At 43.6% G+C, this 57,671-nt stretch carries 32 protein-coding genes (2 of these 32 cut by a window edge); 26 read left to right on the top strand and 6 right to left on the bottom strand.

The annotated features are described in order from the left end of the window. The 4 genes from B4Q04_RS19625 to B4Q04_RS19610 all read right to left on the bottom strand — a co-directional run. On the bottom strand, positions 1 to 1,490 hold the 5' portion of the coding sequence (locus B4Q04_RS19625) for a RagB/SusD family nutrient uptake outer membrane protein (protein ID WP_088697813.1). 379 nt of this gene lie to the left of the window's left edge; the window shows 1,490 of its 1,869 coding nt (coding positions 1-1,490); it begins with the start codon at positions 1,488 to 1,490; the stop codon falls past the left edge of the window. A 9-nt stretch (positions 1,491 to 1,499) separates the two neighbouring features. After that, a complete protein-coding gene (locus B4Q04_RS19620; protein WP_161496092.1) occupies positions 1,500 to 4,991 on the bottom strand; it encodes a SusC/RagA family TonB-linked outer membrane protein in 3,492 nt (1,163 codons plus the stop codon). Positions 4,992 to 5,154: 163 nt separating this feature from the next. After that, positions 5,155 to 6,087 (bottom strand): FecR family protein, encoded by a 933-nt coding sequence (locus B4Q04_RS19615; protein WP_161496091.1) that lies wholly within the window; start codon positions 6,085 to 6,087, stop codon positions 5,155 to 5,157. Positions 6,088 to 6,359: 272 nt separating this feature from the next. Next, positions 6,360 to 6,926 carry an RNA polymerase sigma-70 factor gene (locus tag B4Q04_RS19610; protein ID WP_088697794.1) on the bottom strand — a complete coding sequence of 189 codons (567 nt, stop codon included), beginning with the start codon at positions 6,924 to 6,926 and terminating at the stop codon, positions 6,360 to 6,362. Positions 6,927 to 7,351: 425 nt separating this feature from the next. On the opposite strand from B4Q04_RS19610, the gene B4Q04_RS19605 reads away from it, so the two are divergent. Then, a complete protein-coding gene (locus B4Q04_RS19605) occupies positions 7,352 to 11,524 on the top strand; it encodes a two-component regulator propeller domain-containing protein (RefSeq protein WP_088697793.1) in 4,173 nt (1,390 codons plus the stop codon). Between the two features lie 115 nt (positions 11,525 to 11,639). On the opposite strand, the gene B4Q04_RS19600 is transcribed toward B4Q04_RS19605, so the two are convergent. Both B4Q04_RS19600 and B4Q04_RS19595 read right to left on the bottom strand, forming a co-directional pair. Beyond that, complete coding sequence (locus B4Q04_RS19600) at positions 11,640 to 13,541, bottom strand: RagB/SusD family nutrient uptake outer membrane protein (protein WP_013994768.1); 1,902 nt, start codon at positions 13,539 to 13,541, stop codon at positions 11,640 to 11,642. A gap of 21 nt (positions 13,542 to 13,562) precedes the next feature. Beyond that, entirely contained in the window at positions 13,563 to 16,877 is a 3,315-nt protein-coding gene (locus B4Q04_RS19595; protein WP_088697792.1) for a SusC/RagA family TonB-linked outer membrane protein, read from the bottom strand. 756 nt (positions 16,878 to 17,633) lie between these two features. On the opposite strand from B4Q04_RS19595, the gene B4Q04_RS19585 reads away from it, so the two are divergent. The 25 genes from B4Q04_RS19585 to B4Q04_RS19465 all read left to right on the top strand — a co-directional run. Then, positions 17,634 to 18,833: a glycoside hydrolase family 88 protein gene (locus tag B4Q04_RS19585; RefSeq protein ID WP_088697790.1), complete on the top strand. Its 1,200-nt coding sequence runs from the start codon at positions 17,634 to 17,636 to the stop codon at positions 18,831 to 18,833. 110 nt (positions 18,834 to 18,943) lie between these two features. Then, a complete protein-coding gene (locus B4Q04_RS19580; RefSeq protein ID WP_088697789.1) occupies positions 18,944 to 19,807 on the top strand; it encodes an alpha/beta hydrolase in 864 nt (287 codons plus the stop codon). Between the two features lie 4 nt (positions 19,808 to 19,811). Further along, positions 19,812 to 21,290 (top strand): sulfatase-like hydrolase/transferase, encoded by a 1,479-nt coding sequence (locus B4Q04_RS19575; RefSeq protein WP_088697788.1) that lies wholly within the window; start codon positions 19,812 to 19,814, stop codon positions 21,288 to 21,290. Between the two features lie 89 nt (positions 21,291 to 21,379). After that, positions 21,380 to 22,897: a sulfatase gene (locus B4Q04_RS19570; protein WP_236631055.1), complete on the top strand. Its 1,518-nt coding sequence runs from the start codon at positions 21,380 to 21,382 to the stop codon at positions 22,895 to 22,897. A 47-nt stretch (positions 22,898 to 22,944) separates the two neighbouring features. Further along, the gene (locus B4Q04_RS19565; protein WP_201723423.1) at positions 22,945 to 25,764 is read left to right on the top strand and encodes a heparinase II/III family protein; all 2,820 of its coding nucleotides are present in this window, start codon (positions 22,945 to 22,947) and stop codon (positions 25,762 to 25,764) included. 15 nt (positions 25,765 to 25,779) lie between these two features. After that, positions 25,780 to 28,152 (top strand): PDZ domain-containing protein, encoded by a 2,373-nt coding sequence (locus B4Q04_RS19560; RefSeq protein WP_088697787.1) that lies wholly within the window; start codon positions 25,780 to 25,782, stop codon positions 28,150 to 28,152. Positions 28,153 to 28,168: 16 nt separating this feature from the next. Then, positions 28,169 to 30,148, top strand: a complete 1,980-nt coding sequence (locus B4Q04_RS19555; protein WP_088697786.1) for an alpha-L-fucosidase — start codon at positions 28,169 to 28,171, stop codon at positions 30,146 to 30,148. A 291-nt stretch (positions 30,149 to 30,439) separates the two neighbouring features. After that, positions 30,440 to 32,746 (top strand): heparinase II/III family protein, encoded by a 2,307-nt coding sequence (locus B4Q04_RS19550; RefSeq protein ID WP_013994780.1) that lies wholly within the window; start codon positions 30,440 to 30,442, stop codon positions 32,744 to 32,746. A 1-nt stretch (position 32,747) separates the two neighbouring features. Next, entirely contained in the window at positions 32,748 to 34,418 is a 1,671-nt protein-coding gene (locus B4Q04_RS19545) for an FAD-dependent oxidoreductase (RefSeq protein ID WP_088697785.1), read from the top strand. 1 nt (position 34,419) lies between these two features. Continuing rightward, positions 34,420 to 35,145, top strand: a complete 726-nt coding sequence (locus B4Q04_RS19540) for an SGNH/GDSL hydrolase family protein (RefSeq protein ID WP_161496090.1) — start codon at positions 34,420 to 34,422, stop codon at positions 35,143 to 35,145. A gap of 6 nt (positions 35,146 to 35,151) precedes the next feature. Beyond that, positions 35,152 to 36,984 (top strand): arylsulfatase, encoded by a 1,833-nt coding sequence (locus tag B4Q04_RS19535; RefSeq protein ID WP_088697783.1) that lies wholly within the window; start codon positions 35,152 to 35,154, stop codon positions 36,982 to 36,984. A gap of 115 nt (positions 36,985 to 37,099) precedes the next feature. Further along, positions 37,100 to 37,858, top strand: a complete 759-nt coding sequence (locus tag B4Q04_RS19530) for a DUF6250 domain-containing protein (RefSeq protein WP_158499742.1) — start codon at positions 37,100 to 37,102, stop codon at positions 37,856 to 37,858. Then, a complete protein-coding gene (locus B4Q04_RS19525) occupies positions 37,855 to 39,063 on the top strand; it encodes a DUF4861 domain-containing protein (RefSeq protein ID WP_236631054.1) in 1,209 nt (402 codons plus the stop codon). The genes B4Q04_RS19530 and B4Q04_RS19525 overlap by 4 nt, the downstream gene beginning before the upstream one ends. Before the next feature lie 5 nt (positions 39,064 to 39,068). Further along, positions 39,069 to 40,382 carry a sugar porter family MFS transporter gene (locus tag B4Q04_RS19520; protein WP_013994786.1) on the top strand — a complete coding sequence of 438 codons (1,314 nt, stop codon included), beginning with the start codon at positions 39,069 to 39,071 and terminating at the stop codon, positions 40,380 to 40,382. 19 nt (positions 40,383 to 40,401) lie between these two features. Next, positions 40,402 to 41,232, top strand: a complete 831-nt coding sequence (gene kduI / locus B4Q04_RS19515; RefSeq protein ID WP_088697782.1) for a 5-dehydro-4-deoxy-D-glucuronate isomerase — start codon at positions 40,402 to 40,404, stop codon at positions 41,230 to 41,232. A 32-nt stretch (positions 41,233 to 41,264) separates the two neighbouring features. Further along, positions 41,265 to 42,029, top strand: coding sequence for an SDR family NAD(P)-dependent oxidoreductase (locus tag B4Q04_RS19510; RefSeq protein WP_173427292.1), 765 nt, complete (start codon positions 41,265 to 41,267; stop codon positions 42,027 to 42,029). A 33-nt stretch (positions 42,030 to 42,062) separates the two neighbouring features. Further along, positions 42,063 to 43,544 carry a sulfatase-like hydrolase/transferase gene (locus tag B4Q04_RS19505; protein WP_013994789.1) on the top strand — a complete coding sequence of 494 codons (1,482 nt, stop codon included), beginning with the start codon at positions 42,063 to 42,065 and terminating at the stop codon, positions 43,542 to 43,544. Positions 43,545 to 43,583: 39 nt separating this feature from the next. Further along, positions 43,584 to 45,227, top strand: a complete 1,644-nt coding sequence (locus tag B4Q04_RS19500) for a glycoside hydrolase family 172 protein (RefSeq protein WP_201723422.1) — start codon at positions 43,584 to 43,586, stop codon at positions 45,225 to 45,227. A 161-nt stretch (positions 45,228 to 45,388) separates the two neighbouring features. Beyond that, entirely contained in the window at positions 45,389 to 46,258 is an 870-nt protein-coding gene (locus B4Q04_RS19495; RefSeq protein WP_088697781.1) for an AraC family transcriptional regulator, read from the top strand. Between the two features lie 520 nt (positions 46,259 to 46,778). Continuing rightward, positions 46,779 to 48,587, top strand: coding sequence for an alpha-L-fucosidase (locus tag B4Q04_RS19490; protein ID WP_201723421.1), 1,809 nt, complete (start codon positions 46,779 to 46,781; stop codon positions 48,585 to 48,587). Between the two features lie 88 nt (positions 48,588 to 48,675). Next, complete coding sequence (locus tag B4Q04_RS19485; RefSeq protein WP_161496089.1) at positions 48,676 to 50,271, top strand: sulfatase family protein; 1,596 nt, start codon at positions 48,676 to 48,678, stop codon at positions 50,269 to 50,271. 38 nt (positions 50,272 to 50,309) lie between these two features. Then, a complete protein-coding gene (locus B4Q04_RS19480; RefSeq protein ID WP_088697779.1) occupies positions 50,310 to 51,719 on the top strand; it encodes a sulfatase-like hydrolase/transferase in 1,410 nt (469 codons plus the stop codon). Positions 51,720 to 52,087: 368 nt separating this feature from the next. After that, positions 52,088 to 55,231: a SusC/RagA family TonB-linked outer membrane protein gene (locus B4Q04_RS19475; RefSeq protein WP_201723420.1), complete on the top strand. Its 3,144-nt coding sequence runs from the start codon at positions 52,088 to 52,090 to the stop codon at positions 55,229 to 55,231. 16 nt (positions 55,232 to 55,247) lie between these two features. Continuing rightward, complete coding sequence (locus tag B4Q04_RS19470) at positions 55,248 to 56,753, top strand: RagB/SusD family nutrient uptake outer membrane protein (protein WP_013994796.1); 1,506 nt, start codon at positions 55,248 to 55,250, stop codon at positions 56,751 to 56,753. Positions 56,754 to 56,830: 77 nt separating this feature from the next. After that, on the top strand, positions 56,831 to 57,671 hold the beginning of the coding sequence (locus tag B4Q04_RS19465; protein ID WP_201723419.1) for an arylsulfatase. It continues 1,001 nt past the right edge of the window; the window shows 841 of its 1,842 coding nt (coding positions 1-841); the start codon lies at positions 56,831 to 56,833; its stop codon lies off the right edge, out of view.

Raw genomic sequence — 57,671 nt, 5'->3', positions numbered from 1 at the left:
CAGGCTAGGGCTTCGCCTTCTTCCCCTGTTTCTATACAGGCCTCTACATAGTTCAATACAACTTCGGTATAGCGTATAAATGGCCAAGGTATTTCTTGGGCGTTTGAAAGGTTGTCCGCTAGGGCAGGGTTGGGGTCGATGAATTTTCTAAGGTTATATCCGGTAAAGCTACCGTTCCAGTTTTCAATCGTCGATGAGCGGGTATCCAAGCCGTTAATGGTACCGTCGGCACCTTCATAATAACCGGTTTGTATTTGATTTACGGGATCTAAAGGAGCAACGTCCGATGGACGTGGTTTCCAATCGGCGCCATCATAAAGAATCGTCGCATAAAACCTTGGGTCCCTGTCCGCATAGGGATCTTTGGCGTGCTCGGGGTTGTCCCAGTCAAACTTAGATCCGTCCATCATTTCGTAATCGTCGACCAGCAATTGAAGGGGGGTGTTTGTCGACCAGTTATGGTATCCGTTAGGCCCATTGTTCAGGCCAAAATTGATTCCGCCCAAAGGCCAAACATCTTCTTGTTTATAATCGGCCGAGTGTACGCGTTGAAACAAAAGCTCTACGGCCGCCGAGGCATCCCCTACGGTACTTTTGCCGCCGAGGTAAACAGAGACGTAATTTTGTTTCCCTTCTTCAGGGGACACGGGGGCCGCTAGATCTAATTTATATCCACTTGCGGCATCCATTACGGCTTTTGCGGCAACTTTCGCAGCCGTCCATCTGGCATTTTGGTCTCCAGACGTATATGCGATAAGGTCTAGGTTCGAATAACCGCCCAAAACGGCAGAGGCGGCAGAAGCTTTGTTGCCATCGTGCAAATCACTTGCGGCATAAAGTAGTACCCTGGCCTTTAGGGCCATGGCCGCTATTTTGGAAGCCCTACCTGGTCCGGTCTCTTTTTGGTCCAACAATTCCGCGGCCTTATCGAGGTCGGCAATGATAAAGTCTGCCGTTTCGGAAAAAGTGTTTCTTGGAACCTTATAGTCCTCATTAAGTTCGTAGGCGACTTCGATTAAAGGGACACCACCGTAAAATCTCCATAATTGTTGGTAGTAATAGGCCCTTAAGAAATAGGCTTCACCTAATAATTTGTCCCTGACCTCGGCTTCAAAATCGGTTTCGGGCAGGTTGGCGATGGCCATATTGGTTTTGCGGATGGCCGCATACATATCGTCCCATTTATAAGTGGCACTGGTAAAACCTAAGCTCCCAGGGGTTTCGGTTCCTTGAGTGAAAACCTCGTTAAATCTACCGGCATGGGTAAATAGGGATTGGTCGGTTATATTGGCAAGTCCATTGTCTTCGAAGCCACCGTAGCCTAAAGATGAGTAAGCCCCGAAAATAGCGGCCTCCGCTAAGGCCGGGTCACTCCATGCAGCATCGGCGGACACTTTGTCTAACGGCTGTGTTTCCAAAAAATCTTCAGAACATGAAGCCAGTATCATCATACCTATTAAAAGGTAACTTTTATATATAATATTTTTCATGATCATTTTTTAAAAAGTTAAACTGAACCCAGTGTTGATTACTCTCGCTTGTGGGTAAATCCTACCATCGCCGGAATTTGATTCTGGATCGTAAATATCACTTTTTGCAAAAGTGAACAGGTTAAGTGCATTGACATAAACCTGAAATTTAGATAGCCCCAAAGGCTGGATAAATTTTGATGGGAAATTATAGGCTAGCTTTATATTCTTTAAGCGGATATAATCCTTGTCGAACAGAAAGTAGGTGTTATTGCCAAAATTGCCACCGGTGTAATAGGTATCCCCACGATTGGCAAGGCGAGGGTGAACGCTGCTAGGGTTATCTATCGACCACCTGTTCTCGTAACTGTATTCCAAAAAGTTTCCGATTTCCCCAGATTCTGTTTGAATTGGAACGGAGGCACCTGTAGCACCTTGGAAAAGTAATGAAAAGTCGAAGTTTTTATACTCGGCGTTGAACGTTATCCCAAAATTGAATGTAGGATTAATGCTTTCATCCAATCGTTTTTGATCGTCCGCGTCGATTTTTCCGTCGTTGTTAATATCCTTGAACTTCATGTCACCTGGTTTCAATGTCCCGGTAAGTTGACTGTAATCAAGGGTGTTGGCATCGATTTCCGCTTGGTCTTTAAAAGCCCCATCAGAAATATAGACCAAATGTCCAAAAATTGCCTTTCCTTGTTTTAATTGATATTGAGGATCTCCGGGGTTGTCGTCCCAGTTTACCACTTCACTTTGTGCATAACCACCATTGACACCAAAGTCGTAGTTGAATCCATCTTGCTTACCTCCATAGTAGGTTAGACTAAATTCATAACCGCTGTTTTTTACTTCACCTAGGTTGACAGGAGGTAATAAGCTGTTGATACCCGATGATGCAGGGGTAGAACCGGTTTCTTGAATCAAGATCTTGTTTCTTTTGTTCAAGAAATATTCAAGTGTAAAGCTCAAACTGCTGTTTAAGATGATACCATCAAGACCTACGTTTAAGTTATTTGCGCGCTCCCATGTAAAGTTGGGATTGGCCAACAAGGATTCTTCGAGGGTAGTTGCGACACCGGTACCTATGGGATATTCCCCAAGGTTGTAGGTAGATAGGTAGGCATACTCCTGTAGTTCGTCGGCATCGATTTGTCCGTCGTTGTTTGAATCAAAAGCTACTTGGTCGTTACCCATCTGACCATAGGAACCTCTTAGTTTTAAAAGGTCGATTCCCTTTACATTGAACCATTCTTCGTTGGTGATGTTCCAACCCGCTAGAAAACCAGGGAAGAAGCCGAACCTATTGTCTTTTGAGAATATATAGGAACCGTCATAACGACCGATAAACTCTGCCAAGTACTTTTCTTTATAGTTGTACTGTAAACGACCATAATACCCTAGTCGAGTCCTATTGTATCCTCTTCCATCGGTAATTTGGCCTTCCTTTCCACCGGCGAACAGCTGATCTACGGTAGGGGAAATGAAATTTTGACGATAGGCCAAAAAATTCTCGCCTTTAAAGGTTTCGTTGGTAACCCCTACCAGTGCACCAATGGTATGGTCGCCAAAAGTTGTATCGTAAGAAAGTAAACCGGTAAGGTTTATATTGAGGATATTGGTTGAAGATTGCGTTAATCGCGCATCGGTAAACGGGGATTTGACGTTCTCCGTAAGTACCGGATTTCCAGTGGCGATGTAATCGGCTCTGTTCAAACTGTATAAAGACCAAGGGGTTTCCCATAACTTTCTTCTTGCATTGCTTTGGTCGACACCTGTTAAAAGCGTGGCTTTTAAACCTTTTACCCATGGAATTTCTATGTCTACCGATGCCGTTATCTGTAGGTAGTCGGTAGGTTGGCTGTCGTACCCCGTGGCGTTGGTTGCGATTACGATTGGGTTTTGTCCGTTCTCAATATCGGGGCCTGGTTCCCCGGTAGGCCATATGGCAGGCTCGGTAGGCCGACCTCTCATCAACATCCTAAATATGGCATTTGATGATTGGGTAGGGAACTTTCGGTCTTCCTTTCTATAGGCAAAACCTAGTTTTGTGCTGATATAGTCGTTAATCCTTGCCGTTGTATTGATCCTAAAATTGTATTGTTGGTAACGGTTAGCGGAATTTTTATAGTAGGCGTCTTGGTCTTGGTAACCGATGGAAGAAAAGAATTGAACATTCTCGCCACCCCCGCTTATAGATAAATTATGTCTGCTTTGTAAGGCCCAATCCTTGAACGCATCGCCAAACCAATCGGTGTTGGGGTATAGGTAATCGTCTTGTCCCGCTTTGTATCCCGCTACATCCTCCGGACTATAAACGGCACTGGCTTCCGCTTCGCTATTTGGTGATTCGTAAATGCCGGTGTTTCGAATGGCCGTTGATGCGGCTCCCCATTCCGCACTGGGAATGTTGTTATAAATACGCAATTCATTTACAATGTCGGCGTATTGGACCGAACTTGCCATTTGCGGTATTACGGTGGGTTGGTTATAACCAAAATCGGCATCATAAGTGACCGAAACCTTTCCTTTTTTACCTTGTTTTGTGGTAACGATGATGGCTCCGTTAGCGGCACGGGCTCCATATATAGCGGCCGAGGCATCTTTTAAAACAGATATGTTCTCGATATCCAAGGCGTTCAATCGGGAAATTCCCCCATCACGATCAGGGATACCGTCAATAACCACTAAGGGTGAATTGTTGCCTATTGTGTTGGTGCCACGTATCGTAATATTTGATTCATCATTTCCCGGTTCACCACTTGTCTGTACGATCACAACACCAGGCAAGCGACCTGCCAAGGCATTTGAAACACTGACTGCCGGGGATGATTCCAAGACTGCACCTTTTACCGCTGTAACGGCACCGGTGACGGTTGCTTTTTTTTGCGTACCATAACCTACCACAACCACTTCTTCCAGTTGGGCCGCGTCTTCCTCGATACGGATGGTCAATTCTTTTCTGCCGTTCACCGGAACTTCTAGGGTCTTATAGCCTAGATAGCTAACAATAAGAATGGCATTGTCATTTGCTTCTAGGGAAAAATTTCCATCAAAGTCCGTTGCCGTTCCTGTCGAAGTATTTTTTATAATTACACTAGCCCCCGGAACGGGAATGTTATCTTTATCCACAACAACACCTGTTATGGTTTGTTGTAAACTGGAGATTAGTAGGTCGTTAATTTTAGCGGAGGTCAGTGCTACCGGATTCTTATTTTTTTGTAATAGGTTTTCAATTTTTTCCTTGAGTTCAATATTGTCTTTAGGAAATAAAATGATTTGATCTCGTACAAAGGAGAATCCGATTCCTGTATTTGCCAATAACAGGTTTAACGCATCGTTTAGGGAGGCATCCTTTACTTTAACCGATGCTCTTCGGTCAACATTGACAATACTGCTGTTGTAGAAAAAACTGTAATCACTTTTACTCTCTATTTCTGCTAAAATCCTTTTTAATTTAGCATTAGAAATATCAAGGGAAATACTTTGGGCATTTAAATCTGATGCAAAAACTTTGAACAAAGTGATACAAGTTAATACCATGTAAATTTTCATAATCCGTAATAGAGGGATTTTTGAAAAAAAAAGTGTCTTTTTTTTCATAATTTTGGTTTAGTTTATTTATTTACTTACTGAGTTAAGCTAAATAATAGCCCAAGGGGAAGTGTTACAGCACTTTCCCTTTTTATTTTTGTATGTCTAGTACTACTTTTTTTTCTTTTAAATGACAGTTTATGGGAGATGATAATTCAAGTAGGTATATGGCCTCTTCTATAGATAAATTGTCAAATGTACCCGTATACCTATAGTCGAAGATTTCTTTTGATTTAATCTTGAATTTTACGTCGTACATTCTTTCCAAGCCTTTAATTACTTCTGTAAACGGCGTCTCATCATAAATAAGTTTACCATCTTTCCATGAGACATGTTCTTCGGTATTTACTTTATCTATAATCAGTTGGTCGTCATTTTTAACATAGGTGGCCCTTTGCGACGGATATAAAAAAACGGTTTTGTTGTCTTCCCTTTCAACAACTTCGACCTTGCCCGTGACCAATGTTGTTTCTATATTGGAATCTTCTGGATATGATTTTACATTGAATGTTGTACCTAGAACTTTTATATCCATTCCTTCATTGGTCTTTACTATAAATGGAGCTTCTTTATTCTCGGTTACGTCAAAAAATGCCTCCCCTCTTAAAACTACTTCTCTCGTCGACCCAATAAAATGGGTAGGGTATGAGAGAACACTGTTGGAATTGACCGTAACAACCGTGCCGTCAGAAAGAACAACTTTCTTCTTTTCGCCAATAGATGTAGTAACTAAGGTTATTGCATTTTCAACATTTGAGATTTCATTGTTCAGATGGGAACTGGAGTAAAACCAAGTTGCAGCTAAAATCGAAACTACCGCGGCATATTTAAATACCCTGATATATAGTTTTTTTCTGTTGGACACTTTATTGTCTCCTCTAATTGCTGCAGCTACATGGGTGGCTTTTAATCTTTGAAATTCCTTTAGTGCTTTAGGGTTTTTTAATAAAAAATCTATAACCTCCTTTTTCTTAGAATCGTCAAGATGTCCTTCAATCAATCTTAAAATATCCTTTTTGTTCATATTAGTGGGGCATCTTTTATACATAGACGATAAAATCAAGACCATCCCCTATACGAATGAGTGTTTTTTTAAAAATAATATGTAAAAATCTGATATTCAATATTATAAATAAAGAATAGGGCAATGTGGTATGTAGTGTTTCGCCAATGGGCTTATATGCGACAGTAGGCTTGTTTATAATGAAAGGTGTATTCTTGTTTGCTTAAAAATGGTGGGTAGAAGGTTAAGGGATTATAGAAGATAGGTAATATCGATGGTTTAAAAACCAGACTCTAGAAAAAATCCTTGAAGCAAACCTTTAATTTTTTTAAGGCCTTTGAAATATGGTTTTCTATAGTTTTTGTGGAGATTTTCATGTCGTGGGCGATTTCCTTATGCTGTAAGCCCTCTAGTCTACTTTTGATAAATACCATCCTGCATTTTTCAGGTAGTTTGTTGATTTCCCTTATTATTTGAGATTCTAATTCCTTTTCTATTATAGCACTAGAAGGATCATCGGATAGGGCATGAAGATTGAGGAGGTTTTGTTGCTGGAGCATATTGGATTCTATTGCTAGAATATTCTTTTTTGCCCGTAAAAAATCCAAGCAACCGTTCCGGGTCATTTTATAGATATAACCCGTGAGATTTGAGATGGAAGAAAGATCATCTTGTTTTTTCCAAAGTTTTAAGAAAACATCATGGACTATTTCTTCGGCATCTTCTTTTGAGGAAGTATAAGAAAAGGCGAAGAGGTATAGCTTTTGGTAATACAAATTGTAGAGAATCTCAAAAAAATCTTGATTTTCAGATTGCTCAATCGCTATGGAATGGTTTTTTAAAGAGGGTTTTGAGACCATTAGCTGTGGATGATGATTTGTCAATATTATGAATAAATATTGATTAATTTATGATTAATTTATGAATATTTTGTGTACATCATAAAATTGTTGTTTGTTTCACCCTAAAAAAACAATTGCAAAAAACTATTGTTTAGTATCGATCGACCATCAGGAAAACGATGGTGTTTTATGGGAAGATAGAGTCACCGCTACCAAAATTTTCTAAGAGGGTAGCTCGTTGGAAATATGAAGAATCATAGTATGAAAAGCCTTTAAATGAGAAAAAAATATAGGCGTACTTCCATCTCAACTTATAACAACGGAATTCTCGCCAAATATTGAAAATTAATGGCGATTTTAGTGTGGTTCTAACGCATCTTTTCGTAGATTTTGTCGGTTAACTAAAGGGGCCGTTTACGGACCTGTCAAAGTAAAATTCATACATGCCTATCACCAAACATATTTGTCTTTTCCTTTTCCTTATCTCCTTTACATTGGAGGCTCAGTTCAATACCCTAAAATTCGAAAATTTTGAGACCCCTGAAGGCCTATCCAGTAGTACCTGTTCCGAAATATTTCAAGACAGGGAGGGCTTCCTTTGGTTTGGTACGATTGACGGACTCAATAGATACAATGGCTACGAATTTGAAATCTTTAGGTCGGTGCTAAACGATACTACCTCCATCAGCAACAATAGAATAAATACCATCACCGAAGATAAGTACGGAAAACTATGGGTGGGTACCAATAATGGCCTGAATGTCTATAATAAGGAAACCGATAAGTTTACCCTTATCGACCTCTATGGGCCATTGTCTTTGTCAACCAGTCCGAGAAAGATCATAAACGATGTCGAGTACGATGCGGTCGGCAACGCCATTTGGGTGGCTACGGAAAATGGCGTGGTTAAAATAGACCTGACCGATGCCGATAACCTGCACAACGAAAAATTCTCATACTATTTAAACGACACCACCAATGATAGGTCCTTAGATTCCAATGGTGTAAATGCCATTGTAATGGGTAGGGAAGGCGAGTTGTGGATTACGACCGATGGCCAATATCTCAACGAATACAACCGGTCTAAAGACGATTTCGACAGGGTCTTTATCGATAGCGGAAACCCGTATGAGCTCAACCATATTCCTAAAATGGTGTTTATTGACGACGATGGGGATTTTTTGATAGGGAACGATATGTCGGATATGATATTTTGGATACGCGAGAAAAATGAATTCCAACACCTTTCCTTGGCCGATTCCCATATTCCCGTAAGCAATATTTATCAAGATGATAAGGGGGTTTTCTGGTTGTCTACCGATGGCCATGGTATCTTTCTTTACGACAAGAAGAAGAAGGCCATAACCCGGCAGATAACGAACAACCTTTTTGACCCTTTCTCCTTGGCCAATGATAAACCGTCTATTATATACGAAGACCGTGATGGCATTTTGTGGATCGGGAGTTACGATAAAGGGGTGAGCAAATTAGATCCTTCAAAATATTCTTTCGGCCATTATTACTACCAACCCAACGAGGCGAACGGACTAAGTGAAAAGATCGTACAGTCGGTTCTGCAAGATTCCAAGGGGAGGATATGGCTCGGGGCCTACAATGGTGGACTCGATCTGTTCGATGAAAAAAACGAGTCGTATCGGCATTACGGGAACGTCCCCGGCGATGAACGGTCGCTTTCTTCAACCAAGATTTTGTACACCTTCGAGTCTTCCGATGGCAAAATATGGATCTGTACCCTAGATGGGGGACTCAACAGTTTTGATCCCGAAAAAGAGATCTTTACGCGGTACGAGCATAATGTGTTCGACCCGAAATCAATAGACCAGAATTCCGTATGGGCGGGCCTTGAAGATTTTGAAAAAAGAATATGGATCGGCCTGCGTACCGAAGGCCTCAACCTGCTGGATCCCAAAACGGGCACGTTTTACAAGTACAAGAATACGGCCGTAAAGGACATTGGATTGACGAGCAATATTGTCTTGTATTTGTATGTCGATTCCAAAAAGCGCTTGTTGATTGGAACAACACTGGGCCTGAACGTAGTAGCGCTCGATAAACTTCAAGAGTTTGCACCGGAGGAAATTGATTTTGAAAGGGTCAATGAAGAGGGCGTAGAGGGCAATAGGATCAACTACATTACCGAAGACCACAAGGGCAATATTTGGTTGGGCACCGACTCGGGAATCTTTGTCCTTGACGATACCTTGAAACGGATAAAATCGTATTCTTCACATGACGGACTTCCCAATAATCTAGTGGTAGGCCTTGAGGAAGACGATAATCACAATTTTTGGATTACCTCAAAAAGTGGACTTTCATTTTTAAACCCTGAAACCGATGAGATTAGAAATTTCAATGTACACGACGGACTTCAAGGCTCCGAGTTTCAGACCAAATCGATTCATAAGACCAAAGACGGCAGAATATTGGCGGGGGGAATCAATGGCTTCAATATCTTCCACCCCGAAAATATAAAGCTTCCGGCCGATGTAAAGCTAAATCCACTGATCACAAGCTTTAAGCTCAATAACAAAAAGGTGGTCAAGGGCGATTCCATAAACGGACGGGTCTTGATCAACAGTGCTTTGGATTCTATAGGGAACATCACACTCAAATACGATGAAAACTACATCTCTTTTGAATTTGTAGCCCTGTATTTTGAAAATCCGGAACAAGTGCAATACGCGTATAAGATGCACGGGCTTGACGACGACTTTGTCAATATAGGCAACAATAGGGTGGTGAACCATTCCAACCTACAACCTGGAAATTATGTCTTTGAGGTCAAGGCCTCGGTCGACGGCAAATGGGAGAATGCCGGTTCGGCCAAATTGAACATAGAGATCCTGCCGCCTTTTTGGAAGACGTGGTGGATGTATCTCATTTATGCCATTGCCGGCGGCTTGCTCATTTGGGCCATTATGTACTACTACACCCAAAAGGTAAGGGAAGACCAAAAGCACGAACTGGATCAAATGAAACTACAGTTTTTTGTAAATGTTTCCCATGAGTTCAGAACGCCATTGACCTTGATCTTGAACCCGGTAGACAAAATACTTTCGAGCATTAATGAGTCAAGTCCGATGATGAACTCGGCACAGACGATCCAACGTAGCGCCAGAAGGTTATTGCATTTGGTGAACCAGCTCTTGGATTATAGAAAGATGGATGTGGGCATGATGCCGCTTCAGCTTGAGAAAGGGAATATCGTTGCGTTCTGTGAAGATATTTTTATGCTCTTTAAAGATCTGGCCGACCAGAAGGACCTAGCTTATACGTTTACTTCCGATGCAAAGAATATACAGGCCCATTTTGATTTGGACAAGGTGGAAAAAATAATCACCAACCTCATTTCCAACGCCATTAAGTTTACGCCGCCAGAAGGGACGATCGATGTTTCCATCAACAAGGTCACCCAAAAGGTAACCACTTATGATTCGTTCTTTTTCTCTAGGGAAAAAATGGGCGATTATGTAGAGATCGTGGTTAAGGATAGTGGTAGAGGACTTGATAAGGTGCAATTGAAGAACATTTTTTCAAGGTTCTACAATCTAGATCCCTCGAAGACCGGAACCGGTATCGGACTGAACTTTAGCAAAGCCTTGGTTGAAATGCACGGTGGTGATATTTCGGTGGAAAGCCAGGCCGACAAAGGAAGTAAATTTAGGGTTCGCCTACCATTGAACCTCGACAAGGAAGCTATGGAAACGGAAAATATCAAGAACGAATTCCGTATCAACTCCATGAAGGCCGTTGAATACGAAATGCTGACGACCAATGAATTGGTGGCCGCCAAAGATTTTCAGGAACAGCCCGACGATAAAGACCGCCCAACGGTACTGGTGGTCGAAGACAATAAAGAGCTGCGTACCCATTTGGTCAATGACCTAAGGGAGTTCTATCAGGTAAAACAGGCCGCCAATGGGGAAAAAGGACTCAAAATGGCCGAAAAGCATTTCCCCGATGTTATTATAAGCGATGTAATGATGCCCGTCATGGATGGCTTCGAGCTTTGTAAGAAGTTAAAGAATGAATTTGAAACCTGCCATATTCCCGTATTATTGTTGACGGCCAAAAGTCTTGACGATGATAGGATAGAAGGCTATCACAGTGGTGCGGACGGCTATTTGTCAAAACCTTTTGTAACGCGGGTCCTCATTGCCCGGATAAACAATCTTTTGGAAACAAAAAAGAGACTTAGACAGCGGTTTTCGGAAATCGGTGGTATTTTTCCCGCTAGTGAGGTCACCTCCAATAACATGGACGAGGTGTTCTTGGACAAGGTAACGAAAACCATTTTAGACAACGTAGGGGATATGGACTTTAAACAGGAAGACCTTCTCAAGGAATTGGGCATTGGCCGTTCACAACTCTATCGAAAGATAAATTCCCTTACGGGGAAAAGCCCAAGCCACTACATGCGTACGGTACGCTTGAGGTATGCTTCCGAACTATTGAAGGAGAACAAGTATTCCATAAAGGAAGTCTCTTATATGACCGGTTTCAATTCCACCGCATATTTCAGTAAAACATTTCGTGAACTATTCGGTGTTACCCCAACGGAATTCATGGAGCAAAAGGAAGCCCCAAAGGAATAAGCCATCTGGGCTTGGGGGCATTAAAAAAAAGCAGCTGTACTTTCCGTACAGCTGCTTTAGTCAATAACTCAAAACTACAAAACAATTTTTCTACCCAACTCGCAGAAAAACAATATTACCACCCCGGGTTTTGTACTAGTGCGGGGTTAAGTTCTATTTGATCCGTTGGTATGGGATCCACATAATTCTTTAAGGTCCAGTTTCGGTTACCGGAAGGATCAAGGATCAAAGCTCCCGGTTTTGTGGTGGCTATACCTGAATAGGTAGATACACTCTGTTCCGATTGGGTCAACCCGTAAGGAAATGCCCCGGCTACGTAAATAGGGTTTCCTGGATCTTTAGGGTTTAAGGCCGTTTCGTATTCGGTACCTTCGATATAGGTAAGGCATACGTTTTTGTTTAGGGTTTCTATGGCAACATTCCAGCGCTTAAGGTCGTCAAAGCGGAAGTTTTCCCCATTTAATTCTATGGCGCGTTCACGGCGTATCTCGCCCAACATGTTCAGGTCAGGGAAAGGGGCGATCAAGGCATTGGTCAATGGGGCCACACCGGAGCGCTCCCTAATTTTGTTGATCGAGATGTCTAGATCTCCGTCAGAGATGGTACCACCGTTGATTTCACAGGTTGCTTCGGCGTAGATGAGCATCACTTCCGCCAAACGAATTTGTGGGTAGTTGTACGACTCTTCCTTGGTTTCCCGCAATCTGTACTCCGTGGTAAATTTTCTTCCTTGGTAGCCTACGTTTCTGGCACCACCGGGAGAGGTCAGTTGAGGTACGTACCTGTAGTCGTAATTAATACCGCTATCTTCAAAGGCAACACCGTATTGGGCCCCTCCGCCATTGGTATTGGAACCCCATCCCCAGTACTGCTTCAAGGGTTCGTTTACGAAACTCTTTAAACGGTAGTCCCTATTCTCGAATTCGGAGGCCATATCGTCGTATCCTTCAAAAACATCGGAGTGCTGTACGGGTAGGCCATCGGTACAAAGGTACATGTCCATCAATTTTCTACTCGGACTGACGGGCTTGGCATGGGTCAGGTTCTGATTGATCTTTCTTAGGGTGAAATCATATACCGTTTGAAAGATGAACTCCTTATTATCGGCTTTTGAAAGTCCGGCCGGGTTCGAGCCCCCATCTTCTAAGTTGAACAAATAGAAGAGGTGTTCTTCCCCAATGGCATCGCGTTGGTCCCATAATTCATAGGCACCGCTATCCATAACTTCCTTGGCGGCTTGCTTGGCTCCGTTGAACATCTCCGCTATAGAGGGGTAATCGGCGGGTTTGTTTGATCCGGCCCCTTCACTGGTTCCGTCGCCATCGGTGGCTGCACCCACGTATTTTTCCCAGGTAGCTTCGTAAAGAAGAACACGGGCCTTAAAAGATTTGGCGGCTTCTAGGGTAAGTTTCCCTTGCTTGTCATCTGCCAAGTCGTTTTGGGAAGGCAGGTCGCCTATGGCCTGGTCAAGATCTTTCAAGATTTGGCCTACCACTTCATAACGACTGTTTCTAGGGCCGTAAAACTTTGAAATGCTCTCTTCTGAATCCAGGTTGAACGCTTCGGTCGCCAAGGGCACACCTCCAAAGCGTTTTAGTAATAGAAAGTGGTGCCAGGCCCTAAAGAAATAGGCCGTAGCCACAGATTCGGCTATTTCCGAAAACTCTCCAGGATAATCCGCCGCCTTCTCTATGAGTTGATTGGGGGGGCGCAGGTAGGAATAATTGTCTTCCCAAATATCATCGCTTGTCGGGGTAATGGAATTTCCTTGGCCGTATAGCGGGTCGCCCGAAATGTTTCCCGAAAGGTCGGAAGATTCATCCCCGTAGTCAAAGCCCAACCGGGTGTAGAACAGGTTGGCGGCACTGGTAAATTGCTCGGGGGTCTCAAAATAGACCGCTTCACTTAACGAATCTTGGGGGAGCTGTTCCAAATAATCTTCACATCCTCCTAAAAACACTGCCGAGAGCAGTAGCATCAGGTATGATATTCTTGAATTTAATCTAATATTTTTCATCTTATTGATCTTTAATGGTTGTTAGAATGTTACTTCAAGTCCTAATAATACCGTAGAGGTATAGGGTACGGTGTTTCCTTGGTTGGCACTGCTGCCCATTTCAGGATCCATACCATCCTTAACGTTCGAAATGACAAAGAGGTCGTTTCCGGTAACCGATAGTCTCACTCTTTCAAGTCCTGATTTGGCCAATACATCTTGAGGAAGGGAGTAGCCCAAGGTCAACACCTTGGCGCGTAAATACGAAGCTTTGATAACGTTGATGTCGTTAATGTGACCGTAGTTCCAGTTTTTCCTTTGACCATTGTAAAAGCTTGCAGGATTCTCCGCATTGGGGTTGTCTTCTGTCCAAGTAGTACCCAAGAAGGCCGAGTTTTGGTTGGTCCACCAGCTTCTAAAGGGGTAGGCCAAGGCTCCTTCGCGAACGATGTTCTGCTTTCCGACGCCTTGAAAGAAGGCACTGAAATCGAAACCTTTGTATTCTAACCCAAGGTTGATACCATAACTCTTATGGGGATTGGCATCACCAAAGTAAACGAGGTCGTCTTCATTGATCACCCCATCTTCGTTCACATCAATACGGTTTACCGTACCGGGCACCAGACGGTCGGCACTTCTATAGTTGGGCAGAACCGTACCGGGTTTCATTTCCAACTGATTTGCAGGATCTACAAAGCCATATTGGTTGTAGTAGTTTAAAACCTGTTCTTCTGTCTGTAAATAACCATCGGTCTTATACGTGTAGATTGCATTAAGGGGTTTTCCTTCAATGATATTGGCATCTGATCCACTCGATTTGTTTACACCTAATTTGATGGCTGTAGCACCTTCCATACGGGTTACCTCACTTTCACTGTCCCAGGCCATTACGCCAATGTTGTACTTGAGTTCCCCGATTTGGTCTCTCCAGTTCAAGGCAATCTCCCAACCATTGGTCTTAAAATCACCACTATTGGTCTTTGGTGCCGATGCCCCAAGAATTTGAGGGTAGGTGATAGGGATAAGCATATCGTTGTTCTTTCTTGTGAAGTATTCGGCATTACCGCTCAAGCGACTGTTCAGTATCGAAAAATCGATACCGAAGTTGGTCGTGGCCACGCGTTCCCAGGTTCTTTCCGTTGAGGTAAGCGAGGCAATTCTAGCGGTATTGGCCAAAGCGGGGCTAGCACCGAAAATTGTGGTTCCAACGGTGATGTTCGAAATGTAGTCATATGCACCGATACCGGTTACCGAACCCGTTTCACCATAAGAAGCTCTCAGTTTTAAGTTGTTGAAAAAACCATCTTTCATAAATGCCATTTCAGATAAACGTATACCTGCCGAGGCACTGTAGAAATTTTTCCATCTATAATCGGGGTGTAGTCGCGAAGAACCATCCCTACGTCCCAAGACTTCTAAAAGGTAAATTCCATTATAGTCGTAGTTTAATTTACTGATATACGATACAAGTCCCACGGCATTACTTCCCGAGTTAAAGGTATTTCCGTTGGCATCTTTTGGCGATCCCCCGTTCACTTGGGTGGTAACATCACCGGTATTGATATCGTCTAGCTCATCGGAAGCCATATTGCTTCGTGACTGAAAGTACTTATAGCTTTGCTCTTCCTCTGCTGTCAAGCCCAAAAGGAAACCAATGTTGTGTTTCCCGAAAGATTTGTTGTAATTGGCCTGTATGACATGGTTTTGAAACATGATTTCCGTTTCGTAAATCTTGACCCCTGAAGTCAATAGGGTAGTAGGGGTGTAGCTGATATTGCCTTCCCAGTCGTACATGGTTACAGAGGTGGTCCTTTCGGTTTTTCTACCGTTTCTAGAACTGAAATTACCGTTGTATTTAAGTGATAATCCGTCTACATACTTATCTAGGTTTAAGGTAACCACACCGCCTAAGCGGAAAATTTCCTCTTTGTTTCTGATACGTCCACCTTCGTCAAGTTTGGCCAATAGGTTGTTGGCACCAAAGATATCGTAGTATTGTCCTTGGGGGTTGTACAAAGGGAAAAGGTACATATCTTGAACCCCGTGTCCCACACCTTGGGTGGGTTCGTCTACCAATCTATTGTCATATGACACGGTAAGTTCGGTCTTTACCATATCGCTCATCTGATAGGTAAGGTTGGTTCTGAAGTTGTATTTTTTGGCTCCATCATATACAAAGGAAATGGGCGAACGCTCGTTGGCATAACCGATGGAACTTCTATAGGTCGCATTTTCACTACCCCCGGAAACCGAAAGATCATGACGTTGCGATAGGGTAGAGCCGTAAACCGCATCGAACTGGTTCACATCGTCAAACCTATGCTCTTTGGTCAACCAGAAATACGAATCAGGGGCCATGGGTAGGGTGCCGTCAACAATAGAGACCAATTCGTCCCTTGTGAAAAAGCGATAGTTGGGGGCCGCCTGTTGTGTGATACCATCGGTATCTACGTAGCTGATTCCGTCATTGTCACCTGCCCGTAACCATAGTTGGGCCCATTCTTGTAGGTTGGCCGTAGGAAAATCGTGGGGAATGTTCATTTGGGTCTCCCCTTTGTAATTCACTTTCATTTTACCTTGTTTCCCTTTTTTTGTGGTAACCAAAATAACCCCACCGGCAGCTTTGGTACCATAAATAGCGGCAGCACCATCCTTTAATACGGAATACGATTCTATATCATTGGCATTTAAGGTGGCAAGTTGCCATTCGGGTATTTCTAGACCATCTAACAAAATGAGGGGCCCAATGTTGTTTACCGAAATATCACCCCGTATCTTAATGTTGGTGCCTTCGTTACCTGGTCGTGAAGAGGTACGGGTAACGACAACCCCCGGTACTTCACCTTGCAATGCCAAGGCCGCGTTGGAGGTTCCTTTACCTTTCATGATATCGTCACCTTTTACTTGGGTAACCGAACCGGTAAGCGTCGCTTTTTTCTGCGTACCGAAACCTACGACCACGACTTCCTCAAGGGCACTGACATCCATGTCGAGTGCGACATTGATCGTGGTGTTATTCCCTACCGTTACTTCTTGTTTTGCGAACCCGATAGAAGAGAATACGAGTACGCTGTTGGAAGAAGCGACCTTTATAGAGAAGTTTCCATCAAAATCGGTCGTTGTTCCTGTGGTCGTTCCTTTTATAATAACGTTTGCCCCAGGAATCGGCATACCGTCTTCAGAGGCGGTTACCGTACCTGTAACGGTCAGGTCTTGAACAGCCGTGATGTCAAGAGGGCTAATACTGCTTGTCGCAGCATATAAATGCGTAAATGTACCGCTTATCAGAAACCCTAAGATTCCTAATAGACCGGCAACATACTTAAGGTTGGCTCGAAATTTTTTCAAAGTGGTCATAAAAGTGTTATTTAATAGTTTTTGTTGAATTAGTTTTTTGAATTCATATCGTTGAACATGTATCCATAAAAATTGTTAAGCCAATGTTAAAAATAATTGAAGGTAGGGGCGATAAATTATCATTCATAGATGATAAACTATTGTTCATTTTCAGTTATACAGGCCTAAAATTGTGGTATTCGTAAAAAAAAGAGACCTGAGAAACGAAAATATAAGGCTTGGGTACAGAGGGGATTTTAAGGATGTTCCTTGGCCAAAACCCATAGGTCTTTCTGTGGAAAAAATAAATGATTCACTAAGGGAATGTCATAAGGTGAATGAGACAGGGCGTTTTGAAGTACCATAAACAGGGCGTTAAGGGAAAATGAAGGCCTTTGTTGGGGTAGGAAGGAAGCAAATCGCGAGTCCCATAACATTGAATTTCCCGCAAAAAAGGACCCCTATTTTAAGGGGCGATAACCGTCTATTTTTTATAGGGCACTACATCTTCTGCAAAAGGAAAGAAAAATCCTTCCGAACGGACGAAGAGGGGGCGTACCCGCCCTTGGCGGGGGCAAAAGGCTATTATTTTATAGCTTATGAATCATAATTTATGAGTCTTTATCTGCATTCTAGGTAAAATTGTATGGAACAAAAAACCACGTTAAGACACGGCCATAGCGCACCGTATTTTGTGGGTCGCAGAACCGGTTTTTTGTTTTGAATTAATCAAACAATTTTAATGATATCCTATTAAGGTATCGAAAAACACTTCAGATGAGAGTCAGGCTACAGCTAATTTTATTCGCTTCGTTTTTAATGTTTTCATGTGCTTCACAAAAGAAAGAAACGGTTCAATTTTCTCCGGAAAAAATACTTGATGAAAATGTCAAGAAAATCAAGGACGTACAGAAAACGGTAAAGAGTGTCGATCAATTTCCCAGAAATATTCCTAAAGGACAGACCCAATGGGAGACGGTAGGGCCCCGTGATTGGTGTAGCGGATTTTGGCCGGGGGTTTTATGGTATGCCTATGAACATTCCCAAGATTCTGGTTTAAAGACCAGCGCCATGAAATCTACGGAGGCCCTAAGGCAAATAGCCTATAGCCCCGCAGAAAACCACGATATCGGGTTTATGTTGTACTGTAGCTACGGCAACGGCTATCGGTTGACCGGGAACGAAGACTACAAAGAAGTGTTATTGGCCGCAGCAGATACCTTGGCTACGCTGTATAATCCAAATGTAGGTAGTATTTTGTCTTGGCCTATAAAGAAAGATGAATATAAGCACAATACCATTGTAGATAATATGATGAATTTGGAGCTGCTTTTTTGGGCGGCGAAGAATGGTGGTAGCCAACATTTGTATAATCTTTCCGAAAGTCATGCAAAGGTTACCATGGATAATTTGGTAAGAGATGACGCTTCTATGTTTCATTTGGGTTCTTTTGACGATGAAACGGGTGAGTTTTTAAAGGGAATGACCCACCAAGGCTATGCCGACGATTCGATGTGGGCCAGGGGGCAGACCTGGGGCATATATGGTTTCGCCATAGCCTATAGGGAAACGGGTAATAAGGACTTTTTAAATACCGCTATTCGACTCACGGATCACTTTTTGGAACGCTTGCCCGAAGATGGTATCCCGTACTGGGATTTTGACGACCCCAAGATCCCGAATGCACCCAAGGATGCATCTGCCGCGGCAATTGCAGCATGCGGCATGCTTGAACTTTCTGAATTGGTAGAAGAAAAGGACCAAAAGAAAAAATATATACAGGCTGCTAAAGACCTAACCGAAAAGTTGTCGTCCGACACCTATTTAAGTGGGGATACAAATCAAGCACTTCTACTGCATTCCACAGGTCATCATCCCCGCAATTCAGAAATTGATATGCCCATTGTGTATGCCGATTACTATTATATGGAAGCTTTGTTGCGTCTGAAGAAATTGGGGCTTTCTATAAAACAATAAAAACCTCTCGAAGGGCCACGCTATTGGCGATTTTTACGAACCATCGATATAAGGTACTTTTTCTACCTTATATTGGAGAACCGAATAGTTTTAATAAAAGCATAGAAAAGATGAAGGGAAAGGTTTTAATAGTTTTAGCGTTGTTTTTTGCATTGGAGTTCCATGCCCAAAAAGAAAATAGTGCAGGGTTTGTTCCTCCTAAGGAGATGGTTTATAAAATTGTGGATGGCGACACGCTAAAGATGCAATTTCTATATCCCGAAAAAATCAAGCAAAAAAAAGCATACCCTGCGATAGTATTCTTTTTTGGAGGGGGATGGAATGGCGGTACCATTACGCAATTTGAAGACCAGGCCAAATACTTTGCCTCTAGGGGTATGATCGGGGTTTTGGTCGATTATCGCGTAAAATCAAGGCACGGAACCACACCCTTTGAAGCGGTCAGCGATGCAAAATCGGCTATGAGGTTCGTAAGGGCCAATGCCCATAAATTCCATATAGACCCGAATAAAATAGTCGCCTCCGGAGGTTCTGCCGGTGGGCATTTGGCGGCCGCCACGGCAACCCTTGATGGATTGGACGAAGCTACCGACGACCTTTCCATAAGCGCAAAACCCAATGCCTTGGTGCTTTACAATCCCGTGATCGATAATGGTCCGGAGGGATTTGAGTACAAACGAATGGGAGGGCGGCACATGGAAATCTCCCCAATGCACAATATTAAAGGGGGAACCCCTCCTACGATTATTTTTTTAGGAACAAAGGATGCCCTGATACCGGTAGCTACCATAGAAAAATATAAGACGAAAATGGAGGCGGTAGGAAGCCGCTGCGATATCTTTTTGTACAAAGACCAAACCCATGGATTTTTTAATAAGCCCAGAAGTAATGGCGAATTTTATGTCAAAACGACCCGTGAGGCCGATATATTTTTGAAATCCATTGGCTACCTAAAAGGAAAACCGAAAATTTAATCCCATGGAAGAGAGACGTATTGGCGCTATAAAAATACTTGTTGCACTCTTAGGCTGTGGACTTTTAATTTCCTGTAAAACAACCAAAGAAGAAGGTCATGCGAAGAAATTGGAACAGCCGAATATCATTGTACTTTTATGCGATGACCTAGGGTATGGCGACCTCTCTTCCTACGGCCATCCCTTGATAGAAACCCCTAATTTAGACGCATTGGCGGAGTCAGGTATCAAACTGACCAGCTTTTATTCGACCGCTCCCGTTTGCTCGCCTTCGAGAATCGGACTTTTAACCGGGAGAAGTCCCAATAGGGCCGGGTTGTACGATTTTATTGTTGGGGGAAATACCCCAAGGGAAGACCTGAAGGATGTGGTGCATTTAAGGGCCGAAGAGGAAACTATTCCGGCCTTGCTCAAAGAGGTCGGATACAGTACCTGTTTGGTGGGGAAATGGCACGGTAGCTCACTGTTTAACTCTGAAAAACAACCACAACCGGACCACTTCGGTTTCGAACATTGGTTCGCGACCCATAACAATGCCTCACCTACACATAAAAACCCTAAGAATTTTGTACGTAATGGTTCCAAGGTTGGCCCCTTAGAGGGCTATAGTAGCCAACTGATCGTAGACGAGGCCATAGATTGGCTCGATAAAAAGGAGGGTAACAGTCCATTCTTTCTTGAGGTAGCTTTTCATGAGCCACATGAGCCCATAGCTTCCCCGGAAACTCTGGTCAAGAAATATCTCGCGTTTACGGATATTAAGGAGGAAGCCGAGTTTTTTGCCAATGTTGAAAATGTAGATATTGCCGTGGGGCGTTTGATGGCCTACTTAAAAGAAAAGGGATTGGATAAAAATACCTTGGTCGTTTTTACTTCGGATAATGGGCCTGAGACCTTAAATAGGTATCCCAAGGCCAAACGTTCTTTTGGTTCCCCAGGCGATTTAAGGGGAATGAAGTTATGGACCAACGAAGCGGGTTTTAGGGTGCCTTGTATCATCAACTGGTTAGGAAAGGATACGTATAACGGTACTACGGATGCGGTCATATCGGCCTTGGATTTCTTGCCTACTTTTTCTGAATTGGCAGGGGCAGGCTTACCTCAAAAGGAATTGGACGGACAATCAATTGCCTCCTTTCTAAAAACGGGTACTATCGAGCGCCAAAAACCACTGGTGTGGAGTTTTTACAATGCCCTTAACGAACATGTGGTGGCCATGCGTAAGGGCGATTGGAAAATAATGGCCCGACTCAAAACGGAAGAGGGCTACCTGCCAAAGATTCTTAATATCCATAGCGGAAATGAAGCCTTGGTAAAAAAGGCGAAGCTCTCAGATTTTGTCTTGTACCATTTAAAGGAAGATATTGGGGAAAGTCAAGAAGTGTCGAAAAAGCATCCTGAACTTTTCGAACGGATGAAAACGGAACTGGTTCAAGAATACGAAGAGCTGCTGGACGATAGCCATATTTGGGCCCGTAATTAAGGATACGAAGGCTCTAAATCAATAGAAGGAAAACGGGCGAACGTCCGTATAGGACATATAAAACTTACTGACCAAAAAATAGAGTAGATATGAAAAATAAGTTTTTTGTTTTCGCAATTACCATGTTGCTGTTTGCCCCCAATCCTAGTTTCGGATTTCAACAGCCACAAAAGAAAAAAAACAACCTGAACCTAAAGAAACTCAAGGGCCACGCAAAGCGCAATGTCATTTTTATCTTGACCGATGACCACCGCTACGATTTTATGGGCTTTACGGGAAAGGTGCCTTGGTTGAAGACTCCTAATATGGATAAGATGGCGGCGGAAGGTGCACATATGAAAAATGCCTTTGTAACTACGTCTTTATGTTCGCCAAGTAGGGCCAGTATCCTAACGGGAGAATATTCACATGTGCATACCATAGTGGATAATGTGGCGCCCAACCCGGGAAACCTGACCTTCTTCCCTGAATACCTTCAAAAAGCAGGATATCAAACCTCCTTTTTTGGAAAATGGCATATGGGGGATCACAATGATAGTCCGAGACCCGGTTTTGACCATTGGGAAAGTTTTGCGGGGCAGGGAGATTACTACGCGCCCAACCTTAACATCAACGGAAAGAACATACAGTACGATAAAGACACCTATGTGACCGATCTATTGACCGAACACGCGGTCGATTGGTTGGATAAAAGGGATGTAGATAAACCCTTTTTTATGTACCTCTCGCACAAGGCCGTACACGCCATGTTTAAGCCGGCCAAACGCCATGAGGGCATGTACGCGGGTAAAAAAATAGAAAAACCCGACTCTTACACCCAAACCATCGGTAGTGCCTATAAAAAGTTGAACTGGCCGGAATGGGTGAAAAAGCAACGCGATAGCTGGCATGGTGTAGATTATATGTACCACGGTAGGGCCGATGGCACTTTTGATGACTTGGTACAGCGCTATTGCGAAACCTTAATGGGGGTTGATGAAAGCGTGGGTACGGTCATGGATTGGCTAAAGACCAATGGCCTCGATGAATCTACCATGGTCATTTATATGGGGGATAACGGATTTAGTTGGGGGGAACACGGCCTGATAGACAAGCGACATTTTTACGAAGAATCGGTTAAGGTGCCTATGTTGGTACGTTGTCCTGAAATTTTTGAAGGAGGACAGACCATAGAGCGCATGGTTCAGAACGTAGATATAGCCCCAACTATTTTAGAGTGTGCCGGTCTTGAAAAACCCGATCATATGCCGGGTAAATCATTTGTTCAATTGCTTAAAGGAGACGAAAACAACTGGCGCGACAAAATATTCTATGAGTATTATTTTGAATACGATTTCCCCATGACGCCGACGGTTTTTGGCGTTCGTACGGATAAGTACAAATACATACGTTACAATGGCATTTGGGATACGAACGAGCTTTACGATATAGAAAACGATCCCAATGAAATCGTCAACCTTATCGATAAACCCGAATTACAACCCATGATAAAGGAGTTTGCCAATAGCCTCTACGACTGGTTGGAAGATAGCGACGGTATGCAAATCCCTTTGAAAAGGAATGTCTACCACAGAATAGGGGATTACGAACACCCGAATCAGTATTAAGGGGATAGAACAACCACAAAGGAATAGGTTTAAGGTATAGCATGCGAATGAATCTTAGAAAGGCGATGAAGCAAGTAAAAGGAAAAAAAATGTGGTTTGCCATTTGTATGGTATGGGTTTCGGTTATGGCCATGGCACAAAGCACGGCGCATCCAAGAATTTACGTAACCGATCAAGAAAGAGCGGTTTTTGTAAAATCTTTGGAAAGTGTTGAATGGAAGAAGGAACTGGTCAATACGAAGAAGGAGCGATTGGCAAAGTATATTTCCTATTGGGAAAAGGATCCCGAATGGTTGGTTTCACGGCTTCAAATGAACTGGAACACCAAACATGATAAGGTCTTTTTAAAAGGCGGTGATTTTTCACATTCCAAAGGAAAGGCTCCCGTTCCCACGGTGAGGTATTCGGGTACACGTGATTGGGCAACGGATTACGAGCGTCCGAAATTGGAAGAGGTGCAACCCTACTTCGACGACCCTCGGGGCCTGTATCTAAGGCATAAGGAAAGCGGAAAAATGGAATGGGTACACCCTTCCCGATCAGGCTTTGCCATCGATAAGATCAACGAACAGATCATGGAACTCGTGGCGGATGCCGCTTTTTTGCACTGGCTTACCGGTGAACAAAAATATGCCGATTTTGCCGCCCCCGTTTTCTTTACCTATATGGAGGGAATGTACTATAGGGATGCGCCCATAGATCTTGAAAAATCGGAACAGGCCAACATTTCGGGCCTCGCCACTTTTGAAGTCATTCACGAAGGCATTGTGGTCTCCTTGGTAACCATCTACGATTTTCTCTACAATTACTTTAAGGCGAATAAAAAAGACCTCCATACTTCGGTGGCCGTATTCCAAAAATGGGGCGACCAGATTATCAAGAAGGGAATTCCCGATAATAACTGGAACCTATTCCAAGCCAGGTTTCTTACCTACATCGGTTTGGTGCTAGAGGGAAATCAAAATTACAAGAACGGAAAGGGACAGGAGTATTTTTTAGACCATACTTTCAATATATCTACGGATCGGCAAATTGCCATCAAGGAAAGCTTGTTGGTTTATGACCAAGAAAATGCCATGTGGCCCGAGTGCGCCTCGTATTCGGTTCATGTAATCACTACCTTTTTACGCATATTCACTTTATTGGACCATGCTACCAATGCCAATGAGTTTGCCAATTTCCCTATTGTGGAAAGGGCGGCCTTGGCTTCTTTTCAGTATTTGTTTCCGAGTGGGTATACCGTTGGCTTTGGCGATTCCCACCATAAAATGCTTCCCCCGGAAAACTTTGAACTTTTGGTGGCCAACTATAGAAAGTACGGTCAAGTGGAAAAGGAGAAATTGATATCGGGACTCCTATCGCAAATGGTAAATGAGGGGGTATATGACCGAAGGGCGAAAGATTTCTTTGAACTGTTTTTCTATACGGATCATTTGATCGAGAACCATTCCAAGGAAGATGTAAACACCGATAAGCTCGTGTCGCCCACCTTTTATGCGCCTAATGTAAGTATGCTCAACCAGCGCATGGGAAAGGGAGAAAATGCGGTAATGGCGTCTATAGTTGGGTCTTTTGGTAACCATGCCCACGCCAATGGCATTTCATTGGAGTTGTATGCGAACAATTACGTTTTGGGTACCGATATGGGGCGCGGACCGAGTTATTGGCATGATGACCATAGGAATTTTTATTCCCGTTTTCCGGCCCATAACACCGTAGTGGTCGATGGTCAATCGGATTATGCGGCCATGCGTACCTATTTTCCTTTTAAGCTGGAGAATGTGTTTCCGAAATCAGGGGAAAGACCTTCTTTTGATAAAGTAACTTTTTCGAACGTGTCCTTTGTTGAACCTAAGACGGTTTCCGACCAGCAACGCTTTACGGCGGTAATTGCTTCCAACACTAAAAAACCATATGTAATCGATGTATTTCGCTCTAAAAAACAAAAGGGAGGAAGGCAGAAGCACGAATATATCTATCATAACCTAGGGCAATCGTTAGAGCTTTTTGACGTAAAAAATACCCCCTTAAAAACAATGCCTACAGATGAACTATCTTCTAGCAAAGGGGATTTAAAGGGCTATGATTATTTTACGGATAAGACGAAAACGATCAATTCTGGGGATATTCGAGCCATTTTTACCCTAAAAAGCAGTGAAAGTCCCGATAATTTCATGAAACTATGGGTCAAGGGAAGTGAAAACCAAACTTTGTATAAGATCAATTCGCCAAAATCGAATGCCCTTAGTGAGGGTACCGCTCCTAAAGAGGTTCTTGAAAAACCCATACCGACCTTAATCTTGAAAAGGGACGAAGCGGTTTGGGAGCATCCCTTCGCGGTAATTTTCAATCCGTTTATGGAAGGGGAGACCAACCCCATAGCAAATGTGTCTTTTTCGTCTGTGCCCGAGTACCCGAACACGCAGATTATCGATGTGTTGTTAAACGATAAAACCACCTTGGATCGGACAGTGTTAAATGCCTCGGAAAGCGATGTGGTTTCTAAAGACGGTTTCTATCAAAAAGGATTCTTGTCCATTTTACGGACGACCCATAACGAGGCCGATATCGAATTCATGTTTTTGTCGGGAATGGAAAAGTTTGAATCGCATGGCTGGGATATCGTTTCATCGGGAAGCCCATTTTCCTTTACACTGGAAAAGGCTCCAAATGGGTATGCCGTTAGCAATGATAAGCCCATAACCATCAACATGCCCCTGCCAAAGGAGGGAAGTCAACCTGAAATACACTTGTTCGAAGATGGCAAGCTCGTAGCGAGCAGAAAGGGAACCACCAATAGGAATAACTCGGGCCAAGTCGTGTTTAAGCTTTCCAAAAGCTACGACAAGGTTTTGATTACATATTAAACAGATCAAAAAAACATGCAAAAACTCAATAAAATACTATTTCTAGTCGGCTTTATAGCTCTTCTTTTTTCGTGTACTCAAGAAGAGAAACCCATAGAGATTTATGTTTCCCAAACTGGGGAAAATGAAAAGGGCGATGGCCTCAGTTATACGACCGTAGCGGAAGCGGTTCAAAAAACATCGGAATTAAAAGAAAATAGCCCAGAAGCCCATATAATTATAAATATTCTCCCCGGAACCTATTACTTGTCGGAATCGATTACCATACCTCCTTCATTGAGTAATTTGACCATTAAGGGTACGAGTGCGTCGGAAGTGACTTTAAAAGGGGCGGCGCCCATACAATGGGATTGGCAGAAATATAAAGACCATATGTATGTAGCCGATGTGGGGCAAGTCTCAAGTTTCGACCAATTTATGGTCAATGGGAAACCACAGGTTCTGGCCCGATATCCCAATTACGATGAAGCCGCACAGTATTGGCAGGGTTTTGCCGAAGATGCCTTGTCCAAAGAACGTGTGGCATCATGGAAGAACCCGGTTGGAACCTATTTTCACGCCTTACATGGTGGTAGATGGGGCGGTTTCCATTTTCGAATTACAGGTATTGACGGCGACGGGAACCCGGTTTTTGAAGGCGGACATCAAAACAATAGGGCCTCTAAACCGCACAAAGTATTCCGAATGGTAGAGAATGTCTTTGAGGAATTGGATAGCCCGGGAGAATGGTACCTGAATACAGAAGAAAACAAGCTCTACTACTGGCCTTTGGACGATATGGATTTGAATACGGCCCAATTTGAGGTTTCCGTACTAAAAAATTTAATTCAGCTTACGGGTACCTTAGAGAACCCGGTAAGGAATGTGACCATAGAAGGGGTGAAGTTTGAGAATTCGCAACGCACCTTTATGGACGGATATGAGCCTCTCTTAAGAAGCGATTGGACGATATACCGAGGCGGCGCCGTTTTCTTGGAGGGAACGGAGAATTGCAAGGTGACCAATAACGAATTCACGAACCTTGGCGGTAATGTAATCTTGGCAAGTAAGTATAATAAAAACCTTGAGATCAAGGGAAATCACATTCATGATTCGGGGGCCAGTGCCATATCCTTTATAGGCGATCCGTCGGCAGTACGTTCACCATCCTTTAATTATAAAGAGTTTGTTCCGGTAAGCGAAATGGATACCGTGTCGGGTCCTAAAAACGAACTTTTTCCAAGGGAATGCTTGGTAGAGGATAACCTCATTTACAGAATAGGAAGAATAGAAAAGCAAACGGCTGGCGTTCAAATTTCCATGGCTATGGATATTACCGTTCGGCACAATAGCATATACGATGTGCCCAGGGCGGGCATCAATATTGGTGACGGTACTTGGGGCGGACATATTTTGGAATATAACGATGTGTTCAATACCGTATTGGAAACCAGTGACCATGGGTCTTTCAATTCGTGGGGGAGAGATAGGTTTTGGCACCCCAAAAGAGCGGTGATGGACAGTTTGACCGATGCGAACCCCAATATGTGGAAATGGGATGCCGTGCATACCACCATCATCCGTAATAACCGCTTTCGTTGTGACCACGGTTGGGATATTGATTTAGACGACGGATCCTCTAACTATCACATTTACAACAACCTGCTATTGAACAACGGCCTCAAACTGCGGGAGGGCTTCCACAGGATAGCCGAGAACAATATCATGGTCAACAATTCGCTGCATCCCCATGTATGGTTTAAAAACAGCCAAGATGTATTCCGGCACAACATTGTCCAAAAGGCCTATCAAGATATAAGGCTAGACGGTTGGGGAAAGGAATTGGACTATAATTTGTTCCCTAATGAAGTAAGTATGATGAAATCTAGACTGTATGATAGGGACTTGAACAGTGCTTATGGAGACCCCTTGTTCAAGGATCCCGCACACCTTGACTTTTCCGTTCTAGAAAATTCGCCTGCTTTCAAAATCGGATTTAAAAATTTCCCGATGGACAAATTTGGCGTGCAAAAGGCCGAGTTGAAAGCGCTTGCCAAAACACCTGAAGTACCGGAGCTAAAAAATGAATCAGAGAAAGGAACGGAAACGGCACCGGTTATGACCTGGTTGCGGAACAAGTTGAAAAACGTCTCCTCAAAAGAAGAGCAGTCGGCCTACGGTCTTAACACGGCCGAAGGTGTCATCGTTTTAAATGTTTGGGAGCAAAGTCCGGCCGTACTGAACAAGGGCCTAAAAGCGGGGGATGTAATCGTACAGGCCAATGGGAAAAGGCTAAAAGGAATAAGGGACTTCATCAATGTCGTTATGGAAACGAAGACCCAAGAAAAATTAGACATTACCGTAGTTAGAAATCAATCGGAAATACAATTATCTATTAGAACCAAGTAACCTTAATCAAGAGAAAATGAAAGTAATAGTAAAATCAATTTTGTTCGCATTTGTTGCGATATTGACTTTGGGAAAGGGCCTGGCCCAAGATAAGGAAGTAAAAAAACTGTCTGATGATGAACGTATGGCCTGGTGGCGCGATGCCAAATTTGGAATGTTCATCCATTGGGGCGTCTATTCCATTCCCGGAGGGGAAAGAAACGGAGAAATCTGTGGAGGGGGTGCCGAATGGATTATGGACAAGTTAGATTATACCATTGAGGAGTACGAAAAATTACCTCCTGTATTCGACCCCGTTAAGTTCGATGCCGATGAATGGGTTGCTATGGCCAAGGATGCCGGAATGAAGTATATCGTAATCACTTCAAAACACCATGATGGTTTTGGTCTGTGGGACTCTAAGGTGTCAGATTATGATATCATGGATTCGTCACCTTTTAAGCGAGACGTGATCAAGGAGTTGTCGGATGCCTGTAAAAAGCAGGATATCGTTTTCTGTTTCTATCACTCCATCGTAGACTGGCATCATCCTCAGGCGCAGGGCAATTTATTCCCTAATTATAATGCAGGTCAAAAAGACCAAACTGTTGTGAACCCTGAATTTCCCGAATACTTTAAGAATTACCTAAAACCCCAGGTAAAAGAGCTGTTGACCAATTACGGCGATATAGGCGTGGTTTGGTTCGACGGCGATTGGATCGCCGATTACACCACCGAAATGGGGAAGGAAATGTACGACTTCATCCGCGAGATCCAACCGAATACCATTATCAACAATAGGGTAGACAAGGGCCGTATGGGAATGGAAGGTATGGACCGCGAAGGGAATTTTGCAGGTGATTTCGGTACGCCCGAACAAGAGATACCGGCTACGGGCATCGATTCCGACTGGGAGTCTTGTATGACCATGAACGGGTCGTGGGGCTATAAACCTTCCGATAAAAACTGGAAAAGCAGTAAAAAGTTGATTCAGAACTTGGTAGATATCGTATCGAAAGGCGGTAATTTTCTTTTGAACATAGGTCCTGACGGACTTGGCCAGTTTCCACCGGAAAGTGTAGAAAGATTAAAGGAAATTGGCGATTGGACCGATGTCAACGGTGAGGCCATTTACGGAAGCAGTGCCAGTCCTTACGACCGTCCTGAATGGGGGCGGTATACTATTAAGGATGATATTCTTTATGCCCATGTTTTTGATTGGCCGAAAGATGGACAATTGGTAATCAATAGGGATATCCAATTACAAAGGGCCTCCTTATTGGCCGACGGTACTAAACTGAAAGCGGGGCTCACCGATAAAGGCTTGACGATCCAGCTTCCGAAAACGGCACCTGATGCTGCCGTCAGCGTGATTAAAATGACCTTGTTGACTAAGGACGATTGGGCGAACTTTGGAAAATATAGGGCGGACAACGAGCAGTTACAAGCCCCTTCTAAAAAGGAAAATCGCGTAGTTTTTATGGGGAATAGCATTACCGAAGGCTGGGGAAAGCACCATGCCGAATTTTTTACCGAAAACCCCTCGTATATCAATCGCGGTATTAGTGGGCAGACAACTACTCAAATGCTATTGCGTTTCAGGCCTGACGTTATCGATTTAAAACCCAAGGCGGTCGTTATTTTGGCCGGTACCAATGATATTGCCGGTAACCGTGGGCCCATCAGCAACGATATGATCGCAAAGAATATCTTTTCAATGGCAGAGCTCGCCAAGGCCAATGGTATAAAGGTTGTGTTGGCCTCGGCATTACCGGCCAATAGCTATTCTTGGAGCCCCTCGATCGCACCCGCCGACCAGATTATCGAACTTAACAAAAGGATCAAGGCCTATGCCGATAAGAACAAGATCGTATACCTTGATTATTACACGCCTATGGTAGATGGTGAAAAAGGCTTGAAAAGCGAGTACGGTAGGGATAGCGTACATCCGAACCTTGAAGGGTACAAGGTTATGGAACCCTTGGTAAAAGAAGCGATCAAAAAAGCCTTAAAATGAAAATAAGATAAGGGCGGAATGATGTTGGTCAAGGAAAGATACATACGACTTCATGGGGATAATGATGGTTTAAAATACATTCGAACACTGTGAAGTAGAAGTAAATTTTTTTTTTGAATCTGATGCCTTATCGCCCGATATACGGTCAATGGGCTATAATTTATAGAGCCTGAATACTATATTATATTATAAATAGCCAAGAACCGATAACATTGTAATGTGATTGGTTCTTGGTTTTTTTAGCCGGAATAGGCCGATCATTGAGTTTTGACCAATTGTGAAAATGAAACGATGAAAAGAACACTTCTATATATTTTTCTTGCTTTGGTGTTTGTAGGGAAGGCCCAAGAAAGAAACTACCTTCTACATACCGATGCCAATATAAAACAACTGAAAAACCAGATTTCCCGTAACGAAGCGGTTCGTAAGAGTTGGGATGCACAATACAAAAAAGCCGAAAAACTCCTAAAAAAAGACAAATTGAAGGCTGCCGATTGCCAATTGTTGGGGCTGGCCTACCGCATGACGGGTAAACCGAAATTTGCTGAAGCCATAAAGGCGATTTTAATCGATTACACAAAAAGGGATACTTGGGAAAGTAAAACGCTTTTGAGTCGGACCCCAAAATGGAAGGGGGGGCTGAAGACCTCACATACGAGTTTCTATATTGCCATTGGATACGATTGTATTTATAACTATTTGACGGAAAACGAAAGACAGGAAATCGCGGAAGATTTTGTTAAGGTGGGAATAACGCCTGCCCGAGAAGACTGGCTGCTTCCTAATACCGACTTTCATACCTTCGATACCATGGGCCATAACTGGTGGAGTGCCTGTGTGTACATGGCCGGTTTTAGTTCCTTGGCGATCAGAAACGAAATTCCCGAAGCCCAAAAATGGGTCGATGAAATTGCGGATACCGCCAAAGAATGGATAGATTACTCCGGTAGCGTACTTCAAAACAAGCCTCCTACTTTTGATCAAGATGGCGGGTTTTACGAAAGTATCAACTATGCCTCCTATGGGGTCTCGCAATATTTATTGTTTCGCTATGCCTTTCAATCGGCCTTGCCCGAGGTCAAGCAGGTAGAGCTGCCTATTCTGGATAAAATAGGGGATTTCTTTATACAGACCAGTTATTATGTGAAAGACGATAAGGTCTTGTCGGTCAATTTCGGCGATTCGTTTATCAATAAAACGGGTAATAGCTGTGTAACCCTATTATGGCATTTAGGCTATACCGATGATAAATACGCTTGGTATATTGACAAGGTAAGCCAAGGGAGCGACAATGAAGGGATGCAATTGGAAACGCCCAATGGTCTATTGTTACACCCCGTGCTTCCTAAGTTGGCCGATGATTTCGTTCCCGACTTACCCACATCACATTTGTATAAGGATATGGGCTGGGCGACCCTTCGCAATTCTTGGGACGATAATGCCACCATGCTTGCGGTAAAGTCCGGTTTCACCTGGAACCATACCCATGCCGATGCGGGGTCTTATATTCTCTTCCACAAAGGAAAGAACTTGATAATCGATTCAGGAAATGCCTCTTATTTGAGTCCCCTTTATACCGAATACTACTGTCAGAGCGAAGCCCATAACGTGGTAATTTTCAATGGCGAAGGGCAAAATCGAAAGGATATATACTTTGGGGTGACAAACCAAGGTTCGCTCCATAATTTGATGGAAGGCGAGAATTTCAAATACCTTTTGGCCAATGCTACTGGACCGTACTCCCATATATTGTCTCGCAACTACAGAAATTTTGTTTGGGTAGGCGATGTTATTTTGGTCATAGACGACCTCTTGGCCCATAAGCCGGGTAAGTTTGAGTGGTTGCTGCACTACAACGGCGAATCAACGCTAAAAGGGGGTATCGATTTGACGATAAAGAAAGATGATGCCAAGGTTTTGGTTCGTCCACTTTTTCCAGAGACTTTTCCTCCAGGAGGTGAACGCCCTCATGATTTCCCCGAACATATGCTGCTGACGGAAAAAATGGGCTATGAAGACCATCACCCCGAACAGACCAAACCCTATTGGTCCATCAGTCATTTTGAGGAAACGGCGCGGACCAAATTTGTTTCCGCCATTATTTTGGAGGATGAGGAAAATAAAGGGAAGCTCCCTGTCATCGAACGCTTTGAAGGGACGGATTTTTTAGGCGTGTCCATCACCCAAGACGGCAAGACTACCCAAGTGTATTTGAACTTGTTGGCAGATGGAAGGCTAAAGCATAGGAACAGCGTGATTGATATGAATGGTTGGGAAACAGATGCTTATCTCACTATTTTGACTTTTAAGGAAGGGGCCGATGTGACCAATATTGAAAATATAGATGAACTCTTCATCGGCCACGGCAGCTACTTGAGAAGGGACGGGAAGGCCCTAATGCATTCCCACTCAAAATACACCGCATTGGTTGAGGATTTTAATTCAGGGAGTTTAAAAGTTGAATTTCAAGGACAGGCCAATACCACGCTCAGTATCCATGCTAAGAATGCAGGAACTTCCGTAGACATAGGTCAAAATGTGAAATCCCAAAGTTTCGACGAAAGCCTAAATATGATCCAACTAAAAATCACGGAATAAGATGATGAAAACCATGTCAATTCGCTTTATTTTATGCTTGTGTGTATGTATACTCCAGATAGGATGTACGTCACGGGAAAAATCAGAAAACTTAGATGCAGATGTGATTATCTACGGAGGTACATCGGCAGCGATTGCCTCGGCAGTCCAATTGGCCCGAATGGATAAGTCGGTATTGATTGTTTGTCCCGAAAAGCACATTGGGGGGCTGTCGGCTAGTGGCTTGGGCTTTACCGATTTGGGAAACAAAAGGGTGATTGGCGGTATTTCAAAAGAGTTCTACCAAGAAGTGTATAAGCACTATCAGAATGAGGAAGCCTGGAACTGGCAACCTAGAAGTGAATACGGCAATGAAGGACAAGGTACCACGGCCATTGATGATGAGTTTAAGACCATGTGGACTTTTGAGCCCCATGTAGCCGAACAGATTTTTGAAAAGTTTGTCAAAGACCATAATATTACCATCCTTCGCGATAAATGGCTAGACCGAGAAAACGGGGTTGAAGTAAAAGATGGTGAAATTGTTTCCATAACCATGTTGGATGGGGAAAGCTACAAAGGCAAGATCTTTGTAGATGCAACCTACGAGGGAGACCTTATGGCGGCGGCAGGGGTGAACTACCATGTGGGACGTGAGGCAAACAGTGTGTACAATGAGGAGTGGAACGGGGTTCAAAAAGGTATTTATCATCACAGCCATAATTTTCAACAACTAAATATTAGTCCTTATATAATTCCAGGCGATTCTACTAGTGGCTTGCTTCCGCGTATATCGGCGGAAGCCCCAGGGGAACAAGGCTCAGGGGATAAGCGCGTGCAGGCCTACAACTATAGATTGTGTACGACCAATGCGGAAGGGAATGTCGTGCCCTTTGAAAAACCTGAAAATTATGATCCTAAGGAATATGAGTTGTTGCGAAGGGTTTTTAAGGCGGGGCGTTATTCCATGTTTGGAGGGGGCAAAATCCCGAATATGAAACGAGATGTGAACAATGTAGGGCCGTTTAGTTCGGATAACATCGGTATGAACTACGAGTATCCTGAGGCTTCCTATGAAAAAAGAAAGGAAATCTTAGAAGAGCATATCAACTACCATAAAGGCTTGCTTTATTTCTGGGGACACGATGAAAGCGTACCTGAAAGGTTTAGAAAAAGTATAAGCAAATGGGGGCTGGCCAAAGACGAATTTGTTGATAATGGCCACTGGCCCTATCAAATTTATGTGCGAGAGGCTCGGCGTATGATCGGGGAGTTTGTGATGACCGATAATGAAATCTTGGGAAAAAGCGAAGTGCGAAAACCCATAGGTATGGGGTCGTACGCTATGGATTCGCACAATGTACAACGTTATGTTACCAAAGAAGGATATGTGCAGAACGAAGGTGATTTAGGGGTCGAGCCCGAAAAGCCTTATCAGATTCACTTGGGGACCATCCTCCCTAAAAGGAAGGAATGCAAAAACTTATTGGTCACTGCGGCGATTTCGTCTTCCCACATCGCTTTTGGTTCCATTCGTATGGAGCCCGTTTTTATGATTCTCGGGCAGAGCGCGGCTACCTTGGCAAGTATGGCCTTAGATAAAGATAGGGCCATTCATGATGTGCCGTATGGGGAACTTCGGAAAAAGCTATTGGCAGACGGACAGGTTTTGGAATATAATCCGGAAAACTAAAATGAAGCTCTTAAAGGTGAACATCGGGGTCATTTTTCTCTTCCTGCTAGCTGTAAATACGGCCCTAGCCCAAATCCGTAATGCCGGGGTGAGCGGAAATACGACCCTAGATCTATTGCAAAGATTGGATACGGATGTGTTGGAACATCGGCCCGATTTTGTTATCCTATTGGTTGGTACGAACGATATGCTCAATTCAAAGAAGATGATATCCTATGCATCTTATAAGAACAACCTATGGGAAATCGTAAAGCGGATCAAAGAGGTCGGGGCATCGGTGTTATTGATGTCACCGCCGCCGGTAGATTCGGTATACCTATTTCAAAGACACGACCGGCGCTTGTTCAAAGAAGCACCAAATGTAAAATTGGATACCGCCCGAAAAATAGTCGAAGGCGTAGCCCATGACAATGGAGTGGGCTATTTGGATCTTTATCAAGCTTTTGGCAAAATGAACTTGCCGGAACACAATAAAGACCTGTTTTTTAGAAATGAAGGGAACAGTGGGGCCAAAGATGGGGTGCATCCTACGGCCTTGGGGTATCGGTTTATTGCTGAATCCGTTTTTCATTTTCTCAAGGAGAACCAGTTCATCGGAGAAAATAAAAAGATTGTCTGTTTTGGGGATTCTATTACCTACGGATCGGGCGTAAAAAACGGGGGTACCGTTATTGGGGAAAACTACCCGGCGGTATTGGCCCAATTAATCGAAGAAAATTATAAATAATATTTTATGATATCAATTCGTAAAGAGGGGTATGGAAAATGGCTCAAGCACCTAGGCTTTGCCGTCCTCTTGTTCTGTACGGTTCATATGGGATATGGACAGAAAAGTAAAGAACGGCCCAACGTCATTCTTATTTTGGTAGATGACCAAGGATATGGCGATATTGCCGCCTTGGGAAATCCCTATATCAAAACTCCCCATATCGACGACCTGCATGCTAGAAGTACACGGTTCACCGACTATCACGTCAACCCGACCTGTGCCCCCACGCGAGCGGCCTTGTTGACCGGTCACCACGCGAATAGGGCAGGGGTCTGGCATACCATTAACGGTCGCTCCCTACTATTGGAAAGAGAGACTACCATGGCCCAAATATTTAAAGAGAATGGCTACGTAACTTCTATGTTCGGCAAATGGCATTTGGGCGATAATTATCCTTTTAGACCCCAAGATAAAGGCTTTGATGAGGTCTTAAGCCATGGTGGCGGCGGTATGGAGCAGACCATGGATTATTGGGACAACGACTATTTTGACGATATGTATGTCCATAACGGGGAACTGAAGAAATACGAAGGTTATTGTACCGATGTTTGGTTCAACGAGGCCATTAAGTATATCGAGGCGAATAAAAACAACCCCTTCTTTTGCTATTTGCCTACCAATGTCGCGCATTCGCCCTATTTTGTGGCCGATGAGTTTTCGGCACCTTACCAAGACAATGAAAACATTCCGCTCCCTGCCTTTTACGGTATGATCGCGAATATTGATAAGAACATCGGCAAGTTGATGGAGTACTTGAAAGCTTCCGATATTCTCGATAACACCATCATTATCTTTACAACCGATAATGGTACTGCCCAAGGGGCAAGGGTTGAAGGACATCGCTTGGATGGCTTCGTGAGCAAAGGGTACAACGCGGGTATGCGTGGTATTAAGGCGAGTAAGTATGAAGGCGGACATCGGGTTCCCTTGTTCTTACATTGGAAAAACGGGGGCATTACGGTAGGAAAGGATATTGACGAACTGACCGCCCATTATGATGTATTGCCCACCCTTGTAGAACTGTGCGGGCTGAAGACCAATGCCGATATCGAATTTGACGGACAAAGCCTTGTTCCCTTATTGAACGGAGACAATAGCCAGTTTAAAGACCGAATCGTCATTGCCAATTCACAGCGCACCGAAGTGCCGGAGCCGTGGCGAAGGACTTCCCTAATGCAGGGAAAATGGAGGCTGATCGATGGAGTGGAGCTGTATGATTTAAAAAAGGATCCAGAACAGCGTACGAATATTGCGGATAAACATCCTGAAAAAATAAAGGAATACAAACGGGCCTATGACGCTTGGTGGAACAATTTGGCGCCGGGTTATAAAGACCTGCCTCGAATATATGTAGGCCATGAAGCGGAAAACCCCGCTAAATTGTATTGTCACGATTGGCATACTACAGGTGATAGCCCGTGGCATCAGAGGCATATACGTACGGCTTATATCGATAACGGGTATTGGGCACTACATGTTCACGAAACGGGAAGCTATGAGGTAAAACTCCGTAGATGGCCCGAAGAGACCCAACTGCCCTTAAATGCAAAAGCCCCGATAAGACCGGCCATTTCGGGAACCAGTGTTAGTGAAAGTAAACCGAGTGTAGCCTTGAATATTGAAAAGGCAAGGTTGAAAGTCCAAGATTTCGATAAGACGGTAGATGTTGACCCTTCCGCAGAATATGTAAAGTTCACGGTACGCCTGACACAGGGCGAAGCGGAATTGCAAACCTGGTTTACATTAGATACTGGTGAGACCCTCGGAGCTTATTTTGTCAGTGTAGAAAAGTTGTAATGTACCCCTGATTATCTTTTCAACTTGTATCTTTAGTCGATTTTCGAATCGTATTGAAGCATTAAAAATGAGAAAAATAGGGAACGTAACATTTATGAAGAAGATACAAAAGTATATGAGTAGAAGAATAACGAAGAAAATACAATTGACCTTATTATTGGTTTTGTCAATTTCGATTAAGGCCATGGGCCAAGATGAGCGCGTTGTGATCAATGATACACTAAGCGCAAACGCCAGTTTGATTTTTTTGGATTCTTTTCAACTAGGGCTGGGAAACTGGCAAGTGGAGCAGATGCCGAAAGGAAGGGTCGAGCAAAAAAACGAAAAAATGGAAATCACCGATGTTTCCGGATGTACCGTTTGGCTCACCAAGAAGCTCGAAGGTCCGATTATGATTACCTATGATGCCTATGTTATCGATGAAGGCGGCCCGCAAGACCGCGTATCCGATTTAAACTGTTTTTGGATGGCAAAGGATATGGACAATCCTGAAGACCTTTTTGCCAATTCAGAAAATAGGGGCGGAAAGTTCTCTAATTACGATAGCCTCCGCTTGTATTACATGGGTGTTGGTGGACACGATAATTCAAAAACTCGTTTTCGGAGATATACAGGAAACGGGGAGCGTCCCTTGCTACCGGAACATGATTTGTCGGAAAAAAAATACCTGATAAAACCCAACAAGCTTACCCAGATCAAGATTGTTGCCTATAACGGAATTATTCAATATTACCGAGACGGGAAACGGATTATTGATTTCTATGACCCTAAGCCTTATACCTCGGGGCATTTTGGACTTAGAACGGTTAACAATCATATGACCATAGATAATTTTAAGGTCTTCAGTTTAGAAAATAAAAAAATAGAACAATGAAAATAAATCTAACCCATCCTTTAAACCTTACCTATCTAACAATTGTTTGTTTGATGGTATCTTGCGAACCTACGCCTAAGACCGAAACGATTTCGGTTATGGTTAAAAATGACCTTAACTTTTCCAGAAATGAAGTTGTGGGCGCAGACATTAACGACTTGGGCGCACTATTAAATAATAATAAGGAAGGTGATATCCGAGTAAAGAAAGTAGGCAATGAAGAATACCTCCGCACCCAATGGATCGATTATGACCAAGACGGCGCGAACGACGAACTACTTTTTCAGGCCGAGGTTCCGGCCAACGGGAGTTCGGAATTCATCATTCTAGTAGATAGCACTAAAACGGTACCCGAAAGCGATGTCATAGCCTATTCCCGTCTCGTACCAGAAAGAACCGACGACTATACATGGGAGAACGACAAAGTGGCCTTTAGGACCTACGGGCCTACGGGCGAAAAAGAGGCTTTGGAAGGCGTACCCGGCAGCACCCTTTCAAGCGGTATCGACCTTTGGTTAAAACGAACCGATAAGTCAATAATCAACAAGTGGTACAAGGCCCATTTGACCGAACCGGGCTACTACCATATAGACCATGGCGAAGGCTATGACCCTTATCACGTAGGCGCTAGCCGGGGTACCGGGGGTATCGGTATCTGGGAAAACGACAGCCTTCTTGTTTCCAATAATTTTACGGCTTCAAGAACATTGGCGGCAGGTCCTTTGCGTACGGTATTTGAATTGGATTACGCCCCGTGGAGTGCATACGGAGTAAAAGAGACCAAAAGGATAACCCTCGATTTGGGCTCCAATTTTTCCAAGTTCGATATACGTCTTTCTTCCGAAAGGGAAGTGCCCAATTATACCATAGGGATCACCTTGCACAAAAACAAGGGTGAAGGGGCGATATATAAGGAAGAAGGCTGGTTCCGTCATTGGGAAACCATCGATGGTTCAAAAGTGGGCGAAGGGGTCGTTATAGCTCCTGAAATAGTCAAAAATGCGATACTCCACAAGTCCGAAGTCACAGATCAAAGTAATCTGTTGATCATTACCGAACCTCAAGAGGAATTGAGCTACTATGCTGGTTTTGCATGGGAAAAAAGCGGACAGGTAGCTTCTGTGGAAGATTGGGAGGACCTCTTAAAAAAACAAGTGCAGATAATGGCAAGTCCACTATCCCTATCCATTGAACAACCTAAATAAACCCAATGAAAACCAAACTATTATTTACTTCATTTGTAGTCGCTTTGGCTGGATTTTTATTCGGCTTCGACACCGTGGTGATTTCTGGCGCCGACCAACAATTGCAAGCTTTGTGGGGAACCTCGGACCTCTTTCACGGAACCTTCATCATGTCAATGGCCTTATGGGGTACCGTATTGGGGGCTATTTTTGCATCTATCCCTTGTGATAAAATAGGGAGAAAGAATACCCTTTTATGGATAGGGGTATTATACTTTGTATCGGCCTTGGGTTCGGGTCTCGCAGATGATCCTTATTTGTTTTCCTTCTTCCGTTTTCTCGGGGGGCTAGGGGTAGGGGCATCGACCGTTGCCGCACCGACCTATGTATCTGAAATTGCACCGGCCAAAAGTCGTGGTAGATTGGTGGCCTTGTACCAGTTCAATATCGTCTTCGGTATTTTAATTGCTTTTGTCTCCAACTACCTGTTGAAGGATTTCGGTTCGGAACCTTGGCGTTGGATGATCGGTATAGAGGCCCTCCCTGCATTGGTCTATACGGTGGCCATGGTAGGCGTACCTAAAAGTCCACGATGGTTGTTAGAGAAAAAAAACGATTTGGAAGGGGCCAAAAGAATTCAATTGGAACTCACCGGAACCGAATTGGACGAGTTGGTCATCGCTCAATTGGAAGAGGAACAGACCGAGAAATCGGCCTTGTTTGTCAAAAAATACAAGTTTCCCCTAATGTTGGCCTTTTTGATTGCTTTCTTCAATCAATTGTCGGGAATCAATGCCTTTCTCTACTATGCCCCACGAATTTTCAGTTCTGCCGGCCTAGGGGAAAATACGGCCCTGCTGAGTAGTGTAGGTATCGGTGTTACCAATTTGGTGTTTACCCTATTAGGGCTTTACTTGATCGATAAAGTGGGACGTAAGGTGCTCATGTACATTGGTTCGGTAGGATATATTATTTCACTGACCATGGTAGGCTTGGCCTTTATTCTTGAGTGGGAGGGCCTAATGGTTCCTATTTTCCTGTTCCTGTTCATAGCATCACATGCTATTGGTCAAGGTGCGGTCATCTGGGTCTTTATCTCAGAGATATTCCCTACCAATTTAAGGGCGCAAGGCCAGTCCTTCGGTAGCTCCACCCATTGGGTATTGGCCGCATTGATCACGCTTTTTATGCCCATAGCCATGGGCGGTTTATCCAACCCGGGTCTAGTCTTCTTCTTTTTCAGCGGAATGATGGTACTGCAGTTGCTGTTCGTCATCTTTATGATGCCTGAAACCAAAGGAAAAACCTTGGAAGAACTTCAAAAAATGATAACAAAATAATTAAATCTAAAATTATAACATGGAAGTTAAGTACGCTGTGCATCCCGATGATGCCAAATTATACGACACACAGAGAATACGGAAAGAGTTTCATAGCTCTGACCTTATGGGCGAAGACGCCATAAAAATGATCTATACACATTATGATCGTTTTATCTATGGCACCGCCTTTCCAAAATCAAAAGGCCTTTCATTGCCAACTTACGACGAGTTGAAAGCCGATTATTTCTTAGAGCGAAGGGAATTGGGAATAATCAATGTTGGAGGCAAGGGTACCGTAACCGTAGATGGTGAAGTATTTGAACTTGCAAACCTCGAAGCCCTATACGTAGGCAAAGGCTCTAAAGAAGTTACTTTTGCCAGTGCGGATGGTTCCGACGCTGCAAAATTCTATTTGAATTCCGCTCCGGCGCATAAGGAATACCCCACTAAAAAAGCGACGCAATCCGATGCCAATATTGTAGAGTTGGGCGCTGTGGAAATCAGTAACGAGAGAACCTTGTACCAGTACATTCACGAAGACGGCATTCAAAGTTGCCAGTTGGTCATGGGGTATACCGAACTGAAAAAAGGTAGCGTTTGGAATACCTTTCCACCGCACACCCATGAGCGTAGGATGGAAGTCTATTTTTATTTTGATATTCCAGGAGACAATATTGTTATGCACTATATGGGACAGCCTCAAGAAACGCGGCACATTGCCATGAAAAACTATGAGGCCGTAGTATCCCCGCCATGGTCGATTCACTCGGGTTCAGGTACCAGTAACTACAGGTTTATCTGGGGAATGGCCGGTGAGAACAAGGCTTTTACCGATATGGACGGCGAACCGCTACAGGGCGTACTTTAAGATTTTAATAAATACTAGTAAGAAGGGATATGATATTGAATAAGTTCGATTTAAAAGGAAAAACGGCTTTAGTAACGGGTTGCAAACGCGGTATCGGTTTTGCCATGGCCGAGGCCTTGGCCGAAGCAGGTGCGGACATCATTGGCGTTTCCGCCACCTTAGAACTTTCAGGTTCGAAAATAGAGAAGCGGATCACCGAATTGAATAAAAGCTTTAAGGCCTACCAATGTGATTTTAGCGATCGAAAATCTTTGTACACTTTTATCGAAAAGGTAAAAAATGAAAATCCTACGATAGATATCTTGGTAAACAATGCGGGTACCATTTTAAGACAGCCGGCTGCCGAGCATACAGATGAGTATTGGGACAAGGTCATTGAAGTGAACCAAAATGCCCAGTTTATCCTGTCTAGGGAAATAGGCAAGGAAATGGTCAAGAGAGGAAGCGGGAAGATCATCTTTACAGCTTCTTTATTGACTTTCCAAGGAGGAATTACCGTACCGGGATACGCCGCTTCAAAAGGGGCTATTGGCCAATTGACCATGGCCTTGTCGAACGAATGGGCCTCCAAAGGGGTACAGGTAAATGCCATTGCTCCAGGATATATTTCTACGGACAATACAGAAGCCTTACGTAAAGATGCCGATAGAAGTGCCTCTATTTTACAACGGATACCAGCCGGAAGATGGGGCGAACCGGAAGATTTCAAAGGGCCGATCGTTTTCTTGGCCTCGGAAGCTTCAAATTATATGACGGGCACCGTAATGTTGGTTGACGGTGGCTGGATGGGTAGATAATAGAAGAACAATATTTTTTAAATAGAGTACAAGATGAAAATTTATAACAGGGGGTTCTTATGGGCTTTTTCAGTGATGATGGTTTTAGCATCCTGCAAAAGCGAGGAGAAAAAAACGGAAATTAAAAAACGACCGAACTTTCTTTTTGTTTTGGTGGATGACCAATCGCCTTATGACTTACAGGTGTACGATCCAAAGTCCATATTGGAAACCCCTGTTATTTCAAAATTGGCGTCGGAGGGTACGGTTATAGAAACCGCCCACCACATGGGCTCGATGAACGGTGCGGTATGCACACCCTCCAGACATATGATAATGACGGGACGTACCCTTTGGCATTTGCCACCTAGTGCGGAATTTCAAAAAAATACGGCTCCCCATGAATTGGACGAACAGACCATAGGGGCTATATTCAATAGGGCCGGCTATAACACTATGAGAACCTGTAAAAAAGGAAATTCATATCCTGGGGCCAATAAACAATTTACGGTAGTGCATGATGCCACAAAAAGAGGGGGCACGGAAGAAACCGGAAGCGCTTGGCACTCCAAGCAGGTTTTAGAGTATTTGGGGGATCGGGAGAAAACGAAGGAGGAAGATCCCTTTTTCATTTATTTTGGATTTTCCCATCCACATGATACCCGAGATGGTACGCCAGAGTTGTTGGCAAAGTACGGGGCGGTCAACCATACCGATAAGAATAGTCTTCCTCCCGCGAATGATAAGCAACCGCCGCTTCAGGACAATTATTTGGAAGCACATCCTTTTTTCCACGGACATCCGGAACTTCGTGATGAAGAACGCGTAAGTGGGGTTTGGAAGAATAGGGACGAGCAGACCGTTAGAAATGAATTGGGCAGGGAATATGCCTGTTCCGAAAATATCGATATCCAGCTGGGCAAGGTCCTCAAAAAGTTGGAAGCCATGGGCGAATTGGACAATACCTATATTGTTTATACTTCGGATCATGGAATGTCTATAGGAAGACACGGACTTATGGGCAAGCAAAACCTATACGAACATACATGGCGGGTACCTATGATCATCAAAGGACCCGGACTCCCATCGGGTAAGCGTACGAAGGGGAATGTCTATTTGTTGGATGTTTTACCTACCTTATGTGACCTGGCGGGAATTGAAATTCCTGAAACCGTAGAAGGAAGAAGCTTTAAGCCTGTTTTACAAGGTGAAAAAGAAACGGTTAGGGATGTGTTGTACGGTGTATACTGCGGAGGAACAAAACCCGGTATGCGTACCGTAAAGAAAGATGATTGGAAACTGATCAAGTACGATGTAATGGACGGAGCGGTACGGGAAACACAACTGTTTAACCTAGCCGAAAATCCGAATGAGTATTTAAAAGAACACCAAAAGGAAGGCGAAATGCTGACCAATTTGGCGGATAATCCTAAATATGCCGATAAGCTGGCGGAAATGGAAGCCTTGTTGCTGGCGGAAATGGAAGCCCACGAAGACCCGTATCGATTATGGGACCAACCCGGCAAGACCAAGTAACCCACTTTTAGAAAAATGGTAACGGCAGTTTTAAAAAATATGAAATCAACTCAAGCGATCCTGAGCATAGTGTTTACGCTATCGGTATTTACGGCCTTTGCCCAAACCGAAGATAAAGTTTCCATTGCATCTTTATTGAATGATATGGTCGATCGAGATGCTATAGCCCGCTTTCCAAAAACCAATTTTAGGTTAAAACAGGAAAGCAGCTATAACAGGGCCTCTAAAACTCCTGCGGATTCTGTAGGTTGGTTCACGAACAAGGATTTTAACAGCAGTGAAAAAGATCACAATTTTATTAGAATAATAGAAGAGAAAAACGGGAAAAAGGAATGGGTGTTGATGGATTATGAAGGACCCGGGGCCATTGTGCGTACCTGGATGCCCTTTTTGAGTCCGGATAAACCTGATACGGATATACAGATCAAAATATATTTAGATGGAAACCCTGAGCCTGTTTTACAAGGGAATATGTTGGGTTTGCTTGATGGAACCGGACTAATTCCATATCCCTTGGCCCATCAATCCTTACGGTCGGCAGTATCTTTTTTTCCGATTCCATTTGCGAAAGGTTGCAAAATCACTACAGATTCAAGACCGTTCTTTTACCAGTTTACCTATAGGGCCTACCGTGAAGGTACACAGGTAGAGACTTTTACAAAGGCAGGTTTTGATAAGGCCATGCCCACAGCTCAAAAGGTAGGTAAATTATTGTTGGATCCTGAAAACCATCATAAAGGAAAACAGGTGGTATTAAAATCGAAACTAGGTTCTAAAGAAGGGAAATCGGTAAAGCTCCCCATAGGAAATGCCGCAATCAGGGCGCTTAGTGTAAAATTAAAGGATTATAAAAACCCGGAAGTAATGCGCTCTGTGGTCTTAAAAATAGAGTTTGATGGAGAACAGACGGTTTGGTCTCCCATAGGGGATTTTTTTGGAAGTGGTATAGGGTTAAATCCTTTTCAGGGCTGGTATAGAACGGTAAGTGAAGATGGTACAATGACTTGCAGATGGGTTATGCCTTATCAAAAATCAGGAAAAATATCCGTGGTTAATTTTGGGGATGTCCCTATAGACCTGGTTTTAAAAGCCACCGTTGGCACATGGGAATGGGATGACCAAAGTATGTATTTCAACGCGGCGTGGCGAGGGCAATATCCCGTACCGACCCGTCCGTTTTCCGACTGGAACTACGTTACGCTTAAAGGCCGTGGTGTATATGTGGGGGATGCGCTAACGGTAATGAACCCTGTTGAAAGATGGTGGGGCGAAGGCGATGAAAAAATATGGGTCGATGGAGAGGATTTTCCGTCCATTTTTGGAACGGGAACCGAAGATTATTACGCCTATTCCTGGGGAGGAAGAAGCACCGATTTTTATGAGCACCCCTTTCATGCACAACCCCGAAGTTATGTGTACAATAAGTTGAACCGAAAAAAAACCAAGGAAAAAAACACTTTGGGCTATAGTACCGAAACTAGGACCCGTGCTCTTGATATTATGCCTTTTGAGACTTCATTGAAATTAGATATGGAAGTCTGGAGTTGGACGGATTGTGAAATGGGCTATGGTGTCGGGATGTATTGGTATGGCGATAAACAAACAACATCTAACCGGGCTCCGGACGAAAAGGAGGTTTTAAATGTACCTCCCTTGCCAAAAGGATTTCCTTCAAAACTGTAAAAAGTATATAATTGGTTCAAAAAGTAGCGTTTTCTTAGCCTATTTTTTTTCGTTTACTAGAGTACCAAGTAATGCGCATCATAAACTTTTGTGTTTCCGGGAGGCATCGGCGTTTAGGATAAAATGGAAAAAAGAGTGACTTTTTAATTCAATAGTGGTAGATGAAACTTCATTTATTAAATAGGGCATCTGTATCGGACCGGTCATTTTCGGTCAATCATAATCTGTACCCTAATTTCTTGAGGGTTTGGCATTATCATCCTGAGCTTGAATTGGTCGTAATTCTAAAAAGTTCGGGTACACGGTTTATTGGCGACAGTATCGAAAAATTTCAAGAAGGAGAGGTAGTGCTCATTGGCAAGAACGTTCCGCATATGTGGTTGAACGATGAGGTTTATTTTCAGCCCGATAGCGCCTTAGAGGCCGAAGCACTTGCCATACACTTCACAAGGGATTTTTTGGGAAAAGGGTTTTTCGATATTCCCGAAATGAAACAGATATCGGCCCTTCTGACCCGGGCGGATAGGGGTGTTAAGTTTAACGGACTGCATGAAGACCTTACAGCTAAAATTATGCGACTTATCGACTTAGACCCTACCACTCGTGTATATAAGATCATTGAAGTACTATCCCATCTGTCTAAGCACGATAACTATCAGTTGCTGTCGAGTGCCAGTTTTGTAAATGCTTTTCAAAAGGCCGATGATTCACGTATGGACAAAATATATGCCTATGTATTCGAGAATTTCAATGATGGGATCAGTGCCAGTGATGTAGCCGAAATGATAGGTATGAACAAATCGGCTTTTAGTAGGTTCTTTATGAAGGCCCATAAAAAGCCTTTTACCCGATATCTGAATGAAATAAAGGTAGGCTATGCTTGTAGGTTGCTTTTGGAAAATAAAGAGAGCATCACCTCCATTGCCTACTTATCCGGGTTTAATAATATCTCCAACTTTAATAGACAGTTTAAGGTTATTCATGGCCTAGCACCTTCCGCGTATTTGAAATATCACTCCTCTAACGACTAGAATTGGTCTTTTTGGGCAAAAAAAGTATTGAATCTGGTATTTTTTTTGGTAGTCGACCACGGCCTAGATGATTAGTTTTAACCGTGTTGAAATATTGATAAAAATTATTCTGATTGTTTGGGTTATTCTGATAGTTTAAGGGTTTAATTGTGTATTTCTTAGTCGTAAGCCATTTATCTTAGATTTTACTCGAAATCAAGAACTAAACCTATTGTTGCGATTAGGAGGGATGATAAATATATTCTATTTCAAAATCTAAAAAAATCGGGTGGGTCGATGGGTATAGTTCCAATCTGGTCGTAAGGTGTTCTTTAGTGAGGCTTTTGCTTTTTGACCGTGTATTCATCTGGTTACCCGATGCCAATAAAACAATTTGAGCAAGCTTCCTGATGAAGCGCTTACTCATAAGGAACACCATCAATTCAGAAGTCAGAACGTATAGCTTGCCTATATGGAAAGTCGATAGTAATCGCCCATAATAGATGCCATAATTAGTCGAATTCAAATTAAAGTCGAGATCATGAAACTTAAGAAGAACAGCGTAAATGTAATATCGATACTCCTGGTCACCTTCCTTTTACAAAGTGGTTCCTTGTTCGGGCAAAAAAAGGAAAAGAATATGGACGAGATGTGGGGGCATCAAAATTCATTGGGAGCAAACGCCCCTGAATCTCGAACGCGCTTATTTGATGACGGTAATTATGCCATGTTCATCCACTGGGGCATCTATTCGAAGATTGCGAATACGTGGAAAGACAGCACCTACTATGGTATTAGCGAATGGATAATGAACCCCAGACGCGCCAATATTCCGGTAGACGAGTATATGGCCGAGGCAAAAAGCTTTGATCCGGTAAATTTTGACGCCATGGCCATTGCCCGGCTCGCCAAGGATGCGGGAATGAAATATATCGTGGTAACCAGCAAACACCACGACGGTTTTGCCATGTACAATTCAAAAAGCAACGACTTCAATATCGTAAAGGCCACGCCTTTTGCCAGAGATCCCATGAAGGAACTGTCAAAGGCCTGCAAGGAACTGGGGCTGGGTTTTGGCTTTTACTATTCGCACAATCAAGATTGGACCTTTCCCGGGGGCAATGGGGGACCCAAGGTGAACGAAAAAGGTAAAGAGGTCGGGTTCGATTACTACTTCAAGAAAAAATGCCTTCCACAGGTCAAGGAAATCGTAACCCAATATGGCGATATCGCCATGGTCTGGTTCGATACGCCCGGCAATATGGAGAAAAAATATGTGGAAGAATTGGTAGAGGTCGTGCGCAAGCACCAACCCAATGCCATGATTTCAGGACGGGCAGGCCATGGTTTGGGCGATTATAAGTCTTTGGGCGATATGAACATCCCCAGAAAAAATATTGGTGGACTTTGGGAAACCGTAGACGTTACCAACGATTCTTGGGGCTATGCTTGGTACGACCAAAATTGGAAAAGTCCAAAGCGGATTTTAAAGAGCATCATTTCTACCGTGGCCCGTGGAGGGACTTATATGTTAAACGTAGGGCCGGCACCGGACGGAACAATTCCAGTAGAGGCCCAAGAGTCACTTAGGGCTTCGGGGGAATGGATAGGAAAATATCCCCAGGTGGTCTATAAAACAGGGGCTTCGCCATGGGGCCATGCCCTGCCATGGGGCGATGTAACCGTAGCGGAAGATGGCAAATTGAACCTTTGTGTTTACCAATGGCCCTTAGATGGCAAATTATGGCTTCCGGGGTTAAAGAATACGGTTAAGTCTGCCGATTTATGGGTGGATGGGAAAGGTCAAAAACTGGAAACCGAAACTCATGATGGTTGGCTGGCCATTTCTCTACCGGCACGACGAAGCGAAAAATTAATATCGGTTATAGCGCTAGAAATAGAGGGAAGCCCCGAAGTGGCCGTTTCCAATGCCTTAGATCCTGTTTTCTCCACGGTGCTCCCGGTTGACTTTGCTAAAGCGGAGGGATGTGCCATTTCCGAGAAAAGATGGATGGAGAAATTTGGGGAATGGAAGCATATCGAACAGGCCCAAGATTGGAAGGAAGGAAGTAAAGTGACTTGGGAGATAGAGGTGAAAGACCCAGGCTATTATCAAACCGAACTGAATTATGCAGGTGAAGGCCGCTTGGTTTGGAACATTACTTCAGACGAGGGAGTGGTCGTCCAGAACCAGCAGAATTCTTCGGCGGTATATAATTACTACGAAATGGGACTCATAAAGTTTGACAAGGCCGGAAAGCATACCATAACGGTTTCTTTGGTAGATGGGAAAAGGAAGAACGCAAGTCTAAAAGAAATACGATTGACACCGGAAGGAAGTATGGAGTAAGACTCGATTGTACCCTCTTCATACCCTATATTTAAAATGGGCAGAGGGTTATAAAGGAAGAATCAAAAAACTCATGAAACGGTCGATAATGAATATATCAAAACACAAAACCTTCGGAATTTTATTGTTGTTGTTTTCAATGATCGCGGGGGCACAAAACATCCAAAAACCCAATATCGTCATAATTTATACCGATGACCAAGGGTATGGGGATGTAAGTGCCCTTAACCCCAATGCTAAATTCAATACGCCCAATATGGATAAATTGGCCAATGAGGGCATCGTTTTTACCGATGGGCATAGCAGTGATGCGGTTTGCTCACCGTCTAGGTACTCGCTCTTAACCGGGCGCTATAGCTGGCGAACTTCCCTGAAAAAAGGAGTCTTGGGGGCCGACGGGCCTTGTTTAATAGAAAATGACAGGATGACCATAGCTTCCCTGCTCCAAGAAAACGGCTATACAACCGCCATGATAGGAAAGTGGCATCTTCAAATGGAATTTGAAGGAAGCCTGGGGAAAGACCGTGATTGGTCAAAGCCTTTTACAGATGGTCCAATAGAGAAGGGATTTGATTATTTCTTCGGTATTCCCGCCTCTATGAATTACGGGGTGTTGACGTATTTGGAGAATGATAGGGTCTTGGATCCACCTGTCTTATGGACCAAAAAGAAGGCCGACAAAAGACCAAGGGCATTTAGCGATAGTATTAATCCGAAAGGGTATCGAATGACACCGCCCTATAGAAGCACCCGCATAGAAGGCACAGGGGGATGGGTAGAAGTGGCGCCCTCGTTTAACGATGAATTGGTCTTAAAAACATTTGCTGATAAAGCGGTTGATTATATTGGCGAATCTGCAACGGAGGCCAAAACCGGCAAGCCGTTCTTTTTATACCTGCCATTGACGAGTCCGCATTTACCGCATTGCACGCATCCCGATTTTCAAGGGCGGAGTAACTGTGGCAATTACGGTGATTTTATGGAAGAAACCGATTATAGGGTCGGTCAGGTACTTGAGGCCTTAAAGGCGAACGGAATAGAGGACAATACCTTGGTGATATTTTCTTCGGATAACGGAGCGGAAACCAACTACGTTTATCAGCGAGAAAAATACGGGCACTATAGCAGCCTCAACTTTAAAGGAGGTAAACGAGATATCTATGAAGGAGGCCATCGGGTTCCTTTTCTTATGCGTTGGCCCAACGGAATACAGGCAGGGACAAAATCAGATGTACCCGTTTGCCAGACCGATTACCTGGCTACCATTGCCGATATTATTGGAGTGGAACTTCCCGATAATGCTGGGGAGGACAGTTATAGTTTATGGCCCATTCTAAAAGGGGAAGACTATGACAGCTCGTTAAGAGGGCCGGTAATCCACCATTCGGTATCGGGCCATTTTGCCATTCGCGACGGAAAATGGAAACTGAATATGTTTCGAGGCTCCGGGGGTTCTTTAGAACCTAGAGCCATTGAACCCAAAGAAGGTGAAGCCATATACGAATTATACAATATGGAAAAAGACCCAGGAGAGACCACAAATCTTTATTTTGATTATCCCGACGTAGTAAAAAGGCTTACCCAGAAAATTACCAAAATCATTGAAGAGGGTAGAACTACACCCGGTAAGCCCCAACCCTATGTAAAAGAAGGGTGGAATATGCCCGATTGGACGAAGTCGTAATTCACCATAGAGCGAATAAAAATAAATAAGACGCAAAAATGAAACTAAGAATACAACTCTTGCTTTTTAGCTCCTTCATATTCTTTTCCTGTGGCGAAAAACAAGAAGCTAAGAAGGAAATAGCGGTTGAACAAGATACCCGACCCAACATCATATTCGTTTTTGCGGATGATTGGGGCTACGGCGACCTGGGTGTTCATGGTAGTACCTTTTGTAAAACCCCCAACCTTGATAAAATGGCTGTGGAGGGCATCGATTTTCAGAATTTCTCTGTGGTAAACCCGGTTTGTTCGCCCAGTAGGGTCGGGGTTATGACGGGCCAGTTTCCGGCGCGCCAAAGTGTACACGGGCATTTCGCATCCGTAGAATCCCATATGCAAAGAGGTATGCCCGACTGGTTAAATCCCCAGGCCCCCTTGCTTCCAAAAATGCTAAAAGAAGCGGGTTATGCCACGGCCCACTTTGGAAAATGGCACCTTTCCAATACCCATGTTGAAGATGCGCCCAGTCCACTGGAATATGGCTATGACGAATATGGGGCGTTTAACCTGCCGAGTAAGCTGCATCAAATGCAGGCCGACTCAACGCTGTATAAAACGATTGATTTTGTAAAACGGAACAAGGAGAAGCCGTTTTTTGTAAACGCTTGGATCCACGCCACACATACCCCGCATTATCCTAAGGAAAAGTATATGCGGCAATTTGCCCATCTAAATGAGCAGCAACAGGTTTATGCGGCTGTGATCGCCGAATATGATGCCCGTATCGGTGAGTTGTTCGAAACTTTGAAAAACTTGGGCTTGGATGAAAATACCTTGGTCGTTTTCTCTTCGGATAACGGACCCGAAATTACAGGGAAAAAGAAAATTATAGAAGACAATTCCACGGGCCCTGGTATGGGCACCTATTATTCCGTAGGTGAAACAGCAGGACTCAAGGGGGAAAAACGGTCTTTGTTCGCAGGCGGGGTGCGTATTCCCTTTCTAGTGCGTTGGCCGGGTAAAACGCCTGCCGGCGTAGTCGATAAAACTACCGAATTGGCTACGGTCGACTTATTGCCTACCTTTTTGGAGTTGGCAAAAACTACCTATCCCGAAAATTATGAGCCTGATGGGGTAAGTATCGTCCCGGCTATTATGGGAAAACCTTTTGAGCGGCAAAAACCGATTTTTTGGGATTGGCGTTTTCCGAATGACCGACCCGATTTTTGGCCAAGTGCAGGGGTGCAAGAGGGAAATTGGAAGTTGCTGGCAAACGAAGAATTAGGAAGGGTGGAGCTTTATGATATTACGTCCGATTGGGCGGAGCAGAAAGATATGTCCGCTGAAAATCCCCAAAAAGTAAAGGAACTAATGCAAAAGTTCAAAACGTTTAAAAAGTCCTTGCCTATAGACCCGCCTTCAACTTGCTTTTCGGAAGTGAGGAGTAGGCTTACTTCTGAAGATTAAGAACGAATCAAGAGTACTCCGGAAAAGGAGCATTTTTTTACGGGAGTCCTTTCCCTTTAAGAATAAACTAGTATAAAATGCAAGGGTTTTTAAGACTGTTCTAATGGAAATACAGGCATTGCAAGTTTAGGTGTAAAAATCATCTATATAAACGATGGATAGGGCTATAATTGCAAAAAAAGTATTGAATCTGGTATTTTTTTGGGTAGTGTGTTGATTTTCATATTCTTAGTTTTGGCTATGTCGTTTTGTTGAAATGATATTATTCAGTTTCTATTTATGACGATATGTGGCCTTTGAAGCGTCATTTGTACGGTATATCTAATCTTGAAGGCCCGACTACTCAAACTAATTTAATTACTAGGAAAATGAAAAAACGGAAAACCAAAATCTATCCTTTTCGGATAGCCCACAAGGAGCTTCTTAAGGTCTGCTTCTGTGCATTCCTGATGCCGACATTTCTGCCGGAAGTACATGCGAGTACGATTCCTATAGGTTCAGGACCGAATTTTGAAACGGTACAACAGCAAATTAAAGGTGCTGTATTGGATAATGCGGGAATACCTCTCGCAGGAGTAAATGTGTTGCTTGAGGGAAGTACAACGGGAACACAGACCGATTTTGACGGAAACTACACCATTACGGCGAGTTCCGGCGATGTATTGGTCTTTTCATATATAGGGATGAAAACGCAATATATTACGGTTGGGGCCTCAGGCACTATAAACGTAACCATGGAGGAAGACGCCGCCAGCCTTGATGAGGTGGTTGTAATTGGCTACGGTACCCAAAAGAAAAGTGATTTGACCGGGGCCGTTGGTTCTGTGTCGTCAGCGGAATTGCAAGAGCGTCCGGCCGCTTCCCTTACCCAATCCCTATCGGGTAAGATGCCAGGTGTGAGCGTATCCATTAACTCGGGTAGGCCGGGAGGAAAATCCAATATCAGGATTAGGGGAAATTCTTCGGTTAGCCTTTCCAATGATCCTTTGTACGTAGTTGATGGTATTATATTGGTCTCATCGGGATTGGGCAATAACAGCTCTCCCATAGATTACATTAACCCTAACGATATTGCTTCCATTGAAGTTCTAAAAGATGCTTCGGCAACGGCAATTTATGGTTCTCGAGGGGCTAACGGGGTTATTTTGGTCTCTACCAAAAGAGGAAGTCGATCTGGAGGAAAAATCAGTTATGACAGTTACTACAGTATAGGAAACCTTTCTAGAAAAGTAGACGTGCTGAACTCGGAACAATTTTTAATGATCGAGGAGGTCGCCTATCAGAATGCGGAAAAATACGATGCCGTAGGCTTTGCCAATGGTAAGTATACCGACCCGGCCTTAAAAAGAAACGACCCGAAACTTTTTGATGCCAATGGCAATCCCCTTTACGATACCGATTGGCAAGATGAGGTAACCCGGGCAGCCTTCACCCAGAACCACCAACTGTCATTTACGGGAGGAACCGAGAAAGGTAGTTACGGTGCCTTCCTTGGTTATATGGACGAAGAAGGCATCATGAAAGATTCTTGGCTAAAACGGTATTCCGGTCGATTTGTCTTCGATTCCAATATTAGGGATTGGCTCAAAGTCGGCGGTAGTCTTAGTTATAACAATCAAAAGGAAAGAATTATTCACGCCTCATGGGTCGGTAGAAATATGATTGAAAATATTCCTATCGTACCGGTAAAATATCCAGATGGTAGCTGGGCCAGTAATGCCGATTATCCAGGAATGGAAGGAGGTCCGAACCCGGTTAGGGTAGGTGAGGAGTACAAGAATTTCTTGCGCACCAATACCATATTAGGAAACATATTCGCCAATATCACCTTGGCAAAGGGACTGGATTTTAGAACTTCCATAGGTGTAAATAACGTAGAGCAAAAAACCGATGAATATGCGGGCCGTGAACTAAGTTTTATTGGAACGAATACAAACGGTTACGCAGAAAGATCAGCTAATGAATATACTTCATGGCAATTTGAAAATTACCTGACTTATAACAAGGAAATTGCTGATACCCATTCCATCACCGGTTTGTTGGGGATATCATGGCAACATATAAATAACACGGCATTTAGTGCCCGAGCCGAAAATTTCTCGGATGACTTTTTTAGCTTCGATAATTTAGGCGCGGGATCAGTGGTCGGCAATCCGACTTCAAGTGCTTTCGCCTATGGGCTGAATTCTTATTTCGGACGGATCAATTATGGTCTTCAAAATAAGTATCTCTTGACGGTCACGGGCCGGGTAGATGGATCGTCTAAATTCGGGGATACCAATAAATACGCCTTCTTTCCTTCAGCGGCCTTGGCCTGGAAAGTTTCCGAAGAGAATTTCTTGAAAGAATCTAAAACGATATCCAACCTTAAATTAAGGGCAAGTTATGGGGTTACCGGTAACTCAGAAATACCTGCATACGGAGCATTACCTGGCTTAGGGAACTATGCCTATGTGGTGAATAACTCGGTAGTGAACGGTATTGGTATCGACCGTTTGGCCAATCCTGATTTGAAATGGGAAAAAACAAACCAAGTTGATGCCGGAATCGAAGTTGGCCTGTTTGATGGAAGAATTTCCTTTGAGGCGGATATCTACCGTAAGTTGACCGAAGATATGCTCTTGAATTCACCTGTACCCACCAGTAGTGGTTATGCCTCTGTATTTCGAAATATTGGGAGTATGGAAAATAAGGGGATTGAATTTTCTTTGAGTACTCGGAATATCGCAACCGATAATTTTTCATGGGACACCGATTTCAACATCGCCATGAATAAAAATGAGGTAGTTGCGCTTTCGGGTGGAAGCGATATTTTTTCTAGTCGGACCATCATTCGCGAAGGGGAGGCCGTTGGTTCTTTCTTTGGCCTGGTCAATCTCGGTACATGGGGAAGTGATGAAGCCGAAGAAGCGGCAAAATACTTCAGGCTTCCTGGAGATGTCAAAATAGAGGATAGAAATAATGACGGGGTTATCAACCAAGCCGATAGGACCATTATCGGAAAAGGGATTCCCGATGGTTACGGAAGTTTGATCAACACCTTCCGTTACAAGAATTTTGAACTGTTGGTCGATCTACAGTTTCAGTACGGTAATGATATTATGTACATCACTACCCGTCCACAAGAAAACAGACAGGGTATAGCCAACAGTCTTGCTACGGTATTGGAAGCATGGACGCCTGAAAATCAGGATACGGAAATTGCTCAGTGGAGACCTGTATCTGCCGGTTATGATAATTTAGATACCTCCCACATGATCCAAGATGGGTCTTTCATTAGGGGGAGAAACCTGTTGTTGGGCTATAATTTCTCACCGGATATTTCTGAAAAATTAAAGCTGAGCAGGTTGAAGATATACACATCGGCACAAAACTTTTTTGTAAGCACAAAATACGAAGGTTATGATCCAGAAGTGCAAACCACTGATAACACTTTTGGACAAGGAGAGGTAAACTTTGATCAATACCCAAAGCCTCGGGTATTTATGATCGGATTGAACGCAACTTTCTAAACAAAAATAGACAAACATGAAAAATAGTATAAAAAACAGAATTCAAGTAGCGCTGATGGGGCTCTTGCTAGGTACGGGAGTAGGGTGTTCCGACTTTCTTGATGAAACCGACCCTTCCAATATTACCGCTGATAGTTATTTTAAGACTGCGGAGCATGCAGAATCTGCCGTGTATTCTATTTATTCCAATTTGAGGGAAGTACGCGGGGGATCCTACGGAGGTAGTCCTTGGCTCATGTTGGAATTTGCTACAGGTTTGGCCGATAGCGATTTAGGGCAGGCCGATAACAGCAATATCATCCGAAACTTGACCAATACTTCGGATAATGCATATGGCAAGGTATACTGGGACAGCAGCTATAAAGGTATAGCCAATGCCAACTTGGCGATTGCGAACATTCCTGATATTGCTATGGATGAAGGCAAAAAAAATCAAATATTGGGGGAAGCCCGGTTTCTAAGGGCCTATTACTATTATAATCTCGTCCGGATTTTCGGTAGCGTTCCTTTAATTACCGACCCGATCGATCTAAGTTCGGAAAACTTGTATTCCTCCCAAGAAACAGTGGAGAATATTTATGCGGTAATCGTAGAAGATTTGACTACTGCAGAGGCGTCGGGCCTCCCGTTTAACGATGGTACGGGAAAGGTGACCCTTGGGGCGATCAAATCATTATTGTCCAGTGTATACCTGACCATGGCGGGCTACCCCTTGCAAAAGGGAGACGAGTACTATAAAAAAGCCGCGGACAAGGCCAAGGAAGTAATCGATTCGGCCGAATATAGCTTGTTCCCTACCTATGCCGATTTACATGACCCAGAGCAAAACAATATAGGCGAGAACATCTTTATGGTTCAATACGAGGCCTTTGTAGATCCTTCCGATTGGCAACCCTTGGTCATACCGTATAACATGAATATTTCGGCTTACTCGGAACAAACGGGAGCCATTTATGCCAATCAAGATTTTGTGAATTCGTATGACGAGAACGATAAAAGGATTGCGGAAAAGGAATTTTACTACACCACCTATACCTCTAAATTCGATAGGGATGAGACCATAGTCTTGGGAGGCCATTTTCTCTATAAGCATTTTGATATCGTGGCCAATCTTGAAACGGCCAGTAGCGATCTAAATTGGGACCTGATCCGCTATGCCGAGGTGCTGCTAATTTATGCCGAGGCATCGAACGAGGTTTCAGGACCCACCACGGCGGCATATAATGCCGTAAACGAAATTAGGACCAGGGCGGAATTGCCTAATCTGGAAGGACTTAGCAAAGACCAGTTTCGGGAAGCGGTTTGGAAGGAAAAATGGCATGAGCTTAGTTATGAGAACGTTACTTGGTTCGACATGGTCAGGTTAAGAAAGGCGTTTAATGTCTCAACAGGGAGTTTTGAGGATTTTGTTGGGCATCAATTTGCTTACGGCCCAACATTGACGGAACGCGAATTGTTATTTCCCATTCCTACCGATGAACTACGTAACAATGTGAACTTGGTCCAAAATCCGGGCTATTAATGTCCCCTTTTTTCAAATAGTTATGCTGTTAGTACATAGGAATAGAAAATAATTTTTAGATATATAAAGCAATGCAAATGAATTTTAAAATGGTAACCAGCGGTAAGGAGATCGTATGTGGTAACAATCGGAAACTTGCCGTAAAAAGTCTTTCAATGTTTATGGTATGGGTCTGTGCGTCGGCATTTGTCATGCGGGCGCAAAGTACAGCCAAAGAAAAACCGAACGTAATCGTAGTGATTACCGATGACCAGGGTATGGGCGATTTGGGATGTTATGGAAATCCCTATATCAAAACCCCGAATATTGACACCTTTTATAAAGATGCGGTGCGGTTTACCAATTATCACGTATCCACTACCTGCGCGCCTAGTAGAGGGGCCATAATGAGCGGGCGACATACCAATCGACTCAATGTTTTTCATACGATTACAGGGCGTTCCATTCTTTTTGAAGACGAAGTAATACTACCGCAGATTTTTGCCCAAAACGGATATACCAATGGTATGTTCGGTAAGTGGCATTTGGGGGATAATTATCCCTACCGTCCTGAAGACCGAGGGTTTCATGAGGTGGTCCGTCATGGGGGCGGGGGAATTACCCAAGGCCCCGATTATTGGAACAACGACTATTTTGATGATACCTATTGGCACAATGGTAAAACCGAAAAATACAAGGGCTACTGTACCGATGTGTTCTTTTCGGAGGCATTGGACTTCATAGAGACCAACAAGGATAAGCCTTTCTTTTGCTACATCGCTACCAATGCTCCCCATGGGCCTTTGAACGTACCTAAAAAGTACATGGATATGTATAAAGGGGTAGACGGACTGGCAGAGAAGTTTCAACGGTTCTACGGAATGATTACCAATATAGATGACAATTTCAAGCTTCTGGAAGATAAGTTGGAGGCTTTGG

Origin of the sequence: Zobellia sp. OII3 (assembly GCF_002211465.1) — a bacterium.
GTDB classification, from domain to species: Bacteria; Bacteroidota; Bacteroidia; order Flavobacteriales; family Flavobacteriaceae; genus Zobellia; species Zobellia galactanivorans.
This window is presented reverse-complemented; position numbering and strand designations above follow the sequence as displayed.

Bases quoted from the DNA above. Each gene is read 5' to 3' on its own strand.
- B4Q04_RS19615 (WP_161496091.1), bottom strand. From the start codon at position 6,087: ATGAACAAAAAGGATATTTTAAGATTGATTGAAGGACATCTTGACGAT.
- B4Q04_RS19610 (WP_088697794.1), bottom strand. From the start codon at position 6,926: ATGGTCTCAAAACCCTCTTTAAAAAACCATTCCATAGCGATTGAGCAA.
- B4Q04_RS19605 (WP_088697793.1), top strand. From the start codon at position 7,352: ATGCCTATCACCAAACATATTTGTCTTTTCCTTTTCCTTATCTCCTTT.
- B4Q04_RS19600 (WP_013994768.1), bottom strand. From the start codon at position 13,541: ATGAAAAATATTAGATTAAATTCAAGAATATCATACCTGATGCTACTG.
- B4Q04_RS19595 (WP_088697792.1), bottom strand. From the start codon at position 16,877: ATGACCACTTTGAAAAAATTTCGAGCCAACCTTAAGTATGTTGCCGGT.
- B4Q04_RS19585 (WP_088697790.1), top strand. From the start codon at position 17,634: ATGAGAGTCAGGCTACAGCTAATTTTATTCGCTTCGTTTTTAATGTTT.
- B4Q04_RS19580 (WP_088697789.1), top strand. From the start codon at position 18,944: ATGAAGGGAAAGGTTTTAATAGTTTTAGCGTTGTTTTTTGCATTGGAG.
- B4Q04_RS19575 (WP_088697788.1), top strand. From the start codon at position 19,812: ATGGAAGAGAGACGTATTGGCGCTATAAAAATACTTGTTGCACTCTTA.
- B4Q04_RS19570 (WP_236631055.1), top strand. From the start codon at position 21,380: ATGAAAAATAAGTTTTTTGTTTTCGCAATTACCATGTTGCTGTTTGCC.
- B4Q04_RS19565 (WP_201723423.1), top strand. From the start codon at position 22,945: ATGAATCTTAGAAAGGCGATGAAGCAAGTAAAAGGAAAAAAAATGTGG.
- B4Q04_RS19560 (WP_088697787.1), top strand. From the start codon at position 25,780: ATGCAAAAACTCAATAAAATACTATTTCTAGTCGGCTTTATAGCTCTT.
- B4Q04_RS19555 (WP_088697786.1), top strand. From the start codon at position 28,169: ATGAAAGTAATAGTAAAATCAATTTTGTTCGCATTTGTTGCGATATTG.
- B4Q04_RS19550 (WP_013994780.1), top strand. From the start codon at position 30,440: ATGAAAAGAACACTTCTATATATTTTTCTTGCTTTGGTGTTTGTAGGG.
- B4Q04_RS19545 (WP_088697785.1), top strand. From the start codon at position 32,748: ATGATGAAAACCATGTCAATTCGCTTTATTTTATGCTTGTGTGTATGT.
- B4Q04_RS19540 (WP_161496090.1), top strand. From the start codon at position 34,420: ATGAAGCTCTTAAAGGTGAACATCGGGGTCATTTTTCTCTTCCTGCTA.
- B4Q04_RS19535 (WP_088697783.1), top strand. From the start codon at position 35,152: ATGATATCAATTCGTAAAGAGGGGTATGGAAAATGGCTCAAGCACCTA.
- B4Q04_RS19530 (WP_158499742.1), top strand. From the start codon at position 37,100: ATGAGTAGAAGAATAACGAAGAAAATACAATTGACCTTATTATTGGTT.
- B4Q04_RS19525 (WP_236631054.1), top strand. From the start codon at position 37,855: ATGAAAATAAATCTAACCCATCCTTTAAACCTTACCTATCTAACAATT.
- B4Q04_RS19520 (WP_013994786.1), top strand. From the start codon at position 39,069: ATGAAAACCAAACTATTATTTACTTCATTTGTAGTCGCTTTGGCTGGA.
- kduI (WP_088697782.1), top strand. From the start codon at position 40,402: ATGGAAGTTAAGTACGCTGTGCATCCCGATGATGCCAAATTATACGAC.
- B4Q04_RS19505 (WP_013994789.1), top strand. From the start codon at position 42,063: ATGAAAATTTATAACAGGGGGTTCTTATGGGCTTTTTCAGTGATGATG.
- B4Q04_RS19500 (WP_201723422.1), top strand. From the start codon at position 43,584: ATGAAATCAACTCAAGCGATCCTGAGCATAGTGTTTACGCTATCGGTA.
- B4Q04_RS19495 (WP_088697781.1), top strand. From the start codon at position 45,389: ATGAAACTTCATTTATTAAATAGGGCATCTGTATCGGACCGGTCATTT.
- B4Q04_RS19490 (WP_201723421.1), top strand. From the start codon at position 46,779: ATGAAACTTAAGAAGAACAGCGTAAATGTAATATCGATACTCCTGGTC.
- B4Q04_RS19485 (WP_161496089.1), top strand. From the start codon at position 48,676: ATGAATATATCAAAACACAAAACCTTCGGAATTTTATTGTTGTTGTTT.
- B4Q04_RS19480 (WP_088697779.1), top strand. From the start codon at position 50,310: ATGAAACTAAGAATACAACTCTTGCTTTTTAGCTCCTTCATATTCTTT.
- B4Q04_RS19475 (WP_201723420.1), top strand. From the start codon at position 52,088: ATGAAAAAACGGAAAACCAAAATCTATCCTTTTCGGATAGCCCACAAG.
- B4Q04_RS19470 (WP_013994796.1), top strand. From the start codon at position 55,248: ATGAAAAATAGTATAAAAAACAGAATTCAAGTAGCGCTGATGGGGCTC.